The organism is Limnoraphis robusta BA-68 BA1 (genome assembly GCF_034932365.1).
Lineage (GTDB): Bacteria > Cyanobacteriota > Cyanobacteriia > Cyanobacteriales > Microcoleaceae > Capilliphycus > Capilliphycus robustus.
Window position 1 is genome coordinate 1 of sequence record NZ_JAYGHR010000015.1, and the last position, 57,671, is coordinate 57,671.

Genomic DNA, 57,671 nt, shown 5'->3' on the forward strand with positions numbered 1-57,671 from the left:
ATCATGTCCGACTAATCAATAATGATTCTGTAGGGGCGGGTTCAGTCAATATCTTTAGCACTACTGAGAGATTGAGATAAACCCGCCCCACCCCATAACAGAATTAATCAACCGGACATAATATCATGTTGTTGGAATTTTCCCCAAGGCCTCACAGACCCACACTCCAATGTAGCGTGAGATTTTTCGACTGACATCAGAATCGAGTCTGTTCCGTTTAATCTCTTCACTCGGGAGGAGACCGTTTTCCGAGAGTAACCATCAGCGATACAATGATCAGAGGCTGGCAAACAACACTATGTCTAAATGTCTAAGACTTATACAGTTGAATTTCATCATCAAGGACAGGTTCACACCCTAGAAGTCCCAGAGGATCAACCGATTTTACAGGCAGCAGATGCCGCCGGACTTGATCTACCAAATTCCTGTAATGCTGGAGTTTGTACCACCTGTGCGGCTAAACTACAAGCAGGTCAGGTCGATCAGAGTGAGGGTATGGGTCTAAGTCCTGAACTTCAGGCGGAAGGATACGCCCTTTTGTGTGTCTCTTATCCTCGGTCTAACTTGAAACTGGACACGGGAAAGGAAGACGAAGTTTATAGTCGCCAATTTGGTCAGTCTTCCTAAAGGTTTAGGGTTGAGGATGTGGATAAAAATCAAGACATATAGCAGAAGTCAGGAGACACCGAGACAGGAGACAGAATTGAAACCTTTATCATAAAAGGATTTGACAGAAAAACAGTGTCCTAATCTCTGCTTCGACTGCTATATTTGATCTAAATTGTTCCACGTCCTCAACGGATGATTTACGATTGGATGAATACTCAAAACTCAGAAAAACCATGACGACTCATTTTATTAGCGCCGAAATTGACTTCCAAGAATCCCCTCAGCAGTTGCAACAAGAGATAGAAGCAGAACTGCAAAAACGAGGTGAACCGCTACGTTGGGCAATTACTCAAGTTGATTCTCAGCAGCAAAAAGTTCAGGTTGAAGCGGTTGTTATCTGTGAGGAAAAGCCCTAATTATTGTTCGGACTGGGAACGTTGCAGTTGAGCGATCGCACCAACAATAATTTGATGTTCCTGAACTTGAATTCGAGCATGAAGGGTTTCCGGTGTATCATGGGGTAAAATAGGAACAGCCGCTTGCATTAAAATGGGGCCGCTATCAACTTTTAATTCCACCAAATGCACCGTACAGCCTGTAATTTTCACCCCGGCTTCTAAGGCTTGTTCAATGGCTCGAATTCCGGGAAAACTCGGTAACAAACTGGGGTGAAGATTGATAATTTTTTGAGGAAAAGCATCAATTAAAACCGGAGTGACAATCCGCATCCAACCCGCCATTACAACCCAGTCTACCTCATATTGCTTGAAGGTTTTAACAATATCTTCATCCAGTTTTTCACGGGAAGAATAGTGGCGGTGATTCAGTAAAATCGATGTTACCCCAAATTTGTTCGCCCGTTCTACAACTTTAGCCTCTGGGTTATTATAAATTAAAACCTGAACTTGAGCATTGAGTTTGTGATCAGCGATAGCTTGGGCGATCGCCGCAAAATTACTCCCACTTCCTGAAGCTAAAATTCCTAATTTTAGGGGAGAACCCTGAAACATCCCTGAAGGAGAAATTTCAGGGGAAATCAGGCTTGGTGTTGGATCGAGACAGGTTGAATCAGAACTCATTGATGCGTTAAAAATTGAAAAATAGAATCTCGCGCTTTATGTAGAATAGTCTCACATTCACCCAACTGCAAGTAGATCCGCAAATGAACTCTTCGCGACTCCCAAACCGAACCCTTCTGGATCAAGAAGCGATCGCCGCTTGGATATTTCTCGCCCCAGCCGGAATTTTAATCACAATATTTATTCTATGGCCGATTGCTTATTTATTCTATCTCAGTTTTACCCAAGGTAATTTTACCATTTCCGGCGTGCATTGGGTCGGATTGAAAAACTATTGGCGTTTGCTAGTCAGTCCCGATTTCTGGCAAGTGATAGGGAATACCGTCTATTTTACCATCGGAACCGTCATTCCGAGTTTAGTGATTCCTTTAGCGTTAGCCGTCCTTCTCAATCAAACGATAGCATTACGGGGAATTCTACGAACAGCTTATTTTATTCCCTCAATTACTTCGCTGGTTGCTGTTGGTTTAGGGTGGCGTTGGATGTTTCAAACAGACGGCCCAATTAATGCTTTTTTATTCAGTTTAGGGTTTAATCCCATCCCTTGGTTAAGTAGTACCGTTTGGGCAATGCCTGTGTTAATTTTACTCAGTATTTGGAAACAATTAGGCTTTAATATGGTAGTATTTTTAGCTGGACTGCAAGCCATTCCAACCACTCGTTATGAAGCCGCAGAACTCGATGGGGCAGGGCCTTGGCAACAGTTTTGGCATATTACTTTACCCGGTTTAAGACCTACTTTAGTCTTTGCAACCGTCACCACAGCCATTTTTACATTACGCAGTTTTGAACAAGTTTATATTATTACTGGAGGCGGCCCTCTCAACTCAACAAACTTGTTAGTTTATTATATTTATGATCAAGCCTTTGCTCAATTTGACTTCGGTTATGCGGCGGCGGCTGCCACAATTTTACTCGGCATTGCATTAATATTAGTCTACATCCAACTGCAAGTTTTTGGTCAAGATAACTCTTAAAAATTCGGTAAATTTATAACAAGTTCATCACGAAGACTCTCTCTTTGTGTCTGGTGTGTCTTTGTGGTTTTTCTTCATTTTATCTAAAATCAACCCAAGTAAAATCCCTAAAGGAAGAAAAATTAAAGCGTAGTACAGAAATCTATAGCTTTTAATACTAACAGAGTTTACCGGATTTTCTAAAAGATGAGTAAGCTGGAAAAAGTTAATCACAGGAGCGAGTTCAAAAGTGTAATAATTCTGAACTTTATCAATATATATTCGCACCCTAGAACCTACATAAGTTACGATAATATGGTGAGGGTTTTTATCTCGAAAAACATCACGGATGAGTAACTCAGGGTTAGAACCATTGTCTCCTGTCATCGGAGTTCGCAAGCGGAAAATCAAGTCAGTTTTCTCTTGTCCGAGGGTAAAATTACGTTCATAAGGACTACCTGACAGAGATATTATTCGGGCTGGCCCTGTTTGCTGTAAATTAACAGTGGCTACTTTTAGACTGATTGTAAATTCTGAAGTTTCGCGTAACTTTTCTGTTAAGATTGTAGCAGGATTAACTGTAGAAAGGGAGTTATTTTTATCGATAAAAACGCCTAAATTTTCGGTAACATGAGTTAAGTTTCCTTTCCAGACTAAATTCGGTAAATTGTTAGTTGCATCTTGAAGGTTTTCTGTATTATTTAACGGATAAAATGCAATTAAACCCTCTTCCAAACTTTGATTGAAATTAGAAGTTGAAAAGGCGAGTTTGACTTCTTCTTGAGCAATCGAACGATTAGCTATCCAAACCTCTGATATATAGCCATTCCAAGAACGATCACCTGTTTTTTCATTGCCAATTAATAAAGGAAAGTTCAAATCCCAGTTGCTTAAATTGGTTAGCGGGATAGGTAGATAGATAGGAACTAAAAGTGCTGTTACTGAATAAAATACAAAAAAAAATACTAATAACTTGGTTGAAAGTTGAGATTTAATTTTAATCAAAAGTAAAGAGTTGATTTTTTCTCTCCACCTAAACGCACCTAAACATCCTAATAATCCTCCCAAACTATTCGCAAAAATATCGAGATAAGTTGAAAAACGAGAGGGTAGAAAAATTTGCAATATTTCTATAGTAACAGATACAGCCATACTGGTGAATAACACCAAGACAAGTATAACTGTCTTTCCTAACCCTTTTTTGTACATCCATCCAGTTAACCCGAAGCCAAAAGGAATAAATAAGAAAATATTCCCGATAAAATCGATACTGTTACTGGGGTGATCAAAAAAGTGAGTTAATTTTGTAATAGAAAAATTGACACTTGTTAAAAAATCAAAGGGAAAAAGAGTTAAAAATAGAATGAATAGCAATCCGCTAATGAAGGTGAATACATTCAACTTAACCCCTCGTTGTACATCAATGGGTTTCTGTGGGTGAATCTGCTGCGATGAATGATTCCCTGGCATTTTGTCACATAAAAGTTGAATGACTCTCTAGGAAAGAGGTATTTTCCTTAAAGTTTTCCTAGACAGTGTATCTTACATAGGCAAGTCATTCATGCTGCTAAACCTTCTTGAGGCTTCTTAAATTTGAAGGTTTTATTCAGCGTTTGTAGCGTTGCGATTAACATTTCTTTCACCATTGTTTTCCACTTCCAGGAAAACCACTGAGCGAGTTGTACATAACAAGCCATCTTTTCAAATGCACTCATCCGTACACGGTTTACCGACTGCAACTGTTGATCAAAAAGTGTACAAGTTGGCATCTGAATTTTGCCTTGATTTTTGGAATCATACCAAACGGCTAAAGCCTCCCAAGAACCTTTACGAGTTGCTCGTGAGGTATTTTCATGCCATCTGAAAAAGAATAGATATTCGGGTATTTCATAAAACTCACCTAAAAGACATAATTCGCCTAGAAGTACGATATCTGCCCAAGCAAAATTTCCAATCAATGGTGTTTTTTTGAGAGCTTCTGTTCTCATCACTCCAAACACGGGATTAGGACACATGAAACCCCGTTTTCGCCAGAGACGATGATGGTGAGCAAAGCGTTGATCGGGTTTGGGTTCACGCAAGTCTAGTAAATCTGTTTTGCTCTTATGAAGAATTTTTCCCTCCTCGTCAACATCACACTCTAAGGTGTAAGCTAAGACGACAGCAGGATTTTTATCAAGGACTTCAACGCAGCGTTCTAAATGTTTTGGAGCGACTAAATCATCACAAGCCGCCCACTTAAAATATTCACCTTGAGCCAGTTCAAAGGTGCGATTATAATTAGGCGCCGCTCCTAAGTTTTCTGAGTTGCGATAATAGCGAATACGATGATCTTTAGCGGCGTACTCTTTACAGATTTCTTCGGTTTTATCTGTTGAGGCGTTGTCTGAAATAATTAACTCGAAATCCGCATAAGTTTGAGCGAGTAATCCATCTAATGTTTCTCTCAAAAACCGCTCACCGTTATAAATGGGCATCCCAATACTGACGCGAGGATTAGTATTCATTTCTTAACTCTCCATAAGTTTTAATTTTTTTGACTATCAGGGCGGGAATATCTACAGTGATTTGTGAGAGATCTAAATCGATTTAACCCGCCCCGACTAAAAATGGAAGTTTGTTAATCTTAAAGCGGAACAACTTGGGTTTTTACGCCCATATCATCTAACATTTTTTGAATTTCATCACAGTAAATAGGGTTCATTACAATCACGCGATCCGGTTGATATTCTTTTAAAAACTCTGGGGACATAATTTGTTTACCAACACCCGGAATAAATTTGCCATGACGGTGGGGATTAATATCAACAACGTATTGAATTTTATCAATTGTATCCAGAGTGGTTAGAAAAGCCACACACTTAGAACCGGAACCCCAAACAACTACCCGTTTTCCTTCCGTTTGCCATTGTTCTAAATTTTGCTTCCAACTATTTAATTTATCGTGAATGGTAGCGGTAAACTGTTTAACGTTTTGCTTCAGTTCTTCTAATGTTTCTTCAAAGGGATGAGTTTTTTCTGAGGGAGTTTCCACAGGCATTGCTTCGATCATCAAATATTGATCGCCGTAATCTCCATACAGATTGGTAATTTCAAACCCACAAGAGCGGAATAACCGAGCGAGTGATCCGGGTGTAAAATATGAACAATGTTCGTAATAGATATCTTCAAAAGCTAAGTCTTTCAAAACTCGAATGGTATCGGGAATTTCAAAGAATACCGGAATATGAGTGCGATCGCCAATGGAAAGACGAACTGTTTTAATAAATTCAGCCGTTGGTTGAATATGTTCTAGGGTATGACGACAGCAAATAAAATCTCCCACATATTCGGCGTGTTTTTCGGAATAATAGTCTTGAATAAACTTCACTCGATTTGCCGCTTCACTCTGCACTCGTCCCGGAACAACACTCGGATCAATTCCGACTCCTCGATTATTTCCTAATTCACATAAAAGCAGTAAGAAGTCTCCCTTACTGCACCCTATTTCGACAATATCTTTATTGTGAAGGTCGTATTTTTTAATCAGGTTATTGGCTAAATCCAGGGCAAATTTATTAAAAGTAGGGGAAAAACTTTGTTGGTCTTCATAGTTAGGAGCGTAAGCTGACCACTTGGAGTCAAACTTAATATTGGTAATGAAGCCACAATGTTCACAAAAACCCAGTACCACATCGCCACTGGGAAAATCTAAAGCATCTTCCTGAGAGGAAAGCATTAAACAGCTATGAACCGGAACATTACTCACTTCATAAAACGGGGAAAGTCCGTGATGACCACAGTTTGGACAAGTTGAATTTTCTAAAGTAACTTCGGGTGTTGCATCGCTTGATAATGAAGGTTTAACAGTTGTCATTTTTATCTCCTAAATTTTAAATTTTTTCTACTCTTTTGAGTCTGTTCGACTCAAGCTAATGATTTGACTGGTTCAGTTTAACTCAATGAGTTTAAAGTCGCACAGTCTCGAAAAAAGCAATACAGGCATACTGTCTGATCGCCCGATCGCCAAATCTCTGTCTAAAGTTAGAGGAATCGCGATCGGGTTTTTTGTAGAATTAAACAAAACTGAAAGAACTACTGTTTAAATTCAAGCTAGTCACTCCTTGAACAATTGCGATCAGTTCGTTCTGTTGAGGAGAATTGAGGTAGATGGCTACACCACTCTGCAACCCCTGGGGTGAAGTCCCTGTGCTGTAATTGGTGCTACTACCGTGAAGTTGAATGAAGTCCTGTGCATTAGAATCAAAGTCAGTAATTAGGGCATAATCTCCTAAACCTGCATTGCTTTCAACTGCATCATTATAGTAAACTTTTACTGTATCTCCCAATACGAAGATATCAGCTCCTGTTCCCCCTGTCAATGAATCTAACTCCCCTTGTCCCGGTGTCGCATCGCTGGTATCTACTCCGACCATGATATCATCGCCGCTCGTGCCTTGTAAGCTATCAGAACCCGAAGTTCCAGCAATTAAGGCATCTTCAGGAAAAATCAAAGCGGCAGTATTAAAAAAGTAATCCACACCTGTACTAAACGCAGGCCCGGAATTCCCTGCATAGGGGCCGATTTGCGTCACCGCTAAGGCTCGATTAATATTACCTGCGGTCGTCCAGTTCTCACCATTTCCTGAATAGTCTAGCTTCCAGTTATTTCCTGTGCGTGTTAGTCTCAAATAAGAGGCTGAACCTGGAGTTAACCCACTGACATTAAAACTAGCACTGGTGTTGCCATTGTTGGTATTGGCTGCAAAAATTGTTAAGCCATTATTGCCATATTGAATCTCAAAGCGTAACCAGTTATTGGCATCTTGCTGAACCAAAATTCCTTGCATTTGGAATCTTTTCGTTGGTTCAGTGGTGTATTTCACCTCGGCTTGAAAGTCGGTATTGGCAGCAGGCTGCATCACCCGCACTGCATTGGTGTTTGAACTCCACAAGTCATATTCACCACTGGGAACCGCCAAGTTGAGAATAGCATTTCCTGTACCAGCACCTGTGAGAGAATAGGAGCCATTCCCCGTCGGATTGACAAATGTCCACTGAGGATTAAGGGTCGAACTGTTAAAATCATCAGATTCAAACAAGTCGGGAGCCTGGTTAACTGAGAGGTTCACCGTTGCAACGTTAGAAGCCGCTCCATTATTATCAGCGACTGTGTAGGTGAAGCTGTCCGAACCCAAAAAGCCATTATTCGGGGTATAAGTAACCGCTCCAGTGGTTGAATTAACACTGAGGATGCCTTGAGTCGGATTACTGACAATCGCAAGGCTAGAAAGGTCTATGGTGCCGTCAACATCTGTGTCATTACTTGTTGGGTTGAACGTAACGGGGGTATTTTTAATCGTGGTTGCGGAATCATCCACCGCGATGGGCGGATCATTGACCGGATTGACGGTAAGATTAACGGTTGCGGGACTGGAAGCAAACCCTTCACTATTGGCAACGGTGTAACTAAAACTATCACTTCCGTTAAAATTGAGCTTAGGCGTATAGGTGACAACTCCCGTAGTCGTATTCACACTAACATTGCCCTGATTCGGTTGACTCTGAATATTGACCGTGCTGGCATCTAGAACACCACTTGGCGTCGTATCATTCGCTAGGATATTAATCGTAACAGGCGTATCTTCATCTGTGATCTTGCTATCATTCGTCGCGCTGGGAGAATTCGGATTATTAATACTGATATTCACCGTTGCGACATTAGAAGTGGCGCTTTGATTGTCTTGAACGGTATAGGTAAAACTATCACTGGTTGTCCCAGAGCCATTGTGAGTGTAGGTGACTTGTCCATTACTATCAATACTCACTGTTCCATTCGTCGGTTGAGTCTTAATCGCTAGGGTTGTAGGGGCGAGAGTTCCATCACTGTCTGTATCATTACTGAGAACATTAATCAGCGCAGATTGCCCTAAAGCTACCAATGCACTATCATTATTGGCCACAGGAGCCTGGTTTGTGGGTGGTGGGTTCGGTATCGTTGACCCTCCGATGGGAGTAACCGTAACATTCCCAAAACTAACATCGTGATAATGAGCTACCAGTAGCATCGAACCACTAGCCAGACCCGACCCTCCGGGTCGATCTTGACCATCAAGACCTTGAAGATTCCAAGTAGACGGCTCTGGCTGACCTTCCTCCCAAACCTTGAGACTGTATTGTGTACCATTTGACAGCAACTCAGATCGCATTTTGAAAATATGGGTTTTACCGATGTCTAAACTCATTTTTTGAGACTTGCCGAGATCGAAAAGTCGGATTTCGCCACCATCCCACCATCCAATTTCGCCAAAAGGTTCAAAGCCGGCGAAGGGTTGTCTCCCACTTAAATGGTTATCGTTATGACCTTGCCATCCCAGCATTAAGCCGACTGCACCGACATTAGCCGCAAAATTTAGGGTGACAGGAACACTGACTTCATAGTTAGTCCAAGAGATATCACCCACTGAAATCAAACGATCATAGCCTGTTTCTAAGGTACGAACGTTGCTCCCTTGAATTGCCCATTTCCCATCGACGATCTGTGCGACATCGTTAATTTGTGAGACGGAACTCCAGTCAATCGAATAGGGTTGCGGCCAAGTATTACCCGACTCATAATCAACGGTGACCGCCTTTGTCGAAATATTTCCCAGGTTATCCGTCGCCTTAAATACCACTACATCATCAACAGCCGTGGGATTGAGAGTGCTATAAGCAATATCAGCATTAAAATCATTTTGTTTGGCAATCCGGAACCCTTGATTAAGGTTTAGTGGTACTTCTAGCCCGCCATTGAGGGAATAGGTCAGTGAGGCTACACCATCGGTGTCACTAACTTTACCAACAATATTAATCCACTCTTGAGGTTGACCAATATGACCAAAAGTTTGATTATTTCCGTACCAAAAATCAATATTAGGGCCACCTGTCATCGGCGGCGGTTCATTAACGGAAAGGTTGACATTGGCTGAGTTAGAAACGGCCCCAGCACTATCTTTAACGGTATAGGTAAAACTGTCTGAACCTAGATAATTGGTATTAGGAGTATAGGTGACAATTCCTGTCGTGGAATTAACACTGACACTACCATTACTGGGATTGCTGGTAATTGTCACAGTCGCGGGGTCAATACTGTTATCAATATCGGTGTCGTTGCTGGTTACATTAACGTTGACGGCTGTATTCTTGTTGGTACTCGCACTATCATTAACCGCAACGGGAGGGTCATTAACGGGGTTAATCGTCAAGCTTACAGTCGCGGGATTAGAAACTGATCCCTGATCATCGGCAACTGTATAACTGAAACTGTCAGAACCATTGAAATTGGAGTTCGGAGTATAAGTGACAACTCCCGTTACTGGATTAACCGAAACGCTGCCGTTGGTCGGATTGCTACTAATATTGACACTACTGGCATCTAGCGTACCATCAGGATCACTGTCATTGTTTAAAACGGCGATCGCAACAGCAGTATCTTCGTTCGTTGTCGCAGTATCATTGACAGCATTAGGTGCGTTGGGATTGGTAACGCTCACATTCACCGTTGCTGCATTAGAAATTGCTCCTTCATTGTCTTTAACGGTATAAGTAAAACTATCAGAGCCACTAAAGTTAAGGTTCGGTGTGTAGGTGACTTCTCCGGTTGTTGAGTTAAGCGCTACACTGCCATTACTGGGGTTATTGCCAATTGTTAGACTACTCGGGTCTAGAGTTCCATCAGAATCGCTATCATTATCTAAAACATCGATAACTGCTACACCGTTTTGTTCAACCCCAACAACATCATTATTGGCGACTGGGATTTGATTGGCAGTTGCTCCATCCTCGGGGATAATGGGATCTGCGGTATTAAAAAAGTAATCCACACCTGTACTAAACGCAGGCCCGGAATTCCCTGCATAGGGGCCGATTTGCGTCACCGCTAAGGATCGATTAATATTACCTGCGGTTGTCCAGTTCTCACCATCCCCCGAATAGTCTAGCTTCCAGTTATTTCCTGTGCGTGTTAGTCTCAAATAAGACGCTGAACCCGCAGTTAACCCACTGACATTAAAACTAGCACTGGTGTTGCCATTGTTGGTATTGGCTGCAAAAATCGTTAAGCCGTTATTGCCATATTGAATCTCAAAGCGTAACCAGTTATTGGCATCTTGCTGAACCAAAATACCTTGCGTTTGGAATCTTTTCGTTGGTTCGGTTGTGTATTTCACCTCGGCTTGAAAGTCGGTATTGGCAGCAGGCTGCATCACCCGCACTGCATTGGTGTTTGAACTCCACAAGTCATATTCACCACTGGGAACCGCCAAGTTGAGAATAGCATTTCCTGTACCAGCACCTGTGAGAGAATAGGAGCCATTCCCCGTCGGATTGACAAATGTCCACTGGGGATCTAGGGTAAAGTTATTGAAGTCGTCTGAGTTAAATGTAGTCATGTTCGTGGGTGAGTTTTCAATTGCTCGGTTTACAGTTGCAACATTAGACACAGCAGCATCATTGTCTCGAACCGTGTAAGTGAAGGTATCACTACTCGTATTCGAGCCATCGTGAGTATAAGTGAGAGTACCGTTGCTATTCGGCAACACTTCGCCACTGGCGGGCGGATCGACAATCGTGACAGTTGCCGGCTCGAGGCTACCATCACTATCACTGTCATTGGCCAGTACCTCAATTGCTACTGATTGCCCCCGCTCAATAGAAGCTGTATCGTTATTAGCAATGGGAGCTTGATTAGTAGCCAACGAAACGCTCACTGTAGCTGAATTTGAGGTTTCGCCCTTATTATCCTGCACTGAATAAGTAAAACTATCATTATCAATAAAGTTTGTATTCGGAGTGTAGGTTATTGCTCCTGTTGTGGGATTAACACTGACGTTACCGTTATTGGGTTGATTATTAATCGTGACGCTTGTCGGATCGAGACTGCCATCAGGATCGCTATCATTACTGACGACATCAATCACAACGGCTTCGACTGCATCCAGGGAAACCTGATCGTCGAAGGCAACGGGGGCTTGATTAAAATTTCCACTTCCATCATCAAAGCCTGAATATAAAGGAATCTGAAACCCTTGATTCCGTTTGAGAATATTGCTGTCATTCAGCAAAGTTTGAGTTACACCATTGCGAGTCTCCTCCACTAAAACATTGTAGCTACCGACGTTGTAACGGGATTCGCCAATACCTGCAATCGTCAGTTGGGACTCGTTATTAATGAAAGCAGGTTGTCCGTCGGGGATGGAGTTTCCTCCACTGGCTGGATAAATCAGTCCACCGAGAACTTCGGTCTTACCGCCCCCAGTGGTTTCAATAACCGTTCCTTGTCGTTCTGTTTTCAGACCCAAAATCCACAGTTTTCCACGATTATTGGTAATTTTGGTAGTTGAACCTTCGGGATTGAGTTGCCAAGCCCAAACTTCTTGTTGATCAAACACCCAATCACTGGCTGCGACATCTTCAATCACTAATTGACCGGGAACGCTGTTGCGGTAAGCTGATCCTGATCCAATCGCAAAGTTTCTCAGAATTAAGGGTGTTGAGGACGCTTGTTCAACCCAATGAAATGATCCTCCTCCATAGTCCCCAAAGAAGCGTTCAAGTGTGACCGTGGGTTGACTTCCCGGTTCAAAGCGAAAAACCGGTTCAGTTTTATTTTTTAACGGAGCATTAATGGTCAGAATGGTTTGATAGGATGACCCCGTAATTAAGCCCACATTACCCCCAACTTCGAGGGTATCGCTAATGATGTATCGGCCGCCGGGAAAGTAAACGGTTGATTTTCCTGAATTCAGTGCAGCTTGAATGGCTGCGGTATCATCTCCGCTATCATTGGCAATTGCCCCAAAGTCAGTAACATTCGCCCAATTACTCAGGTTGTCGTAGCGAATTTCAGGGAGTTCTGGAACAGAAAGTTGTAATGAGGTTTCTGGAGAGGGGAATAAGGTATAAGCGGGACTAGAAACATATTCAGAAATCGAACTTCCAGCAATAACGGTACTTCCCTTTTTCAGAGCAGATTGATAGCCAGAGGTATTGATATTACGAGCGTAAAGGGTTCCGGTAGTTAATTCAATGGCTGAGTTTTGGGACGAACCGCCTGTAAAGTTACCATCGATAACGGTAAGAATCCCTCTATAATCGTTATTTTTAATAACTGGAACAGAGTTGTTACTGCTTAATCCCCGAATATTGAGGATATTTCCGTTATTGTTGATTCCGACAATCTTCTGATTATTGAGGGTTAAATTCTCAAAAACGTTACTATACTCGGGATGGTTAACTTCAATCCCATAATCAAAACCATCAACAGTTACATTTTTAATTAAAGCAGGACCCGGCCAAGCTTTAGTCAGGGCTAATCCCGTTTGACCCTGGTTATTCGGGTCACTTGATTGAATGGTGACATCGCGAATCCCACCTTGATTATTATTGAGAAACCGGATACCAATGGCTTCTGAATTTCCCGTCCCAATATCAACGGTGAGGTTGTAAATTGAATTTTGAAACGCTTGTCCGGTGCTACTTCCTTCAAAAGTTGTGATTACAGGTTTAGGGTTAGCAGCATTATTAAAGCTGGGAAGATTATCTTTAAGTTTAATAATGGTTTTTTCTTCGCTTTCCCCCTGCAATAACAGTCGCTTTGTATCTCCCCATTGCAGGGTATCGCTAACTAAATAGGTACCATTCGGAAAATAAACAGTCCGATTTTCTGCCAGGGCTTTCTGAATTGCCTCGGTATCATCTGTAACGCCATCGCCCCTTGCTCCATAATCTTTAACATTGACTAATCCTGCATCATCGGGAAATCTAACTTGTAGAGGTGAGGTTGCCGTAAAATCATCATCCTCAATAGTTCCGACTCCCCAGTTGTCTGCAATGGAAGCGTTGGTTGCATTGGCAAGATTAACGATGAAACTCTCGTAAGCTTCAACCGTGTTATCGGCTTGCACCTCAACGGTTAGGGTTTGTTCGGTGACTCCCGGTGCAAAGCTGAGTGTACCACTCTTGCCTGTGTAGTCTATTCCCTCAAGCGCTGTTCCAGATTCTGTAGAAAAGTCTACCGTGACCACTTCACTGCTGGGTTCTGATAAACTGACATTGAACGTGAGGTTTTTTGTCCCGCTATCACCCTCTGCAATACTGACATCGTTGATCGATAGTTTAGTGCTGGCATCTTCCGGTAAGATGGGTGTGGCAGTATTAAAAAAGTAATCGACTTTAGCGGTAAATGCAGGAGCGGGATCGGCATTTCCCCCAAATGTTCCAATAGAATTAACGGTGAGGTCGTGAGTGAAACTACCCGCTTTCTTCCATGTATTACCATCTGCCGAATATTCTAATGTCCAGGTGTCTCCACTGCGGTTCACTCGCAAGTAAGACGCTGAACCTGGGGCAACATCAACCCCGATTTCTGCTTTAGAACTCCCATTAATTGTACGAGCAGCATAAACGCGCAATGTACTGCCTGTATGGTAAGTATCAAAGATTAACCAGTTGTGATCATCCTGTTCAACAATTAGACCTTGAATTTGGAACTTCTGGGAGGGTTCTGAGGCAAATTTGACTTCGGCTTCAAAATCCTCATCTTGAGCAGGCTGCATTACCCGCACGGCGTTATTACTTTCCCAGGCGTTATGATCTGTTCCTCCTGGAACGAATAGTTCTAGATAGGCATCTGAGGTTCCCTCTGCCGTTACATTGTAAGAGGCATCATTCAACGGGTTTACAAACGTCCATTGGGAGTCTAAAGTGTTATCGGTATTGAAGTCATCGGAGTTGAAAGGTTGAGCAAAAATGAAGCTGTAAGTTTGTTTGAGGGTTTCTGTAAACGCTAATGTAGAGCGAACTTGACCAATGGTCACCTCAAGATTCCAATCTCCTCCCAAAGTTGAGCTACCCGTTGGCTTGGTAGAAGCCGCAATATTAACACCCGTAAGCTGATGAAGTTGTTTTAAAAAAGCTTGACCAACTTTTGTCGCAGCAACCTGACAACCATAAAGCAGTATAGATGCTTCCCCCAGAAGACCTGACCACAGTTTGAGGTGATCCGTATACTGATTTAAAGTCTCTAAACTAAGTTGACTATTTCCTAAGTTTAAACAACCTGGTGAACCATGAGAAACAATATGAACAGCTTCAATATCGCTATGTTGTTGTAGTGTTTGAGTAATTTGGGCTACGCCATCCTGCTGAGATTGCAGAATAAACACCTTGTAACCGGGTTGGACTGCCTTGATCAAGCTTTGATAATCGTCAACCTCCGAGTCAATAAAAACTAATGAACTCGGTGTTAAAGATAAACAAGAATTTTCACAGCTTGATAACAAATCTCGCTGACACTGCTCTAGGTGACAATCAGTAGCACTCAGGCTCGTCATTTGAACTTCCAGGTTAGTCATTTCAATTTCAAATACCCACAAAACTCACATAGAACCACGCTTCCACTTCTTAAAAGTAGCAATCAAGTCCTATTCTGTCTGTATTCTCTCTGTAAAATTAGTTCAATACTGACATATTTTTTTGCTCTCTATCAGTAGATTTACAGAAGTTTTACAATCGCTTTAAAAAACGGGTTCTAGTTTAAAAGCAAAGTTAATTTTTTGAAGACTCTCTCTCTTCATCAAAATTTAAACCTCTTTTAATGAGAGGATGTCCCCCACTATCGAAAGCTTAATTTTTTTTAATAAAGTTATGTTTTCTTAACCTCTCCTTTGAAGGGACTAATGAAAAGAGGTTAAAAAGGTTTTTATAGATAACGGCACAAAATCATCATTGAAGAGGCTTGAGGTTAAGATTTCCCGTTATTAGCAGTCATAGTTTTAGAGCTGCAACACCAGTAAAAATCATTAAGAGAAGCGCTTGCTAGTGCTTTGAAACTACCATCAAACTCAGTTAATGGGTGGATTGGGAGTTGCTTTGACTCTCCACCTTACTTTTGTTGTTGCTCTCAATCACTCCCAGTCCTATTTTCAGAAACCCGATTTCTTGTTCTCTAATGTTGAAGTTATCGGCAAGAAACCGGGTTATTGAGTTTTAGAATCAATCTTAGACAATATGCGGTTTGGGAATGGGAACAATAAATTTCCCGCCTTGCTGTTGATAGGCTTCTTGCTGTTTCATAATTTCTTCCGCAAAGTTCCAAGCCAAAATTAACACATAATCTGGCTTGTCTTCTAACAGCTTAGTAGGGGGGAAAATCGGTAAATGATTCACGCCCATAAACCGACCTTGTTTGAACTTATTCAGGTCTACAATGTAGTCTAAATGAGTTTTGTTAATTCCCACATAACTCAACATTGTTGTTGCTTTAGCGGCCGCACCATAACCCACAACTCGTTTCCCTTGCTTTTTCAAATCCCACAAGATTTCAAGCAAACCATTCTTAACGGCTTCAACGTTATCGGCAAAGTCTTTGTAGTAGTCAATGCGATCAACGCCCTGTTCTTTTTCCGCTTCTAAAAGAGACTTCACCGAGTCTTTAACGTCTTCTTTGGGTTCTACAAACAAACGTAAAGAACCGCCATGAATCGCTGTGCGTTGAATGTCGTTGAGATAGAGAGAATGTCTTCTAAACAGGTTGTCTAAAGCGGTAACAGAGAAGTAACACAAATGTTGATGATAGATCGTATCGAATTCACAATGTTCGACTAAATCAACCAAATAAGGAGCTTCAATGACTGCTACTCCTGTGTCTTTTAGTAGAATACTAATTCCTTCGACAAAACCGTTCAAGTCGGGAACATGAGCCAGTACATTATTCCCTAGAAAAACATCGGCTTGCTTTCCTTGCGATCGCAATTCTTTGGCTAAATCTTGGGTAAAAAAGGTACAAGTTGAAGGAATCCCTGCTTTTTGTGCCGCTTCAACTGGCCCTGAAGCCGGATCAATTCCTAATACTGGAATTCCGACTTCTACAAAGTTTTTCAGCATATAGCCATCGTTACTCGCGGCTTCGATCACAAAGCTGCTACCATCGAGTTTTCTAGACTCAATAATGGCTTTGGCGCTATCTCCAAAGTGTTTGAGTAAAGAGGGAGAAACTGAGGAGAAATAGGGATAATCCCGACAAAACAGAATCTCTGGGGGAACACTAACGGTAATTTGAACTAATCCACAGTCTGGACAAAAAGCCAGTTCTAAAGGAGCAGTATATTCAGGTTGATCGAGTTGATCTTTGGTTAACAATCCATCTGCTAACGGAGTATATCCAAAGTCAATAATAGACTGTAAATTTTGGGAACCACAAGAAAGACAAGGGGGCATTGTATCGGGCATGGTTTCTACTCCTGTTCCTTATACGACAGATGCAGCGACATTCGTTTGCCAACGCAGAGCTTCATTTAAGCGTCCTTCACTCAGTAACTTCTGAATGTGAGCGATGCGTTTGTATTTGGGGCCTTCAAATTCTTCTAAAGTTAAACCGATTTTTTGATAGGCATCATAGAGTTCTTCTGCGCCTTTGCGGGTGTTCCATTGCGGCTGAAACTCGGGTAAGACTCGCAAGATTTTACTACAATCTACTCGATAACAACGGGTATCCGGGCCACCATCTGAAGCGTATTCAATTTCGCAGTTGGGAACGACTTCTTTAACGATATTGGCAATGTCTCGAATTTGGTAGTTATCTTCGTTCCGTCCAACGTTAAAGGCTTCGTTATGAACTTTCTCACGAGGCGCTTCTAAAACGGCAATAAAGGCGCGAGAAATGTCTTCAATATGAACAATCGGGCGCCAAGGCGTGCCATCACTCTTGATATAAACTTTGCCCGTTGTCAAAGCCCAAGCGACTAAGTTATTCAGAACTAAATCAAATCGCAGACGAGGAGAAACCCCATAAGCGGTTGAGTTGCGGAGAAAAGTCGGGCTAAAATTGTCATCGGCAAGCTTGGCAACATCTTGCTCAACTAATACTTTAGAATGACCATAGGGCGTAACCGGATTAAAGGCTGATTCTTCAGTTAACCAGTCACTTCCACCTGCACCATAATTACTACAAGAAGAGGAGAAAATATAGCGGGTAATTCCTGCTTCTTTGCTTAATTTTGCCAGATGAACGGAGGCTAAATGATTGATTTCATAGGTTAAATCGGGATTGAGATTTCCCAAAGGATCGTTAGACAGTCCGGCTAAATGCAGAACCGCATCAAATCCTTCTAAATCGGAAATTTCCACATCTCGTACATCTTTAACCATTTCAGGAACTTCTTGAATTCCTTCGCCAAAGGTACTCTGCTGATAGAGATCACTATCTAAGCCGACTACTTCATGTCCTTTATTCAGTAACATTGGCACTAAGACTGTGCCGATATACCCTTTATGACCTGTTACTAAAACTCTCATTTTTTGATTTATTCCTCCCAAGTTTTCCAAGGTGCATTGCCAGTTTCCCACAGGCTTTCTAACCGACGTTTATCTCGCAAAGTATCCATACATTGCCAGAAACCTGTGTATTTGTAGGCCATTAACTGACCCTCTTTTGCTAAATTCTCAAGGGGTGCTTTTTCCCACTGAGTATCATCGCCCTCAATGTAGTCGAATACTTCCGGTTCTAACACAAAGAAAGCTCCATTGATCCAACCTTCTTGAGTTTGGGGCTTTTCTGAAAATTCTACGATTTGATCCCCGTCGAGTTCTAAGTGACCAAAACGAGCGGCAGGACGAACAGCAGTCAGCGTTGCTAACTTACCATGTGAGCGATGAAAGGCGATCAAATCATGTAAGTTTAAATCGGTGACTCCATCCCCCCAAGTTAGCATAAAAGTCTCATTACCCATATAGGGAGCTAGACGCTTGATCCGGCCTCCTGTATTGGTGTTAAGTCCTGTATCAATCAGGTCAACATTCCAGTCGGGTTTGACTCCTCCGTGCATCTCGAAAGCGCCTGTCTGTACATTAACGGTGAGGTTACTGTTAAGAGAACAGTAATCAACCATGTACTTTTTGATCACCTCTGCTTTGTATCCCAGAGCAATCACGAAGTTTTTAAAACTGTGGTGGGAGTAGTGCATCATAATGTGCCACAGAATGGGTTTCCCACCGATCTCCACCATAGGTTTAGGCTTTTCTACTGTCTCTTCAGAAAGACGAGTCCCTAAGCCACCTGCAAGTATTCCAACTTTCATATGAAAAATTTTTAACTTTAACACCCGCCATAACTGAGGTTCACACTTCAGAAGAGCATTGTCAAGAGACTGTTCGACTCCTTCATTAAATCTTTACAAAACTCTAGCCGTCCGATCTCGACTTTCTGTAAACCTTTACTAAAGTTCATCAACTTGAGCCAGGATTGTATGCAATTCTAGGCACAAGGTAAGTTGTTGAGTTATAATCATGTGAGCAGCTTCCTCTATCCAATGCCGAATTGACTCTCAAGTAGAAAGCATCGGCATTTCCAGGGAAGTTCTAATTTGAACAATTAGCAATCACTTGTCTGGATTGACCGATAAAAAAATGGGCTGAATTTTGCAGAGTTAAGTTGTCATTGTTCAGATATATAATTGCCTCAAGTAGAAATTGTTTTTAACAGCTATTCTATTTTTTGACCCTGGTGAGTGACTGCCAATCATCAATAGTATAAATGTAAATCAGGTAGAGTGATAAAAAGCCTATGCTCAGATACTTATCCAAGTTCTTGTATGTCCTTCCAGCTAAAAAGAGCAGCTTGGTGTTGCTGCTGATTTTATTTACATTCGTCTCCTCACTGGAGGTCATAGGTATCGGATTAATAGGACCTTTCATCAGTTTAGCCAGTAATCCCGATGCAGTGATTCAGCAAAATGATTGGATTCGCTGGATTTACAATCAACTCGGCTTGACCCAAGCGAGTCAAATGGTTGCATTGATTGGATCAGTCGTCATCCTGATCTTTTGCTTCAAATCGTTTATGAGTTGGTCGATTCAATCTTATATTTTTAAATATAGTTACATCCAACGCGGTAGATTAGTTTCAAAATTAATGAGATCTTACTTAGATGCTCCCTACACATTTTATTTAACTAAAAATAGCGCCCATTTGATTGATCATGTTGTGGGGGAAACGACAAAGTTTGCTAACTCAGTCTTAAGTACGTTACTCAGCAGTACCGCAAACTTATTCACATTAATTGCTATCTCTATACTGTTGTGTATAGCGAGTCCTTTAGCAGTTGTTTCATTGGTTTTTATGGTAGCTCCTTTGGTTTTATTGTTTAATTTATTCAGAGAAAAAATGCAGTTCTGGGGCAAAGAACTTTATGAAGCTAATCTAGGGATGATTAGAAGTGTGAATCATGGTTTGGGAGCCTTTAAAGAAACTCGAGTGATTGGCTGCGGTTCTTATTTTGAAGAAGATTGTGGGACACAAGCCGAGAGATTTGCTAACGCATCAATTGGATTTTATGCTTTTAAGCTTTCTCCTCGTTACATTAGCGAAGCGATGCTCGTTATTTTTTTAGTTGGTTTTACATCAGTCAGCCTCTTTTTAAATCAAAATATGGAAGAACTGACATCGACTTTAAGTATCTTTGCCTTAGCTTCTATTCGTCTAATCCCAGCTTTCTCAAATCTAGCCAGTGGACTTAGTTCCCTCAAAAATTCGAGTTATGCTCTCAACCAGCTTTACTCCGATTTAAAAGAACTAGAGAATATTGAAAATGATAAAAATCAGGAATTGGAAGATCGTTCAAATTTAGTTCAAAAACTCGAACATCAACAGGTTATAAAAGAGGATAAGAGTTTTAGATTCAATCATCAAGTTGTGTTAGAACAGGTGACATATAGCTATCCTAACGCTTCTGAAATAGCGCTCGAAAAAATCTCACTAACCTTAGAAAAAGGAAAGTCAATCGCCTTTATTGGAAAATCAGGAGCAGGTAAAACAACATTAGCAGATGTCATCTTGGGTTTGTTAACACCTCAGTCGGGAGATATTCAGGTAGATGGACAATCGATTTATAGTAACTTGCGTTTATGGCAAAACCTAATAGGTTACATTCCTCAATCTATTTTTCTGACAGATGACACCATCGAAAGAAACATTGCTTTTGGTGTTCCTGACCATTTAATTAACTCAGAACGACTCGATAAAGCCATTCAAGGAGCGCAACTCAAAGATGTGATTGATAATCTACCAGATGGGGTCAAAACTAGGGTCGGAGAAAGAGGTGTTCGTCTATCGGGAGGTCAACGTCAACGAGTGGGAATTGCTCGTGCTTTGTACCATGAAAGGGATATATTAGTTCTAGATGAAGCAACATCAGCATTAGACAATGAAACAGAAAGTCTTGTGACTGAGGCGATTCAGTCTTTAAGTGGAAGTAAAACCATGATTATTATTGCTCATCGTCTAACCACAGTTCAGGACTGTGATTGGATTTACAGAATGGAGAAAGGTAAAATTATTCAATCCGGTAGTTATCGAGAAGTTATTTTAGGTCATCATGCTAATAGTAGTGTCACATCAGACTAGGCTCTTTGTCTTGGCTTTGATTTGAGAAAAAGTAACCTATATTTTAATCAATAAAATGAGTAAAAAATTAATTTACTACTTCAAGATTTTTTGCATAGCCTTTTGTATTTTTCTTATTTTTACGCTAGTTTGGCAACTTGTGGGTTCCACACTAAAAACAGGAAGTTATTTTTCAATGGAGAAAACACCCTTAACTACTACTTATGATCTTTTTGACTTAGGAATTGTAGATGTTAATAATGATGACTATCTAGATATTTTTACCCTCAATCATAGTGCAAGACAAAATTTATTATTAAATCAAGAACTCAACAACTTTACAGATATATTATCTGATCGAAAGCTTGATCAAGATCGCGAGTTTGCTTATGCGGAAGATACTGATCATCAACCTAAGTTTGAGACTCCAGGACTGTATATATACCGACAAAATTTTGATTTACATATACGTGCTTATCAGCTAGATAATTTAGACTCTATAACTGGGACTTTACAGTTATCTTTACCTGTTGAAGTCAAAAAAAATCACTTTTCTCAGACTGATATAAAAGAAAGTTCGTTTTTAGGAAATACTTCTCATGTGATTGATTTCTCTCTAAAAAATAATGGATGGATCATTTTAACAGGGTTCCCTGAAATTTTACACTCTTTTGAGATGAGTGAAAAAATTTCCCTCCATCAAATTCAGATTGGGATTCAAAAACAACATCCTAATTCCCATAATTTTGAAATCATGTGGCGAGACCGTCACAGCATGGCTTGGGCTGATGTTAATCAGGATGGGTATAAAGATGTATTTATAAGTCGTGGTGGAGTTCGGGGAAAAATAAGTAATTTATCTGAACGTTTAAATGATGAGTTATTTATGAGTCGTGATCAGATCACCCTTCAAGATCAAGCTGAACAATTAGGAATTGATAAAGAAGGTTGTCCAGGAAGACAATCAGCTTGGGTCGATTTTAATAATGATGATCGACTTGATTTGTATGTTGTTTGTGGTCGTTCCAAAGATGATCCAACACCTTATCCCAATCAACTATACCAACAAACAACAAATGGTCAGTTTGTTAATATAGCTTCAAAAGTAGGTTTAGACTTCCCTCAAGCTGGATATGCTTTATGGCTTGATGCTGATAATGATAGAGATATGGATTTACTCACTTCTCAAGAGGAAACTGTCTATCTTTATATTAATCAAAATGGTAAGTTTAAACAGAGCTTGAGTGAACAGTTAAACCAACAAATTACTAAATTTTCAGTTTCAGATTTTGACTTAGATGGAGATTTTGATGTTTATGTTGTCACAGGAGATCAAAATGTTTTGCTTTTGAACACGAACGGAAAGTATGTTGTCAAGAGTCCAGATTTAGTAGGCTTACCGAGCGAAGCAAAAACAGTAAATTGGGTCGATTATAATAATGATGGTTTACCAGATCTTCATGTTGTACCCAATGGTTTATATCAACAAAACTCTCAACATCAATTTGAAGAAACCAAGTTGTTAGATATGAGATTTCCAAAGTTTAAAACACGAGATGCTCGCTGTGTCTGGTTTGATGCTGATAATGATGGGGATAGAGATGTTTTAGTTGCCTATCAACAAACTCCTTCGGTTTTACAACAAACTCCTCCTCTCAAAGACCGTATTTTGAATCAGATTCTTAAGCGAGATACATCTAAAATTTGGCAATCTAGATTTTATCGGAACTTAAGTGCTGATAATCACTGGATTGAAATTGAACTCCTTGGTTCTTTAGGAAATCCTCAAGCCATTGGATCTCGAGTTGAAGTCGTTGTGAAAAACAGCACACAAGTTCAACAAATTGGCAGCTCTGAAAACTCACATTATTCTCAGGGTCATTATCGTCTTTACTTTGGTTTAGGAAAGCAAGAAAAACCAGATTTAATTAAGGTTTTTTGGCCTGACGGTCAAACTCAAACCATGGTTCAACCTGTTGCTGATCGCTTACTTAAAATCGAGAAAAATACTTAGTATAAAAAGTTTAATCTATAAAGTTTAATCTATAATAATATAGCCAAAGTCATATCTAAATCTAAGTCTAATCGGAGAAAGTGATGAAAAAATTTTGGAAAACCAACCTGAAGCCATTCTTAAGCTCTTTAAAAGTTAAATTGATTGGGGAAGCATGGAAAGATCAAATTAGACCGATCACGGGGTTTAATCTTCCCTTTTGGATACAGTATACTTTTTCAGAAGATAAAAGTTCCTACAAGCCGAAAAAAAGGCCCTGGTCTCTAGAACGCTTGAAACGATTCATCTTTCCTAATTTAGAAAAGCCGATATTTATCTTTGGTTCTCCTCGATCAGGTACTACATTTTTAGGTCTTTGTATTGCTGAACTGCTCGAAGTGAGCTACCATTTTGAACCTGTACTAACAAAAGCAGCTGTCCGTTATATATATACGAATCAATGGGATAAAAAGCAAACTCAAGCCTTTTACAAAAGAGTTTATTCTTGGCTGCTACGAATTCATTTTGATGGAGATTTGCGATTTGCCGAAAAAACACCTCGTAACAGCTTTATCCTACCCTTTTTATATGAAACATTTCCTGATGCTCGTTTTATTCATATTATTCGGGATGGACGAGATGCTTCTATTTCTCTAGCAGAAAGACCTTGGTATCGAAATGATATGAAAGGATCAGGTGCTAAAGAACCAGGAGGCTATCCTTTTGGTCCTAAAGCTCGTTTCTGGGTGGAAGCTGATCGAATTGAAGAGTTTGAAACAACAAATGATGTTCATCGTTGTATGTGGCTATGGCGAAGATATTTAGAAGGTGCTTTAGAAGGCTCATCTAAATTACCGACAGATCAATATCATGAGTTACGCTATGAAGATATTGTGACAAATACCCAGGAAGAATGTGAGCGCTTATTGGACTTTTTAGAGATTAAAAATTATCAATCTCGCTCTAAATTTTGTGAGGTCGTGATCAAGAAAGCAAAAGTTGACTCGATTGGTCGTTGGAAAGTTAAGTTATCAGAGGAACAGCTCAAACAACTTGAAGAAGAAGCTGGAAGTTGGTTAAAAAAGTTGGGCTATTCTGGTTAAATTAAGGTTGATTGAGAAAGATTTTTTAAGAGCAAAGCACTTTGAGTATAAAATCATGGAAGTTACTCCTTTAAATATTGTTCTGCTTTCTAATTGGTTTGAAAATCCCTATAAAGATCTATTGATTCAGCATCTAAATACTAAAAAGGTTTATGCTCAGGAATATTTTCGGAGTGTATTTTTTGTTCAAAAGGTACTGAGTCAAGGTAAGCCTGATATTCTACACTTACAAACCTTACACTATTTTTTTGTGTCCAGAAATAAAATTTATTGCTGGATTAAGTTTATTTTGTTTATTTTACAACTTTTATTTATGAAAATGATTGGAGTCAAAGTTGTTTGGACTGTACATGAATGGATTGATAAGATATCTGATGGACAGCACAATATATCTCCTTTACAAGCTGCAATTATTGGTAAAGTTATGACGGCGATTATTACTCATTGTGATAGCACAAAAGAGGAAATGATCACGGAACTTAAATTAAAAAACTGTGAAAAAGTTTTTGTTGTCTTTCATGGAAATTATATAAAAGCTTATGAAAATAATATATCTCAACTAGAAGCACGAAAAATTTTGAATATTCCGGAGAATGACTGTGTTTTTTTAATGTTTGGAGGAATACATAAAGGTAAAGGTACATTAGATGGTGTTGAGGCTTTTAAAAAACTTAAGCAAGATAATATATTTTTAATCATTGCAGGTAAAGTCTCTAAAGCTGAGTTTATTAGTTCTATTTCGCAAGCCATAGGAGATTCTAAAAATATTATCTTTACCACTCCACACGAAGGAATACCTGACGAAAAAATTCAGGTTTATATGAATGCTTGTGACTGTGTTATACTTCCTTACACAATATTTACAACATCAGGAGTTGCGATACTAGCAATGTCTTATAGCAAGGTTTGTATGGCTCCCCGTTTAGGTTTTTTTAAGGATATTTTAGATGATCATGGGGCTTTTTTGTATGACCCCAAAATGGAAGACGGTTTGCTAAATGCCATGAATTTATCTGTAGAAAAACAAAAAATTTTAGAAACAATGGGTCAACATAACTTTAAAGTTGTTCAAGAATGGAGTTGGGATTATGTGGCAGCAAAAACTTATGAAGTTTATCAGTGGTGTTTGCATCATTCAATTTAACCAGTTTATATTAATGATATTCAATTACAATTGAGAGAGTAAATATATGCGAGGAAAAATCAGGTTAACTGGAATAGACTTTTTTAGAGGATTAGCTATTTTCGCTGTAGTTATAGTTCATGCTGACGAAGGGATAACTGTTGAATTATCTCTCTGGAATCAGATTTTAGAATTCTCTGGTTTTGCTGTTCCCTTCTTTGTGGCGACATCTTTCTATTTTGGATTTTGTAAAATCTGTTCAACTCAAGGACAATATAACTTGAAATCAAGGTTAACTCGCTTGATGATTCCTTATTTTGTTTGGACAGGAATTTATATTGTTTACAGAATATTAAAATATTTAATTAAAAATGAAACAGAAAGTATTAATCAACTTTTTCAAGACCCGATTGGTTTAATTTTTTTTGGGGGTGCGGCTTTTCAGCTTTACTTTTTACCCCTGCTAGCAGCGGGTACAATTTGGGTTAAACCTTTATCATCATTTACTCATAAAAAACATAATATTTTGGTGTTATTTTCTTTATTAATTTTCAGTTTGATTGTCTATGAACTCGTTTTATATTCAGGAAATTCATTTGTAAATGGGGCAGGAGTAGCTTTTCAAACTTGGAATAACACTCTACCTGTAAACCTAAAAGACAATCAAATTCTGAGAATAATATTAGTATTTTTAGCTTGGACAATCAGATGTTTTCCCTATATATTCATGGCAATAATTTTAGCTTATCCAGGTGTGAATGAAAAATTGCAGAAGAAAAGTTTAGGTTACACAGTATTGATGCTAATCTCATTCTGCTTAGTAAATAGATGGGGTCACGACTATCTACCCGAGGTATTGTATGAGGTTGGTCGAGGATATCTGGCTTTACTGTTAGCGCTCGCACTTTCTAATTATTTGCCGGAAAATAAATGGATTAAAAACTTAGCTTTTTGCTCTTTTGGAATTTATCTCATTCACCTTTTAGTTGTGGAAACGTTCCAAATTATAGAAAATAGAGTTTATCCAGGGGAAACATTGCGAGGTTCTAGCCTCAATCTCTTAATATTTGCGCTTTTGAGTTTGGTTATTAGTTGGATCGCGACAGACTTGTTAATGCGAAGAAAAAAAATATCACAGTTAATGTTTGGAAACTAAGTTTCCCTCATGTGTACTATAGTATGAAAAATTAGTAAAAATTTAAGTTAAACTATCCATGAAAATTCTACATCTTAGCACATCTGATATAGATGGTGGAGCCGCTAGAGCCGCTTACAGACTACATCAAGGGTTACAATCAATTCAGATTAGTTCCCAAATGCTAGTCCGTGCAAAATCGAGTATTGATAAAAGTGTTATTGCTGAAAAAAGCCTGATGACAAAGCTTGGCCCCCCTGCTTCTAATTTACCCCTAAAACTCTATTCTAAGCGTCCACAAACTAGATTTGCAGTTCAATGGTTCCCCGATATTCTCTCGCCCAAAGTGAGTCAAATCAACCCAGATATTGTTCACCTGCATTGGATTTGCAATGGTTTTTTACAGATTGAAACACTATCAAAATTGAACAAACCTTTGGTGTGGACACTGCATGATATGTGGCCCTTTACAGGAGGGTGTCATTACGCGGAAGAGTGCGATCGCTATACCGATTCTTGTGGGGCTTGTCCTCAACTCAAAAGTAACAAAAATCAAGATTTATCCCGTTGGGTTTTACAACGCAAAAACAAAGCTTGGAAACCGATTAATTTAACAGTTATTAGTCCAAGTATTTGGCTGGCTGATTGTGCGAAATCCAGTTCTGTGTTTAAAGATGTACGCATTGAAGTGATTCCTCATGGACTAGATTTAGAAAAATACAAACCTATTGAAATGTCAATTGCGCGATCGCTATTTAATTTACCTCTAAACAAACAACTGGTGTTATTTGGTGCATCCCCTGGAACAACCGGAGATTTTAGAAAGGGATTTCAGTTCTTACAACCTGCTTTAAAAAGCCTAAGTCAGTCCGGGTGGGAAGATAAAATTGAACTGGTGGTTTTCGGAGATTCTCAACCTGAAAAACCCTTAGATTTAGGATTTAAAACGCATTATCTGGGTCAATTTCACGATGATATTTCCCTTGCTTTGGTGTATTCCGCAGTTAATGTTATGGTTGTACCTTCCATTCAAGAAGCTTTTGGACAAACAGCTTCTGAGTCCTTAGCTTGTGGAACTCCGGTCGTTGCATTTGCGGCTACCGGACTTAAAGATATTGTCACACATCAACAGGATGGTTACTTAGCAAAACCTTTTGAAATTGAGGATTTAGCCCAAGGAATTGTTTGGGTACTCGAAGAGAGTTATCGCTATAAAACATTACGAATTCAAGCTCGTAAAAAAGCAGAACAAGAGTTTAGTTTCGAGTTACAAACCAAACGCCATTTATCAATCTATACTGAATTAATAAAACCCTAGAGATTATAATCCTGTGATCAATTTGAGAATAAGACGATCAGTTATATAGGATTTTACCAAACTTTTAATGATTAGAAAATCGACGTTTTAAAATATAAGAAATTTGTTTTAAGGTTAACGTTAGTAAGCTCAAATCACTCAGAGTTTTAAATAAACCGACTAACAAACCTTTTTCTTTTATTGGTTTAATAACTCGATAGTAATTCATTTCTTGCTCAACTTGTAAGAAATATTGGTGAACCAATTGCTTGAGTTGTGGGTTTTGACTAACAGACTCTTGCTGCAAAAGGAAATGATTGACTAAATACAGTTGGTTTAAAATTTGTAATTTTTGATCGGTTGATGCTGAACCCGGACGAGAACGGCGATAATAATAATAAGCTTCGGGAATAACAATAAATTTTCCTCCCTTGAGTAGACACATCGCATAAAGCAGGAAATCTTCAGCGCTAGATAATCTACAATCGTACTCTATAGAATTTTGGCTTAAAAATTCCCGCTTCATCAGAGGCTTTGTCAACCCCAAATGAGGACTAACTCTGGCGGGTTTCATATTTGACTCTATCAAAGTCATAAGATCAATTGATCGAACTCGATTAAAATCCTGTTTAGCAACACAAAATAATGTTCCTTGTGGTTGATTTACATTATCTTGAATAAAATATAAATCATCTGCTACCAGATCGGCATCTTCTTGTTCTGCAATTTGTAATAGTTTCTCAATGCGTTCAGGTGCATACCAGTCATCCGCATCTAAGGGAACAATCCACTTGCCTTTTGCTTCTGCTAAAGCACGGTTACGAGAATAACTTATTCCACGGTTTGTATCATTTTGAAGTAGTCGAAGACGCTGATCCGAAAATTCCTGAACAATTTTTACCGTTTGGTCAGTAGACCCATCATCAACAACAATCATCTCAATATCTGGCTCAGTTTGAGATAAAGTTGATTGAATTGCTTTGGGAATGTATTGTTCTGCGTTGTAAGCTGGAGTAATTATTGAAACTTTCGGGTTCATATCAATTTTAAACTCAATTAATCGACAAAAATCTTGTATTTTAATGTCTGTTAGATTTCTAACTATCTAGATCGAAACTTGCCATTCTTCAAAAAGTGCTGAAATACAGGTTTGAGCATCCCAAGCTTTTTGTAAAAAGGAATACTAAAAGACATAATCAGTTTAAAATACAAAACAAATTCTTGAGTTGTTGGACAAGGAATTGTCCGAAATTCAAGGTGTGCTAACTGATATAATTCAGAGCCATAATTCATTTTTTTGCGAATATCTTCAAACATATAGTTTAAACTAACAAATCTCTGATACACCGTAGATATATTAGCTTGATAAGTTAGCATAAAGTTGCTGCCGTGCATTCTGTACTTGACTAAAGGTTTAGCCATATAAAATCTTTTTGCTCCTACCAATGACGCTCCCCAGATTAGACAATCATCTGCTCTTCTTCGCCAATCTTCTAAATAAGGAATAGGTAAAAATCTATTTAGAATCTTTCTCTTCATGGATATTGCTGAGGTGATTACTCCTTTCCATTGTGGATTATACAAAGTTAAAATGATTGCATAACCTAAATCTCGATCAGTTTCGTAGGGTAGAGATATCCCTTCTACAGTCCCGAATTTTTCATGCGAACAAAACAAAAAGTCACAGTCTGGATGTTTTTGATAAAAATTTAGAATTTCTTCTAAATAAGTCGGTTGATAAATATCATCAGAATCAAGGAAAAATATGAGATCACCCCTAGAAGCTAGATAACCTTCATTAAATGCAGAGAGTTGACCTTCATTTTGTTTCTTTAAAACCAGCTTAATTTCCGGAGAATCACTAAAGTTATTTGTGATTATTTCTACAGAGTCATCGGTTGAGCAATCATCAACGATAATAATTTCATCAAAGCTAACAGTCTGGTTGAGAACACTTTGAACGGATTCAACAATAAACTTTCCATAGTTATAATTGTTAATTAAACAAGTTGTTTTCATCTATTCTCTCCTTATTAGTGAAAAACAGGTTATAAATTCTGCTGTTTGCTCCTAACAACCCATTATAAAAAAATCAATCTGTACTCAACCCCCTCAAAACTAGAAATCAAGTCTGACTGAGAGCTTCTAGATACTTCTGAGCAGAATTTTCAATAGAAAATTGATTTAACCAAGTGGCATCAACCAGCTTATAACGTCCAGAAAGTACCTTTAAAATTTCTTCGGCCATCGCTTTATAATCACCCACAGGTGTTAAAAAACCATACTTGCCATGATCTAAAATTTCAGCCAGCCCGCTTTGACAATCGGTAGAAATAACCGGTGTTCCCACCGCCATTGCCTCGACTAAAACATTACCAAATCCTTCCCAAGCAGAAGACAATACAAACAACTTAGCACGAGCCATATAAGCATAAGGATTTTCAACAAAACCCTGTAAGTTTACATCATTTTCTACGCCTAACTGGTGTAAGAGAGACTGCAATCTAGCTTGAGCAAGCCCAGTTCCTAATATCATTAATCGAGCGTTTTGTTGCTTCCTTACCTGATAAAAAGCCTGAATCAAAGTTTCAAAATCCTTTTGTTTTGTTAACCGACCCACACCTAAAATAACGGGAGGTTCCCCGGTTTTAAACCAAGGATGATCAACAGGTTCCTTAGCTCTCTCTAACAGTTTTGGGGTAACAATAGGATTATAGATTACCTTAATTTGTTCTAAAGGTAAACCCGAAATTTGAGCAACATCTTGAGCAACTCCCCCAGAAGATGCTAAAACTGCATCCGCCCAAGGATAAAATAGTTTAATCAAAGTATGGGGATAATAAGGCGTTATGCCTAAAAATCCCGGTAAATTCTGAATTGGAGGCCGAGGTGTTCCTAAAAGTGTATTTTGAGTGCTAACTGCAATTTTTGTTGATACTCCTGATAATCGTTTAGCCAATATAGCGATTTCATCGTGATAGTGCGTATAGGAAATTAACGCTTTAGGTTGCTCCCGTTTTAGATAGGAAATCAGAGAGTATACAGAAGTTCGCAGTCGAGGGTATTTTAGGTCGATCATCCGAGAACCATCAGGAATTTGCTTAACAAAAGGGCCTGTTACTCGGTCAAGTACAAAGTCTACCTTTAGACCTTTATTCACAAAACTATCTGCCAAATTAATCGCTGTTCTTTGGATGCCACCTTCACCGAGATTCGGAAGAAAAAAACAAACATCCGTGCGGTTTGATGTCATAGAAATCTAGGTAAATATTACCGAGTCAATTTCCAAATTTAAAAGTGAGAATTCTCAATGTACTCCTAACATCTCTAAATATAGTCGAGTGGCTGTTTCTGAAGTAAACTGATCTAACCAAGTTGGATCAACCGTTTTTGTATGACCCGATAAAACGCTCAATATCGACTCTGCTAGGGCTTTCGGATCTCCAACCGGAGAAAGAAGACCATACTTCCCATCACCCAGAATTTCTTTAGCTCCACTCGGACAATCGGTAGAAACAACTGGCGTTCCGACTCCCATTGCTTCGATTAAAACCGTAGGCAGCCCTTCCCAAGCAGATGATAACACAAATACTTTAGCACGAGCCATATAACAGTAGGGATTCTCCACATAACCTGCTAGGGAAACATCTTCTTCAAGCTTTAACTCTTGGGCTAAGGCTTCCAATTGGGGTCGGTCTGGCCCCCAACCCAAAATCATTAATCGTGCAGGTTGAACTTGTCGAACTTGAGCAAAGGCTTTAATTAATGTAGGAAAATCTTTTTGAGCTTCTAATTTTCCCACCCCCAAAATAACAGGAGGTTCTCCTGGACAAAACCAAGGATGATCAAGTCGAACTTTCGCTTTTTCCTGTAGTTGAGGACTCAAAACCGAGTTGTATATGGTACTAATACGATGAATGGGTAAACCTGTAAAATTACTTAAGTCTTCAGCAACACCCTGAGAAACAGTAACAATTCCATCCGCCCAAGGGTAAAAATAGCGAACAAACGAAGGAATTAAATACTTTCGCGTTTTAGAAGTACGTTTAATCGCTTGAGAAAGGGTATTATGTTCAGACACTACAACTCGTGTTTTAACTCGGGCTATACGTTTAGCCCAGATTGCCATTTCATTAGCAAAATGCTGGGCTGATAGTAAAGCAACAGGTTGTTCTTCTTTGAGGTAACGAGTTAACGCTTGGGTGGTTTGCCAAATACCGGAGGAGGCTAAGTCCACAACCCGAACTTCGGATGGTATTTTTTCAATATGTGGCCCCCAGACTTTTCCAATCACGAAATCCACACTTAAGCCATAGTTGACTAAACCACTAGCTAAGTTAAACATCACTCTCTCGGCACCACCCCCACCAAGATAAGCCATAAATAGAGCCACTCGGGGCTGAGTTGCCATAGTTGACATGAGTCCTGTATTCCCCACTACTGGTGTAACTTTAGCTGACCAAGAATGCGTTAGGCAATCCTGTATTTATCAGTTATATTTATTACATTGATTATTTTTGATAAGTTTAATCAAAGCTATAATCAAAGGCTGTCAATCAAGCAGATCTAGGTTAGACTAGCTTTATACAACTCCAAACCCCCAAAAATGAAAGCGACTTAATCGGACTTCAACAGCTAATCCCGTTCTCTAGGTCGAATATTAGTTTTCTAACGTCAATTTTAACAAAAAATGTAGAAGCAAACATGATTTCATTCAAATAATTGAATTGATCATTCTTACATGATGGCGCTATCCGAGAAGGAAACGCCGACTCATTAGCTATACCAAAATCCCCAAGAAAATAATGAAATTGGGGTGTTTCCGAAGTAGAAAGGCGGCTCAACCCTCTTTTTCCTCTTGTCATTGATCCGAGAGAAAAAAGATTGCCTAAGCAGTAAGTTATTTCAAGGGTTTTTTGCAAAATTTGCTCAATCAAGTTTGAAGAATTTTGTATCTTATGCTCAAAACATTTCTAGACAAGTCAAAAATCGCCGTATCAGAGCTAAAGTTCAAAGTGAGATCGGCTCAATATTCAGGTAAATTACCCAGTTTGTCACCCGATGACCGCCAAATTGTTGATGCACTTGACGCTGAAGGTGTATTGATTACATCTCTAGATCATTTGGCACTGCCGTTCACTCCTCAGCTTCTTCAGGCAATTGATGGGTTACTACCAGAAGTTAAGTCGGCTTTTGCTGCTGATTCTCCGGGATTTACGAACGCTAAGAACACCTATATTGTTCGCGCCAGCTATGACAAAATTGCCGCCGAATATCCTGAGATTTTTCTATGGGGTCTTCAAGATCGTTTGCTAGATATAGCTGAAAATTATATCGGTCTTCCAGTTGCTTTTTTGGGTGTTGATCTAAAGAAAGATATTGCTTATGAAGCAGGACGAGATGTTGGCTCAAAACGGTGGCATCGAGACGGGGAAGATTGCCGCGAATTTAAGATTATGATTTATTTAAGTGATGTGGCTGAGGATACAATTTCCTTTGACTATATTCCGAGATATTTGACTCCATCCTTGTTGGAAATTATCTATAAATCTATTTTGATATTCAAGACTCCCTATAAGTCGATTTACACCGATGAACAGATGGAGCATTTTGTCTCATCTTCCGAGTGGAAAAGTTGCTATGGCCCCACAGGAACTGTAATTTTTGCGGGAACGGATGGTATTTTTCATCGGGGTCAATTACCAAAAGGTGCGGTAAAAGACCGACTCGCCTTGCAGTATACCTATACTTCCAGACAACCAGAAAATCCAACGTTCTGTAAACGCCATTTTTCTCAAAAAGGCTTGCTGATACTCAAGGATAAATTGTCTGAGCGGCAAAAAGAATGCGTATTTTGGTATGATCCAACTGAGGAGTAGATGTAGTTTTTTTCGGTTTTCATCCCACCAGTTTTTATGTTCGCCAATTATTAACCCAAGTAAAAATTCTGAAAAGTTTATGATTAGCGTAATAATGGCTGCTTATAACGCCTCAAAGTATATTGGTTTAGCTATTGAAAGCGTTTTAAACCAAACTTTTCGGGAGTTTGAGTTATTAATTGTAGATGACCATTCTACAGATAGCACGCTCGATATTATAAAATACTATGCTGATCAAGATAGCCGGATTCAGGTACTTCAGACTGAGCAAAATAGTGGGGCAAGTACGGCTAGAAATGTTGCCATTCGGGCAGCAAAATACCCTTGGCTAGCGATTATGGATTCGGATGATATTGCCCAACCCGAGCGGTTTGAAAAACAAATGAATGCGGCAAAGGAAAAGCCCCATGTTGTTGCTTGGGGAACCTACGCTTGCCACATTAGCTCAACTGGAAAGGTGCTAAGTTTGGTTAAGCAAGGAGCAAAAACAGAAGAAGAGTTTTATCAATCTTGGCAAGAAGGACATATCCCATTTGTTATTCATCCAAGTACCCTAATTAACAGAGAAATTTTTGAAAAAGCTGGAGGATATGTGGAGTTATTAGAAAACTACTCCCTAACCCCAGCAGAAGATTTTGAATTGGTGGCTCGGCTAGGCAATTTTGGTCCGATTTTGGTAATCCCGGAACCTTTACTTTTGTATCGGGTTCATTCGAGTAGCCAATCAATGCAAAAGTTTTTTTGGCAGAAAAAGGTTGCAAGATATGTTGTTACACGCCATCGAGCAAAGTTGGCTGGAAATAAGGAACCTCTTCTCAGCCAATTTCTTAAAGAGTATGATTCCCAAGCTGTAATGTCCCGTTTAGCACAACAACTGCGAACACTGGGACAATTTTGGTACAGGAAAGCCGGACTATTTTTTGCTGATCAGGATTACATTCGGGCTGGTTTGTACTTAGGAATCGCCATCGCAGCAAATCCGTCCTATTCCATACCCCGACTGTGGCATCAAAAGTTATCTCCTAAAACCCGGATGTCGATGCGAGAGTAACGGCTGCAATGGCAGAAACACTCAAGGAAAAACTTATCTAACTTATTACGACCATAATCTAGCACAAACTTAGTAGGAAATGCAAGATGATTAGCTCTATTAAAATCCCCAAAAAAGAATCAAGAACCCTTGAACAGATACAAGAACATTACACCATTGAAAAAGAGTTAGCCCGTCGCATCCAAAACTCCACGAAAGAGGAAAGAAAGCACCTCTATACTGAAGTCTATGACGAACTTTACCGGAAAGTCCCGCATCACCCTCAACTGACCCGCAAAGCGAGTTCTGAAACAACAGCTTGGATCGTTAATCAACGAATGCAATTATTGCAACGCTTCCTCACCCCTGAAACGGTCTATTTAGAAGTAGGGCCAGGAGATTGTAGTTTATCGTTGGCTGTGGCTAAACACGTGAAAAAAGTTTATGCTGTCGATGTTTCTACAGAGATTACCAAACAAAATAACTTACCCGAAAACTTTGAATTTATCCTATCAGATGGATGTAGTATTCCTGCCCCCGAAAATAGCGTTGATGTAGCTTATAGTCATCAACTCATGGAACACCTGCACCCCGACGATGCCCTCGAACAGCTTCAAAATATTTATCAAGCCTTAAAACCCGGTGGAATCTACATTTGTATTACTCCCAATCGTTTGTCTGGCCCTCACGATGTTTCCCGATATTTTGATGAAATTGCCACGGGATTTCATTTAAAAGAGTACACCGTAACCGAACTCAACGATTTATTTCATGCCGTTGGTTTCTCTCAAGTCAATTGGGTCAAAAACAGTCCTAAACTTCATATAGAAATTCCTCTATTTTTTGGAACTATTTACCCCATTAAACTCAGTGAAATGATTCTCGAAAAACTTCCTTATGCTTCGCGCCGAAAAATTGCCAGTACACCTTTACTGTTTCGAGGAATGACCATGATTGGCAAAAAATAAATCGGAAAATATTTGCAAATAAAAAAATGCAGAATCGAAAAATCATGCTCTTTGATCTCTCAATTGGAGGGCATCATCCCACTTATATTCGATACTTGATTCAATATTGGCATCAAGAACAACGACCTGAACAGTTATCCATTGTAGTCATTCCTAAATTCCTAACTGAACACGCGGATGTCGTAGAGTTGGCTAAATTTTATGACTCAAAAAAAATAAACTTTGTAGCGATTAGTTCAGAAGAAGAAAGTCTGATTAACTCTCGGGAAACACGAATTCAAAGAGCCTTTCGTAACTTTAGAGAGTGGAAAATTCTCTGTAAATATGCCACTCAATTAAACGTCGATCACTGTTTGATTTTGTACTTTGATACTTGTCAGCAGCCCTTAACCCTTGGCTTGTCCTCCCCTTGTCGGTTTTCAGGGATTTATTTTCGTCCCACACTTCATTACAGTCAATTAAAAAACGCTCAAGATCGTGATCACAATAAATCCTCGAATTGGCTAGAGAAATTGACAGTTTCTCGGGTTTTAGGACATCCAAAACTGCAAACCCTCTTTTGTCTTGATCCCATTGCAGTTAAATATTTGAATCATCAATTTAAGACTGCTGCAAAAGTCATTCATCTTCCTGATCCCGTTGAACCTTTTCCGCCTTCTTCTCTATCTTCGAGTGAAATTCGAGAACATTTAGGCATTCAACCCAACCGCAAAGTTTTTCTCTTATTTGGTGCTTTAACCGAACGGAAAGGGGTTCATCAGCTATTAGAGGCGATTTCCCAATTACCCGCTCAACTTTGTGAACAAATCTGTTTATTATTAGTTGGAAACCTGACCTCAAGAATAGAAACTCAATTCAAATCTCAAATTCAAGCCGTTTGTCAAGCTAAACCTGTGCAGATTTTGGGGAATTATGAATACATTCCCGACTCAGCAATTCCCAACTACTTCCAAGTCGCTGATGTGATTTTAGCCCCCTATCAACGTCATGTCGGGATGAGTGGAATATTATTACTCGCTGCTGCTGCTGAAAAACCTTTACTGAGTTCAGATTATGGTTTAATGGGAGAACTTGTACAACGCTATGAATTAGGACTAATCGTTGATTCGACTCAACCGGGTGAAATAGCCAAAGGATTAACGCAACTCATGCAATCATCTTTGCAATCTTTTTGTAACCCTAAAAAAATGAAGCAGTTTGTACAGGAAAACTCGGCTCAAAAATTTTCCGAAATAATTTTTAACTCTATTTAGCATTTCCAGGATGAAATCAAACACAGTAGTGCCAGCGTCTTAACAACGTATGATTGAGGTGACAGGTGATAGGTTAGCGCATCAGAGCCAAGATCTAGACAAAACTTCAACTAAGGGTTAAAAGTATCTTAGCGATCGCAATTGCGATACTTAATCCTTCCTAAACTGAGGAATGACTAAACTCATTATCCAGATTCCTTGCTACAACGAAGAAGAAACGCTCGAGATCGCCCTAGCACAACTACCCCGTCAAATTCCCGGTATTGATACGGTAGAATGGCTGATCATTAACGATGGAAGCTTAGATCGTACCGTCGATGTCGCTCGTGGCTGCGGGGTCGATCATATTGTCAGTTTTGAATACAATCAGGGCTTGGCTAAAGCATTTATGGCGGGAATCGAAGCCTGTCTGAAAGCGGGTGCTGATATTATTGTTAATACTGATGCCGATAATCAATATTGTGCAGAGGATATTCCCCGTTTAATCGAACCTATTTTACTCGGTTATGCCGAAATTGTCGTGGGAGCTAGACCGATTCGCCAGATTAAACACTTTTCCCCCAGTAAAAAATTCTTGCAACAACTCGGAAGTTGGGTGGTTCGTTTAGCCAGTAGCACTAATATTCCCGATGCACCAAGCGGGTTTCGGGCGTTTAGTCGCAATGCAGCAATGCAAATTAATGTTTTTAACGAATATACTTATACCCTAGAAACGATTATTCAAGCCGGACAAAAAGGAATTGCGATTACTTCGGTTCCCATTCGGACGAATCCAGATTTACGCCCTTCCCGTTTAGTTAAGAGTATTCCCTCTTATATTAAACGGTCAATTTTTACGATTCTACGCATTTTTATGACCTACAGACCGTTACGATTTTTTACGGTCTTAGGGACTATTCCGTTTACAATGGGATTTATGTTATGTGTGCGTTGGTTGGTGTTATTCTTTGACAATATGACCAAAGCGAGAACACCCAGCTTGATTTTAGCCGCCATTTTAATCTTAATCGGGTTTCAATTGTGGATGTTGGGTTTAGTTGCTGATGTGATGGCTGTGAACCGGAAAATTTTAGAGGATGTGCAGTTACGATTACGAAGATCTGAGTTTGAGAAGTTTACAAATTCCAAGTAATATGGGTTAACTCTTGTGATCAAACGGCTGATTTCTATTGGTATTAGTTTAGTTATTTTAGCAGTTCTTTATTCTCAAATTGATATTGCGGGTTTAATTGAGATTTTTAAAAATTGCGATCGCCAATGGATGATCATCAGCTTAGGAATGGTTATTCCGATTACAATGATTACCGCTTGGCGACTGCAACAACTGATGCCCTTGGGCAGAAGATTGAGGTTTACTGAGGCGAATCGTTTAATTTTAGCCGCTAGTGTGCTGAATATGATCTTACCCTCCAAAATGGGAGATATTGCGAAAGCATACTTCATGCAACAACGGGGACATTTAACAGGTTCACTCTCTTTATCTCTCGTTGTCTTTGAAAAAACTTGCGATCTCTTATCACTATTGTTATGGTGTGTTCTAGGGTTGATCGTTTATCCTGAGAAAGATACCTTATTTTGGACAATGACCCTCGGTGTCAGCTTGGGTTTAATATTGGGACTCTCACTTTTAGGATCTCGAAAACTTGCAGATTACTTTTTTATAAGTCTGAGCAAAATTTCACCTAAAAAAATCGGAGATAAACTTAAAAAACTACAAATTTCTTGGGGGGAAATGCACGAATATTTTTGGAGGGATAAAACTCAACTGCTGAAAATTAGTACAACTTCAATTTTTATTTGGTTCCTCCATTTACTCCAAATCTGGTTTTTCATTCTAGCACTGAACGCTTGGACTCCGTTTTGGGCAAACTTAGCCCTTTCTCCCCTCGCTATTTTAGCCGGATTATTACCCTTAACATTTGCAGGAGTTGGAACTCGCGATGCCGCATTAGTTTTATTTTATCAACCCTATTTTGATGCAACAACAGCCGCCGCTTTAGGCTTACTTTGTACCTCTCGCTATTTCCTCCCCGCAGTCGGTGGACTTCCCTTTTTAGGACAATATGCCACTAGCCGCTCACAAAATTCTACCCTTTCCAAAGATTAAACTCGGTATTTAATAATGAATAATATTCGGATTGCTTGGTTACTCACCTCCGCCTTTTACTATTGGCATCCGCCTCTAGCAGAGTTAGCAAAACTATTTCCTGAAATGACAGCTTTTGTGGCAAACTGGCGAGGTTATGCTCCCGGTTTTGAAGAGTCTTTTAAAATTGATATCGTCGGAGAACGAAAAATTATCCCGATTATCAAATCCTCTAAAGGTTATGGCTATAGTTTTACCTATCTCCCATTAAATATCGTTAATCGATTATTAAAGTTTAAACCCGATGTCATTTTTTCCAACTCCTTTGGCGTTTGGACGATGATTGCTTTACTCTTTAAACCTATCGGAAAATGGAAAGTTGTGATTGCTTATGAAGGAAGTTCACCGAGTATTGATGCTCGAAATTCCGCCCCTCGGTTAACAGTACGACGAGCAATGGTTAAAGCGTCCGATGCTTGTATTACCAATTCAAACGCAGGTAAATCTTATCTAACAGAAGTTCTCAACGCGAAACCCTCACAGGTTTTTGTACATCCCTATGAAGTTCCTGCGGTTCAAGCTCTTTTTAGCCAGTCTGCTAATATTATAGATGCCCTAACCTCTTGGCAAAAACCGATCTTTCTATTTGTCGGAAGTGTGATTCCAAGAAAAGGCTTAAATTTTCTCTTAGACGCTTGCACACACTTGAAAAAACAAGGACATACAAACTATACTGTATTAATAGTGGGAGACGGTTCCCAACAGGAAGAACTCCAACAGTTTTGTCAGGAGAATGATTTAACAGATTGCGTTCAATGGGTAGGTCGAGTTAACTATGGAGAACTAGGAGAATATTTTCAGAAAGCAGATGTATTTGTACTACCCACTTTAGAAGATACTTGGGGAATGGTTGTTTTAGAAGCGATGATATTAGGAAAGCCAATTCTTTGCTCAAAATGGGCAGGAGCATCGGAATTAATCACTGATGGTCAGAATGGATACTGTTTTGATCCCTATCACCCAGAACAGCTTGCGAACTTGATGCGTTGTTTTATTGAAAACCCCGAGTTAGTCGTGTCAATGGGTGATCAATCAGAAGCGTTAATGAATCAATATGCCCCGGATAGGGCTGCTCAGTTTTTGAAGAAAGTCACAGAATCTTTACTCTAACTCTGGAATGCTCTTAAACCCGGAGGAATATTAATTTCAGATGATATACATGATGATTTTGGCTTTCGTGATTTTTCTGATTCTGTAGGCGAAAATCCAATCATTGTTCAAACACCGATATTGGAAAATGCCAAGTATGTCGGAATTCTTATCAAGCCCAATGCTTAAATAACGAGCTGATATTCTCAACCAGAGTCAACGAAATTTAATCAACATTAACTGAGTTTAATTTTCAATACAGATGGGAAAAAATTGCCTAACTACAAATGAGCGAATTTAACCGATTAGAACTTGAAGATAACGTGAACGGTCTGAACGTTTTAATCTCCGCCTATGCCTGTCGTCCCGGAGAAGGTTCAGAACCAGGAGTTGGATGGAACATCGTTCGAGAACTGGTGAAATATCACAAAGTCTGGGTTTTAACGCGAGAAAATAATCGTTCGGAAATCGAAGCTGAACTCCAAAAAAATCCCTTACCAGGCTTAGAATTTATCTACTGTGAACCTTCTCGTTGGGTACAAAAACTGAACCGAAACCAACGACTGGTTTATTTACACTATTATCTCTGGCAAATTTCCGCTTATTTTCTAGGCCGTAAACTGCATCAACAAATCAAGTTTGATATCGTTCATCATGTCACCTACGTTCGCTATGCAACGCCGAGTTTTTTAGCATTACTCCCCGTTCCTTTTGTTTGGGGGCCAGTCGGTGGCGGAGAAGTGGCGCCCCCAGCTTTTCGCAAAGAGTTTAGTGCTTCAGGAAAACGCTATGAAATTCTCCGAGATATTGTCCGAAACTTAGGAGAAATTGACCCCTTTGTTAACCTCACCGCTCAACGCAGTATTTTAGCTAGAGGAACAACAGAAGACACAGCCTCTAGACTGCGAAAACTCGGCGCCACTCATGTCGAAATCATCTCTCAATTAGGACTATCTCAAGAAGAAATTATTCAACTCGGAGAAGCCGTTCAAATTGAGCGAAATACCATCAGATTTGTTAGTATTGGTCGCCTGTTACACTGGAAAGGATTTAACTTAGGGTTACAAGCTTTTGCTCAAGCGAATTTACCCAAAAATACAGAATATTGGATGATTGGCGACGGCCCAGAACGCCAAATACTTGAGGATTTAGTTGAGAAATTAGGCATTCAAACTCAAGTCAAATTTTGGAAGAAACTCTCTCGGCAAGACACCTTAAATAAACTCAAACAATGCGTGGCTTTAGTTCATCCAAGCTTACATGAATCCGGTGGGTTAGTCTGTTTAGAAGCGATGGCAGCAGGTTGTCCTGTTATCTGTTTAGATTTGGGCGGGCCAGCCCTGCAAGTTACAGAAGAAACAGGCTTTAAAATCACGGCTGAAACTCCCGAACAAGCAATAAAAGATTTAGCCTTGGCGATGAAAACTCTAGCTGAAAACCCCGAGTTGCGAACGCAGATGGCAAAAGCCGGACAAAAGCGAGTTCAAGAAGAATTTTCTTGGGAAATTAAAGGTCAAAAATTAGCCAAACTTTATGAAAAAATAATCAGTTGATTTCTAGTGATTTTTTAGTTTAGGAGTTGATTTAATGCAGAACTATACAAGCAAACCCGCCGTCATCTTATTTAACAGCCTTTTGCTTCCTCCCTCGCAGACTTTTATACGAGACCCTGCGGAGAAATTTCAACAATTTACCGCCTATTATGTGGGTTCTCGTCGGGTACAAGGATTAGAATTACCCAGCGAACGAACCTTTGTTATTAATTCCGGGAATTTGAGAGGGAAAATAGAGGAACAACTCTTTAAACTTTCTGGCTTCGCTCCCCAACTTTATCGACAGGTTAAACAGTTAAATCCGGTTTTAATTCATGCTCAATTTGGGTTGAGTGGAGTCTTAGCTTTACCCTGGATAAAATCACTGAATATTCCTCTAATTGTTCACTATCGAGGCGCAGATGCCACCGTTGATGCCGAACATTCCCGCTATACCTCTCTGAATCATTGGATTTATTTTAACCGCCTGGAAAAGCTAAAAGAAAAAACCACTTTATTTTTAACGGTTTCTCAATTTATTCATAAAAAACTCCTAGAAAACGGCTTTCCCCCTGAAAAAATTAGAACCCATTATCATGGCGTAGATGTTAACAAATTCTGCCCCAATTTAGAAATAACCCGCGAACCCATCGTGCTGTTTGTGGGGCGTTTAACCGAGAAAAAAGGCTGTGAATATTTAATCGAAGCCATGAGTCTGGTTCAAGCCGAAAAACCCGAGGTTCAACTGGTAATAATCGGAGATGGAACGTTAAAAACTCAGCTTGAAACTTTAGCCGAACAAAAACTGAAAAACTATCAATTTCTCGGAACCCAACCGCCTGAAACCGTGCGAAATTGGATGAATCGCGCTCGTTTACTCGCCGCCCCTAGTGTTACCGCATCTCAAGGGGATTCTGAAGGATTACCCAATGTTGTATTAGAGGCGCAAGCAATGGGACTTCCTGTGATTAGTACCTATCATGCGGGAATTCCAGAAGCCGTTATTCATGGAGAAACAGGTTTTCTGACCCCAGAAAAAGATATTAAAGGATTAGCTGAATATAGTTTACAATTATTAAATAACCTAGAATTATGGCAACAGTTTAGTCAGCGAGGACGAGAACAAGTAGAAGTCAATTTTAACCAAGATAAACAAGCTCGTGTTTTAGAAACGATTTATGAATCTATCGTTAACAAAAAATCCTAAATCAACCGAGTAAAAATGAGAGTAAAAAAACGATTAACGGCTCTGATAATTTTGGGGATAATCGTTGTATTCGTGAGTCATACGATAGTTAATCAGGGTTCAGCACAAAGCCAGTTCATGCAACGTCGTCCTAAGGAAATCCCCTCTAATTTTTCAGCAGAAATTGTTGCTTCGCCCTCCTTAGCCTTGCCGACAGAATCCGGCTATGTTAACGTTAAAGATTTTGGAGCAAAAGGAGATGGTAAAACGGATGATACCGAAGCTTTCAAAAGTGTTTTTGGTCGAGGAAAATCCGATGAAGGCGGAAGCATTCGTGCCATTTATATTCCCAATGGAGTTTACCTTATTAGTGATACCATTGCATGGGGAGATAAAAAAAAGGATGTTTGGGGTGAAAGTCGTGCAGGTGTTATTATAAAACTCAAAGATAATTGTCCGGGTTTTCAGGATATCAAACATCCGAAAAAAGTTCTTCAAATTGAATATGGTCATGGCGGACAAAATTTCTTTCAACGCATTCGTAACCTGACAATTGATGTGGGAATGGGTAATCCCGGAGCCATTGGTATGGGCTATCATACTAATAATAGTGGTGGCGTTTATCAAGTAACAATTCGTTCAAGTGACCCTCAAAAACAGGGATTTATTGGTTTAAGTTTAGACAAACCTTGGCCGGGGCCGGGGTTAATTCAAAATGTTAATATCGATGGTTTTGATACCGGGATTTTCATCACTCACGACCAATACAGCATGACTTTTGAACACATTACCCTCACTAATCAACGAAAAGTCGGCTTTGTTAATACCTCGAATACTGTAGCCATTCATGATCTGAAAAGTCGCAATCAAGTTCCTGCGATTGAAAATCAAGGCAAAATGGCGCTCATGGTATTAGTTGATGCGGAACTAACAGAAGGGAATCCTGAATCTACAGCTATTCTTAATCACGCTCAAGCGGTTTTATTTGCCCGAGATTTGAAAACCCAAGGCTACAAATGGGCAATTGATAATCAAGCAGGTCAACGCCAAAAACTCCCCGATTCTCGCATAGAAGAGTTTGTTTCTCATCGAATTTCTAGCCTATTTTCTGAACCTAAAAAATCCCTACAATTACCCATAGAAGACCCGCCAGAAATTCCCTACGGAGATCCCAATCGTTGGGTGAGTGTTACGAAATTTGGCGCTCAACCGAATGATCAAAAAGATGATGGGGTAGCAATTCAAAAAGCCATTGATTCCGGGGCGGAAGTGATTTATTTACCTGCGGGGACTTACACTTCTAAGCAAAGTATTCGCGTGGGGGGAAATGTGCGGCGATTATTCGGTCTTCAGGCTCAGGTGATTTTTAATATACCGGGGCAACCTGCCTTTATTATTGAAGATGGCGTCTCAGATGCGATCGCCGTAAATGTGGACACAAACTATGGAAATCAGTGCAGTTATTGGATAGAACAGGCGTCGTCAAGAACGTTAGTTATGGGCTATGGTAGTTATATTAATACAGTGCCTGGAGGGAAAGTTTTTATTGAAGATGTCGTTTCTGTTCCCCTGGTATTCGACCATCAAAAAGTTTGGATTCGACAAATTAATACTGAAAGTTATGAACACAATCCTCACATCATCAATAAAGGAAGTGATTTGTGGATTTTGGGACTCAAAACCGAAAAAGATCGGACAATTATTGGCACCTATGAGGGAGGACGAACAGAGGTACTTGGAGGATTACTCTATAAAAATCGGGAACGTATCGGCCCTGCACCTGCATTTATTAATGAAGACTCAAGCGTTAGTTTAATTTATCGCAATAAAGGAGAAGTTTACCAAACTCAGGTTTTAGAAACTCACGATGGTATTTCTAAACAATTTCGCTTTCAAGATCTGCCAGCCTCTCATGGGCGAATGCCTCTGTATGTTGGCTATGATCAGACTTAATCAGACCAGAAACGAGAGAGAATTTACAACAAAAGGAACTGTGCTTCAATGCGTATTTTGAGCATCCATAACAACTATCAAGTTCGGGGCGGAGAAGATGAGTCAACCCAAGCCGAAGCCAATCTTCTTAGAGAAATGGGACATGAAGTTGATCGCTACGAAGAACATAATGATCGCATTGCTAGCTTTAATTCGGCTCATTTAGCCCTGAAAACCATCTGGTCTCAAGAATCCTATCAAATTGTTCAACAAAAGCTCAAGAACTCACCGACAGATATCGTTCACGTTCAGAACTTTTTTCCGCTTATTTCACCTTCGGTTTATTATGCTGCCCGTTCGGCAGGGGTTCCAGTTGTCCAAACCTTACGAAATTATCGGTTAATTTGTCCTAATGGACTGTTTTTTCGTCAAGGTCGAGTTTGTGAAGATTGTCTCGGAAAACCTGTTCCTTATCCCGGATTTTTACACGCTTGCTATCGAGAAAGTCGCCTGGTAACTGCGGGAACTATTGCCATGTTAATGACTCATCAAGTGATGAATACTTGGTTAAGCCAGGTGAATCTTTTTGTCAGTTTAAGTCAGTTTGCTCGACAAAAATTTATTGAAGCGGGATGGCCTGGAGAGAAAATTATAGTCAAACCTAACTTTGTTTCTCCAGACCCCGGAATGGGATCAGGAAGCGGTGGATATGCCCTTTATGTCGGGCGGCTTTCCGTTGAAAAGGGTCTTGATATCTTACTGCAAGCTTGGGAACACCTCAACAGTCCTATCCCGCTTAAAATAGTGGGAGACGGGCCTTTATCGAGTTTAGTGGTTGAAGCGACTCAACGACTTTCTAACGTGGAGTGGTTGGGACGCAAACCGATGGCTGAGGTTTATGACATGATGGGAGAAGCAATGTTTTTGATTTTTCCGTCTAAATGGTATGAAACCTTTGGTCGAGTTGCAGTAGAAGCTTTTGCGAAAGGGACTCCGGTTATTGCTTCTAATTTGGGAGCGATCGCCGAATTAGTTGATAATGATCGTACTGGGTTGCATTTTCGTCCGAGTGATCCTTTAGACTTAGCTGCTATAGTGGAAAAAGCGATCGCTCACCCCAAAGAATTAATCCAAATGCGCCACTCTGCTAGGGCTGAGTATGAGGCGAAATATACTCCTGAGAAAAACTACCATCAGCTTATGGAGATTTATGAAATTGCTCGTTCTCTCTAAGGTTAAAAATTGTGGTTTGAAAGAGGTTAATCGCTTGTGAAATCCTATGAAGACTTAACTCAAACTCCATACTATTATCGACCCCCAAAAAAGCGCAAGGGATTTATTAAGCTGTCTACTCTGGTGCTTTTTGGCTTTTGTTCGGCTTTCTATCCCCGAGTTTTAACCTTATTAAAATTTCCTTCTATTATTAACCTGGCGCATTTGGGTATTATTCCTTGGCTCTGTGCATTTGTACTGCTAAAAAGCAAGGTAAAAGATCGGAAACAAATTGCCATTGTTCAGGAATTAACGATAGCGGTTATGCTCTTTTTTGCAGTCAACCTTGCCAGTGCAATTTTAAACAATGCCGGGTTAATTAATGCTTGTTTAAATTTCATGTTTTTTTGTGAGCATTTTCTTCTGCTCATTGCGATTGTTAGTCTGCCTCTGACTCCAGAGAAATTATTACAATTTCGCGCCTTTATCATTTTTTCTTCTTTTACCAATACGATCTTTGCTTATGTTCAACAGTATGTTTTACAGCTTCATCTCCGCCAAGGTCTTCAAGACAATATTAAAGGTGTATTTATTGGGGGAGGAGCAGGTCATGTTGTCGGAGCTTCCGTTGCCCTAACTTTTGGTGTATACTATTTTTCTGCCGCTAAAAAACTCCCGATTTGGTTTCGTGCTGTCGTGGCTCTAGCTACGTTTTGGCACATGAATATGGCGGATGCAAAACAAGCTCTTCTCGTGTTTGGAATAGCGGGTATATTTTTGTTATTGACTAAATTTCAAAACATTGTACAGGCACTTCAGTATATAATCGGAGGTGCTTTAATGGGTTATGCGTTCTTCTGGGCTGTGCAGAATGTTAAAGCTTTCGATGCCTTTCAAACCTGGATGAGACCGGAAATTTATGGCCCAGAAGGAGAAGCAACTCTCTTGAAAACAGCAACCTTTCGGGTTGTTCCGACTTTCTATGACTCCGTATTGCATCCTTGGTTGGGTTTGGGGCCTGGTCATACCGTCGGACGATTAGGTGGCTGGATGCTTTATGAGTATGACAGTCTCCTGACTCCATTAGGTTCAACCAAACATCCTGCTAGTGTTGAAATTTGGAATGTTGTAGGAGCAAGCTGGTTAGGAGATCAATCAAGTATGTTTTCTCCCTTGTTTGGTTGGGCTGGAATTTGGGGAGATGTAGGATGGCTCGGTTTAATTTCATTTCTATATGTTTGGTGGGTGGTTTGGCGACGACTGTGTTTCGATGATGTTTCCAAATTTCTCGCTCTTACTCCAATGGCTTTTGGTTTAATCTTTACCCAAATGGAAGAACCGGGTTATATGCTTTATGTTGCGAGTATTATTGGTTTGAGATGGCAAGAGCATCACTGTCAAAAGCAAAACAAAGTGAGTGAAATTGCTACCCCACAAACAGCATACCAGCGTCCAAAATCGATTAAAGATCTATTTCAAGTGTTATTGCTCTTAAAATAAATCTGGGTGTTCATTTGAATGATCATTAAATTTTGACTATCTATTAGACTCAAGTTACAGGGTGAACCATGATTTACAAAACAATAGCTTTAGTTGTACTAACCTTTTTAGCTTCAAGCTGCGCTTCCGAAGAAATTTTTAGGCAAAATATCTTGCCAAACTCCGAATCAAATTTATCTCAAAACAATGCTAGCCTTCACAGTGCAATGGCAAATTATCCGCCGCAAAGAGAAGTGTTTCCCCCTCTATCTGAAGCAGAGGGAGGTGTGATTAATGTCAAAGACTACGGTGCCAAAGGTGACGGCATAACCGATGATACAGAAGCCTTTAAACAAGCAATTAGCCGAGATGAAATTGCCAACGGCAGCAAAATTATATATGTTCCCAATGGAACTTATATTGTTAGTGATACGATTGAATGGCCAAAAGGAGCGCATGGCGGACTTTACTATAAACGAACAACGCTTTTAGGTGAAACTCGAGAAGGAAGTATTATTCGCCTTAAAGATAATGCTGATAACTTTTCTAGTGGCGAGAGTAAACCTATTTTAGACACAAAAGATAATCGAGCTAACGCATTTCGCAACCGCATTGAGAATTTAACCGTTCATGTGGGTTCAGGAAATAAAAATGCAATTGGCATCAAAATGAACTCTAATAATGGCGGAGGTGTGTTTAATGTTGCAATTATTTCTGGTGATGGTCAAGGCGCTCAAGGTCTGAACTTAACTTCTGCTGAAGTCGGGCCTCTTTTGATTAAAAATGTATCCGTAGAAGGCTTTGATCAGGGTATTCTTGTGGGGGGAGGAACGACTAACTCAATCACAATGGAAAATATTACCTTGACCCAACAAAATAAAGTGGGAATTGAGCAGGTCATGCAAGTTCTTACCATTCGTAACTTAAAAAGTATTAACCAAGTTCCTGCTCTTTTTATTAAAAATCATGGAGCAACATTAGCTGTATTTGGTGCTGAACTTCAAGGCCTTGGGAATCGTAATCAAACAGCAATTATTACTGAATATCGCCAAAATGGTCAAGCGACTCCAGGCGAAAGACGAAGCATTAATGTATTTCTCTCTGATATTAAGCAAAATGGATATCAAAAGACCGGGGAAATTTACAACTGCGAAACCGGAGAACAGGAAACCCTACAAGGAAATATCAAAGAATGGAGTTGCGGGAGTCCATTAAGGGGATTTTCAACTCAAACTCAGATGCTGAACTTACCTGTCGAAGAAACGCCCTATATTCAACATGAGCTGAATAATATTGCAGTTGTCGAAGGAAATACAGGAGCGGATATTCAAGCCGCTATTGATACTTCAGGCGTGAAAACGGTGTTTCTCCCCAATCGTTTTTATGAAGTGAGCGAACCCATACTGATTCGGGGTAGCGTGAAAAAAATTATCGGAATGGGAGCGCGTTTTTCGAGAGACTCTATTGATCCAATTTTTCTATTTGAGAACGGTGATGAACCCATTGTTGTAATTGAGCGCATGGAAGATCTAAGTATTGAGCATAATGCTGAACGCACTCTCGTTATTAAGCACGCTGCACTCAAATCCTACAGTAATACAAACAGAGGAAAAGGAGATGTATTTTTTGAAGATATTGTTTCTGGACTAACTAAAATACAAGACCAAAAGGCTTGGGCTAGAAGTTTGAATGTAGAAGTAGTACCTCCTGAGTCAGAGCCTAAAATTCTCAATGATGGGGGTGAGCTTTGGATTTTGGGACTCAAAACCGAAAAACCCGGTACAATTTTGGAAACGAGAAATAATGGTTCAACGGTTGTGCAGGGAGGATTTACTTATATTAACTCTGATATTCCAGATACTAACCCTCCCCAAGCTCAATTTATTAACGATAACTCTAGCATGGCAATTGTGACCCGTCCTTATCTACCAACCGCCACAGGATATGGAGTCCTGGTTCGAGAAATACAGGGGGATACAACCCAAGATGTGATCAATTCCAATCGTCGAACAACTGAGAGAATTTTTCCCTACTTAGGTTACTAATAAATATATACCTTCAATTATTTGGATTTTTTGCGGAAAAAGGTAAGTGGTGAAGACGCTTCCTTCTGAAGTTCACCCTTATTGTTTAAATTCTTGGCAACGGGTTTTTGACTGTAGGAAGATGAACTAGAGTAACTATAATTATAGGAAGTCAACGGAACATTTTTCGCCCGGTTCGCCACAACTCCGAGAAGAGGGGTGCTAAAGTTTGAATGCTCTTTCAATTGGTCTAAAGCATTTTCAAGGACTGAACGCTTAACCTGGCCTAAACTTGCAACCAAGACCATCCCATTTGTTTCTGCTGCTAGTAAATAAGCATCCGCTAGTCCGGTTAAGGGAGGAGCATCATAAACAACTAAATCAAAAGCACTTCTCAATTGGGCAATTAAATCTTGCATTTTTTGAGAGGCTAATACTCGAATGGGATCAGGCGGAATCGAACCTGCTGTTAATACAAATAAGTTATTTTCTTGTGGAGATTGCTGAATAACATGATTAAAGTCAATATCAGTTGAAATCACATCGGTTAACCCTTGCATATTCGCTAAACCCAAGCGATTATGAATACTGGGATGACGCAAATCAGTATCAACCAATAATACTCGTCTTCCTTGTTCGGCTGCCGCTTGAGCTAAGTAAATAGCAACTGTTGATTTTCCTTCTCCCGGCATCGCTGAACTAATTACAACTGAACGAATGGGAGTATCAGGACTCAGAAGACGAATATTAGTAAACAAAGATCGGAAAGCCTCATAAAAAACCGAAATCAGTTGTTGGGGTTTACTCTCCATACCCAAACTCAGCACGTCAGGAGTATTTCGCAAAAATACACGACCAATATCTACTGTAGTATCCTGGTTTTTAAGATTTTTATCAAAGGGGATAATTCCCAGCAAAGGAAGTCTAGCAACATCTTTAATCTCTTTAGGTGTATAGAGAATATTGCTCAATTTATCAATTGCTAAAGCCGCTCCCAAACCCAATAGCGTCCCTAGAACCCCTCCCAGTAATAAGTTTCTCTTGACACTTGCAGAAGAAGGTTTAGGTGAACCTGCCGGAGTAAGTAACTGCCAAGGTTGTTCTCGTTGAGCCGCATCAATTTTAAATGCTTCTCGTTTAGCAAGGAATTGATTGAGGTTCTCCGTTGCTATCGTTAATTCTCGCTGAATATCAGCATACTCTCGATTAGTAACCGATAGTTGCTTAACTTGTTGATTGAGGCGATTTAGGGTATCCGTCAGTATCTCATAACGGGCTTCTAATTCTCGGATTTGATTCGCTAAATCTCTAGCGACTTGTTCTCCTTCCTGACGCAATAACGGCACTAATTGTTCTCGCTGTTCTTGTAAAAGTTTAATTTCTGGACTTTCTTCTAAATACAGAACAGATCCCTTGGCAATCTCATTATCAATCGCTCCCAGTTGGCTAAGAATTGCTTGGTAGCGAGCGCTTTGAGCGAGTACCGAAGCCGAAGCCGTTTCAGTCGTGGATGGATTGGCTAGTTGTTGTTGTAGATTCGTATAAAGTGCTTGAGCTTGACGCAATTGTAGCTGAGTATCAAGGCGTTGCTGTTCGATTGAACTAATTTGAGTCGCTAGTTGTTGACCTGTCGTTCCGGGATCAACTAAGTTATACTTTTGTCGTAGTCCTTGCAAGCGTTCTTGCTGAGTTTCCACCCGATCTTGCAAATAGGGGAGTTGATCTTCGACAAACTTGATTCCCTTCAAAATATCAGTTTGGCGAACTTGCAAACTATACTCCAGATAAGCCTCAGCAACTAAATCTAAAACCGCTTTGACTAATTGAGGATCTGTACTCTGATATCCCACCACCAAAATATCGAGATCCGATGGTCTAATGTTAAGACCCCGAGCAATAGCCTCATAGCTAATACCTGGATATTGACTTTGAAGCTTTTCTGCAACAGGCTCAAGCACTTGGGGACTTGTGAGCAGTTTAAGTTTAACGGCATCCGCATTAACGGCTACAATTTCCTCTCGACTACTTAAAGTTTGTGGGTTAGTGGTAGAAATAACTTGAGTTTCAATCGTCAGTGGCTCCGTTAAAATCTCAAATTGAGCTTGATAAACTGGAGTATCAGTCGCCGCTTTATAAGCCGCAGCAGAAGCCACGACTGTTGCTAACCCAATAACAATCAAAAAGCGACGACGGATGGCCCCTAAAAGTTGGCTAAGATCCAATCCTCCCTCATCATCGTCCTCGAAAGGGGGAGTGTAGGCAGTCGGTAGCGATTGAGAATCTCGTCCAACCCGAATCATAAGTTCCTACAAAATAACTAACCTATTTGGCATACAACGGCATTTTTTCCCTGGAGTCTAGCCCCAGTATAGTGAATTGGCTGACTGATTACACTAAAAGTTTCTAAACACATCAATGAATGCGGAGGGAATCACAAACAATGATCGAATCCGATTTAAAGGACTCACCACTTTGTCTACCGTATCGGAAATATTCGCTAAAGTAGAGGGAGTCACAATCACCACATCATTATTGCGGAGTATCGGATTGGTTTGATCATTGGCATTTTGAGTAAAGTCAAGTTCAACTCGCCGTTGCTCGACTGTACCATTGGGATTATAACGAATCAATTCAATTGATCCCTCATTAGCACGGGAGTTGAACCCCCCCGTCCTGAACAGAGCTTCATTGAGCGGTGTATTGGGTGGAATTTCCACCAAACCGGGTCTTTGCACCTCTCCGACTATGTTAACCCGAATCGTATTAGGCGCAAAACTCGCTTGTGCAATTTGACCGATTTCTTCGGGATTCACTTCGGTTGCAGTCGGGACAAAAACCGTATCTCCCTCCTGTAAAATCGTATCTTGGGTTGCATCTCCCTGCTTTAATAATTCCCAGAGGTTAATGGTAATTACAGTAGGCAAACCCGAATTATTCACACGCCGAATCTCAATCAGACGAATATCGGCTAGCGGTTTGATGCCTCCGGCGACTTGAATCGCCCTGGTTACTGTAGGTGGTGTACTTCCACCGCCACCACTACCGGGAACACCTGCTTCACCTGTTTTGGCGGTTCCTGTTACAGTATACGGGCCAGGTCGAAACACTTCCCCAATCACTGCAATATTCAAAGGTTCTGTTTGAGATGCCGCAAAACTAGCTGTTCTCAATTGAGAAACCTGAGCTAAATTAATATTGTCAATTGAGGGAACAAAAATACTATCCCCTTCTTGTAGAAGAATATCTTGCTGAAGATCTGCCCCTTCTAACAACGGCATCAAATCAACCTCTATCGTTTGCTCAAATCCAGTTCGGGTTGTTCGACGAATCTGAACTCGACGAATATCGGCCATTAACTTTACGCCCCCCGCTTGGCGAATCGCTTGGGTAATCGTCGGAATCCCACTCGATGCACCTGTTCCGGCAACCACATAAGGGCCCGGTCGTTGTACTTCTCCAGAAATCGCAATACTCATCGGTTGAGTTTGATCGGCTGCAAAGCTAGCATTCGCTAGTTGCGAACCAACACCCGGATCAATTTGATTAGCCGTGGGAATAAAGATCGTATCTCCATCTCGCAGTGAGGTATCGTAGCGAAGATCCCCGGTTTGAAGTAATTGCCACAAGTTAACATTGATGATCTCTTCTGAACCATCTCCTCTCGGACGCCGCAGTTGAACTTGTTGCAGATTCGCCGCTTGAGTAATCCCACCTGCAATTTTGATCGCTCGACTGACTGTTGGCAATTTTGACCCGTCCAAAGGTAGAGTGTAAGAACCCGGACGATGAACTTCTCCGGCAATTCCAATGATTAAAGGTCGAGAAGCAATCAGGCTAACGGTGATGCGCGGTTGTCTGAGAATCCGCCGACTTTCATATTGCTCGGCAATCTTGGCTGCTGCTTGTTCTAATGTGAGTCCATCCACCGATACACCCCCAATTTGGGGTAAGTTGATAGTCCCATTCACCAACACCTCAAACTCACCACTATACTGAGGAACTTGAAAAATATTAATACTAATGCGATCGCCTGATCCGAGTCTATAAGCATCTTCTACTTGAGGAGGAGTCGATGCCAGACTCAATGAACCCGTCTGAGGTAAAAATGACAGTTGCGGCAAGCCCATAGAGGGAAAAGCAACCATGAGAAATGTTAGGATACTTAGGCTTTGAAATCGCTGAATTCGTTCAGCTCGTTGAGCTAGCTTGTTCATTCTAATTGTAGGGCGTATTTTTCACGCTAAAAACCAGCCGTATTTTCAATTTGAGATTCTCTACTCCCTGAACTGAATAATATGCAATGATCAACTTCTAAACTAAACGAGAATCCTACTGAGACTGTTCGGCGGCCTCAAGTGGGCTGCATCCATGCTAGCATACCCTTTCTGCTTCCACAGGTGATCGAACCCGAAGATTTGAACGAGCTACAATTGAGCCATTTTTACCCGCCTGAGACCCACTCCTCTGTTTCTAGAGTTTCTGATTTTTAAAGTTGAATAATCGGATAGACTCAATGATATGATTATAGCGATGTCCTAGAGATTGATCGGATGAAAAAACGGGTCACGCTAACCTTTCCCCGAACTTCCGTTCAAATGCCAATCACCTATCGGTTGGCTAAGGATTTTAATGTCGCGTCCAATATTATCCGCGCTCAGGTTGCACCGAATCAGGTGGGAACCCTTGTCGTTGAGTTATCGGGTGATATTGACCAACTAGAAGCCGCTATTGATTGGATGCAATCCCAAAATATTAAGGTTTCTTTGGAACGACGAGAAATTCTCATTGACGAAGAAATTTGTGTCGATTGTGGTTTGTGTACGGGAGTTTGTCCAACTGAAGCTTTAACCCTTGATTCTGACACCTTTTATTTAACTTTTACTCGCTCACGCTGTATTGTCTGTGAACAGTGTATTTCTGCTTGTCCGGTACAGGCGATTTCAACGAATCTTTAACACTCAAATGTCTTCTCAATGGGATGATTGGAAATCTGAACGTGAAAAAGGTGACTTGGCTCTCTCTATTCCTCCTAATATTAACCTATTTCACGTTTGGATGGACGCTTTTTGAAGCGCATCTTAATCTCTATGCTTGGGGTGTGATTGTGGCGACTATTGTTGGACTTTGTTTATTATTTACCACTCCGATTAATCAGTTGCAAAAGCCCATTATTAAATGGTTTGCAACCGATGTTGGAACTTTTGTTTGTGTTCTTTTAGGTTCGTTTATTATTGTTGTAATCGCCACTTATTTAAACACGTTTGCTAAAATTTTATTGATTCTTTCTGCCACGACTTTAGCAAGGATTGAACTGCAAACCCTGGGAATTAGAAATTGGTCGGCTTTTTTTATATTACTGACAACTTCTCTATTGGGTTTAGGTTTAGGTCTAGGATTCCATTATTTCATCAAACAGTAAATGCAACCTACCATTTCAACCCTTCCCCTCATTCAACTCGCTTCTGGCGATCGCTTATCTCTGCAAGTTTACAAATTCCTTGGTGCAGCACCCGGAAAAAAAGCCTATATCCAGTCTAACTTACACGGATCAGAAATTAGCGGAAATGCCGTGATTCATCAGTTAATTGCAGATTTAATTAAACTCGATGAAACTCAACTCCTCGGTGAAATTTGGCTGGTTCCCGTTTGTAATCCCGTCGGAGTCAACCAACGCGCCCATCATTTCTCCTCCGGCCGCTATAATAGTTATGATGGCAAAGACTGGAATCGCATCTTTTGGGACTACGAAAAAACCGAAGTAGATCTTGCAGAATTTGCGCGATCGCAACAGCATTTAAGCGGAACAGAAATTCAGCAAAACTATCGCCAAAAAATATTAGAAAGCTTTCATAATCTAACTGAAACAATAAAACATCCCAGTCAAGTCCCTTATTCAGAATATTATCGAACTCTTTTACAATCCCTCTGTTTAGACGCAGATTATGTCATCGATTTACACAGTTCAACCAATCAAGCCATTGATTACTTATACTGTTTTCACAGTCGAGAAGAAAGTGCCAAAGCCTTTTTACTTGACTATGGAATCTTAATGAATGATTATGATGGTGATGCCTTTGATGAAGCCTTTCTCAAACCTTGGTTAGCCCTAGAAAAACAATTATCTCATCTGGGAAAACCCATTCAGTTTGATATCGAATCTTGGACATTAGAACTAGGTTCAGGAATGATTATGAACCCGGAATCTGTTGAAAAAGGAATAAGCGGGATTAAAAACTATTTAGCCAGTAAAAACTTGTTAAAACTAGATGGGTTTCCTTTACCACAAACCGCTAATCATCCTCTCAAATTAGTCCGGAAAAGTCACCTCAAAAACTATTATGCACCCACAGGTGGAATGATTCAAAATCGAGTTGAACTCGGAAGTTCAGTCAAAACAGGTCAAGCCCTCTATGAAATTCTCAGCTTCAATAAAACTGAAAACCTGCCTAAAATTGTAGAAGTAAAAGCAGAATCAAACGGAATCATTTTTAATGTTTCCACCAATCACAGCGTTAATCAATGTGATTATGTATTGTCGATCATGGAACCAATCTAGATAAACATTCTCCCGAAAAACTGGCGAGATTGTGGAAGATTGTGTCTTGGTAAATTTGTTAACCTTGTACAAATCTGTTGAGGGATTGATGTTAACTTATGACATGAGCAGTATACTTGTAGGGAAAAAGCGATGAGAATAGAATCAATAGAGCAAAAATACATTACCAACCCAAACGACAATCAAACAAACAGTGAAGCAATCCTAGCAACACAGGTGATCTTTGATGGCGTTTCTAGCCCCTGTATTTTATCACGGTTAATGATTGAAGCACTAGGGCGACCCGGTAAAGATAATGATATGGAATTAGTCAATAGTGGGGAGCGATGTATTGTCATCTGGACTCAACCGCAACTCAGCCTTGAGGTCGTACAAAATATAATTCATAATGCTATTGCACCATGAAGTTTTGGGTATAAATTCTAGTAGGTTCTTGAGTCCATGCAGTCTGATTATCTCAACCCAAAGATAGATGAAAGCATTTTACGCCTTGATCAACGCATCAGTATTTTTCGATGGGTCAAAGAAGTTTATTTCTCAAACTTTTCTGCGATGTTGTACAGAAGATTGATAAACTATAGCAGTTTTCAGTTCTGTGAGATATACCGATTGGGTATAAACCCGGTTTCTGCTAGAAACCGGGTTTATGGTTTGTAGTATTTTTCGATGGGTCAAAGAAGTTTATTTCTCAAACTTTTCTGCGATGTTGTACAGAAGATTGATAAACTAATTCGTTTGACATACTCCCCATTTCTAAAGAAAGGGGATTCTCCAAGCAAGAGCGGATTTGGATTACTGGTTCATTGACAACCCTTACAGCCAACTGGTTTCCCAATCTACGCTCTTTGGGGTGAGTCTCCCCAGTCGTTCATCCCATTTCAGAGATAGTTTCGGTATGCCCTACCGTACTTGAGAAAAAAATGCTTTGTTCTCTGTACTTGGTGCTTCAAGGTTTTATCAGGCCAAAGCATTCCTAGCAAGAACCCCATACCTTAAGTTTTCAAGATTCATTGCATCGATTAGATGCTGGGTTTTTAACCTGGTTGAATACCCTACCAGTATAATTATTATAGCATTTTCTTTGCCTTGTATCCCCCTACCTTTAGGTATGGGCTTTACGGCAATTTTTGGTAAAACCCCTTAAAGGACAGACCCTTGCTAGACGAACAGGCCAAAACAACAATACTCCGCAAAATCCCTCACGCCCTGTATATTTGTGGAGTCAAAGACGGCGAAGAAGTCAACGGCTTCACCGCCAGTTGGGTAATGCAAGCCTCCTTCAAACCGCCTCTAGTGGTTAACTGTGTCAAACAAGACTCAAAGTCCCACGCCATGATAGAAGCCAGTGGAGTGTTTTCTCTCAGCTTTCTAGAGGATGGACAAAAAGAAATGGCACAGAAATTCTTCAAACCTCAGCGTCGAGTCGGTAACAAATTTGAGGATGTAGAATTCTACCTGGGAGAAACAGGCTGTCCGATTATTTCCGACTCCTTGGGTTATGTAGAATGTCGGGTTGTTGGCAGCGTGCCTCAAGGCGATCATACCGTATTTGTCGGCGAAGTCATTGCCGCAGGCGTACACCGAGAGGGAGAAATCTTATCACTCGCCAGTACAGGCTGGAATTATGGCGGCTAGAAACCCGAAACACGACTTTCATTCAATCACAGTTTAAACTATGCCTTTGATCAAA

Annotated in this window: 42 protein-coding genes (1 of these 42 running past the window's edge); 28 read left to right on the forward strand and 14 right to left on the reverse strand. The window is 40.1% G+C overall.

The features are described 5' to 3' along the window. The first annotated feature begins 306 nt into the window (after nt 1-306). A complete protein-coding gene (locus VB836_RS08500; protein WP_323218934.1) occupies nt 307-627 on the forward strand; it encodes a 2Fe-2S iron-sulfur cluster-binding protein in 321 nt (106 codons plus the stop codon). A 215-nt stretch (nt 628-842) separates the two neighbouring features. Beyond that, complete coding sequence (locus VB836_RS08505; RefSeq protein WP_046280674.1) at nt 843-1,025, forward strand: hypothetical protein; 183 nt, start codon at nt 843-845, stop codon at nt 1,023-1,025. Here the strand turns inward: VB836_RS08505 and purN are convergent, their stop codons facing one another. After that, nucleotides 1,026-1,688 (reverse strand): phosphoribosylglycinamide formyltransferase, encoded by a 663-nt coding sequence (gene purN, locus VB836_RS08510; protein ID WP_046280673.1) that lies wholly within the window; start codon nt 1,686-1,688, stop codon nt 1,026-1,028. Nucleotides 1,689-1,771: 83 nt separating this feature from the next. Between purN and VB836_RS08515 the strand changes: the two genes are divergently transcribed. Beyond that, the gene (locus VB836_RS08515; protein WP_046280672.1) at nt 1,772-2,665 is read left to right on the forward strand and encodes a carbohydrate ABC transporter permease; all 894 of its coding nucleotides are present in this window, start codon (nt 1,772-1,774) and stop codon (nt 2,663-2,665) included. Nucleotides 2,666-2,692: 27 nt separating this feature from the next. On the opposite strand, the gene VB836_RS08520 is transcribed toward VB836_RS08515, so the two are convergent. The 7 genes from VB836_RS08520 to rfbF all read right to left on the reverse strand — a co-directional run bounded on the left by VB836_RS08520 (nt 2,693) and on the right by rfbF (nt 18,741). Then, the gene (locus VB836_RS08520; RefSeq protein ID WP_323218935.1) at nt 2,693-4,114 is read right to left on the reverse strand and encodes a VanZ family protein; all 1,422 of its coding nucleotides are present in this window, start codon (nt 4,112-4,114) and stop codon (nt 2,693-2,695) included. Between the two features lie 89 nt (nt 4,115-4,203). Beyond that, nucleotides 4,204-5,151, reverse strand: a complete 948-nt coding sequence (locus tag VB836_RS08525; RefSeq protein ID WP_323218937.1) for a glycosyltransferase family 2 protein — start codon at nt 5,149-5,151, stop codon at nt 4,204-4,206. 119 nt (nt 5,152-5,270) lie between these two features. Beyond that, the gene (locus VB836_RS08530; protein ID WP_323218938.1) at nt 5,271-6,500 is read right to left on the reverse strand and encodes a class I SAM-dependent methyltransferase; all 1,230 of its coding nucleotides are present in this window, start codon (nt 6,498-6,500) and stop codon (nt 5,271-5,273) included. Nucleotides 6,501-6,699: 199 nt separating this feature from the next. Continuing rightward, nucleotides 6,700-15,018: a tandem-95 repeat protein gene (locus tag VB836_RS08535; protein WP_323218939.1), complete on the reverse strand. Its 8,319-nt coding sequence runs from the start codon at nt 15,016-15,018 to the stop codon at nt 6,700-6,702. Nucleotides 15,019-15,664: 646 nt separating this feature from the next. Beyond that, nucleotides 15,665-16,894 carry a class I SAM-dependent methyltransferase gene (locus VB836_RS08540; protein WP_323218940.1) on the reverse strand — a complete coding sequence of 410 codons (1,230 nt, stop codon included), beginning with the start codon at nt 16,892-16,894 and terminating at the stop codon, nt 15,665-15,667. 18 nt (nt 16,895-16,912) lie between these two features. After that, nucleotides 16,913-17,959, reverse strand: coding sequence for an NAD-dependent epimerase/dehydratase family protein (locus VB836_RS08545; protein ID WP_323218941.1), 1,047 nt, complete (start codon nt 17,957-17,959; stop codon nt 16,913-16,915). A gap of 8 nt (nt 17,960-17,967) precedes the next feature. Next, on the reverse strand, nt 17,968-18,741 hold the full coding sequence (gene rfbF, locus VB836_RS08550) for a glucose-1-phosphate cytidylyltransferase (protein WP_323218943.1): 774 nt from the start codon (nt 18,739-18,741) through the stop codon (nt 17,968-17,970). 485 nt (nt 18,742-19,226) lie between these two features. On the opposite strand from rfbF, the gene VB836_RS08555 reads away from it, so the two are divergent. The 6 genes from VB836_RS08555 (at nt 19,227) to VB836_RS08580 (ending at nt 27,716) form a co-directional block, all read left to right on the forward strand. Further along, nucleotides 19,227-21,065, forward strand: a complete 1,839-nt coding sequence (locus VB836_RS08555) for an ABC transporter ATP-binding protein (RefSeq protein ID WP_323218944.1) — start codon at nt 19,227-19,229, stop codon at nt 21,063-21,065. 55 nt (nt 21,066-21,120) lie between these two features. After that, nucleotides 21,121-23,058 (forward strand): CRTAC1 family protein, encoded by a 1,938-nt coding sequence (locus VB836_RS08560; RefSeq protein WP_323218945.1) that lies wholly within the window; start codon nt 21,121-21,123, stop codon nt 23,056-23,058. A gap of 83 nt (nt 23,059-23,141) precedes the next feature. Then, nucleotides 23,142-24,140: a sulfotransferase family protein gene (locus VB836_RS08565; RefSeq protein WP_323218946.1), complete on the forward strand. Its 999-nt coding sequence runs from the start codon at nt 23,142-23,144 to the stop codon at nt 24,138-24,140. A gap of 55 nt (nt 24,141-24,195) precedes the next feature. After that, nucleotides 24,196-25,284: a glycosyltransferase family 4 protein gene (locus VB836_RS08570; protein WP_323218947.1), complete on the forward strand. Its 1,089-nt coding sequence runs from the start codon at nt 24,196-24,198 to the stop codon at nt 25,282-25,284. Between the two features lie 46 nt (nt 25,285-25,330). Next, nucleotides 25,331-26,419 carry an acyltransferase gene (locus VB836_RS08575; RefSeq protein WP_323218949.1) on the forward strand — a complete coding sequence of 363 codons (1,089 nt, stop codon included), beginning with the start codon at nt 25,331-25,333 and terminating at the stop codon, nt 26,417-26,419. Between the two features lie 58 nt (nt 26,420-26,477). After that, nucleotides 26,478-27,716 carry a glycosyltransferase family 4 protein gene (locus VB836_RS08580; RefSeq protein WP_323218950.1) on the forward strand — a complete coding sequence of 413 codons (1,239 nt, stop codon included), beginning with the start codon at nt 26,478-26,480 and terminating at the stop codon, nt 27,714-27,716. Between the two features lie 64 nt (nt 27,717-27,780). Here VB836_RS08580 and VB836_RS08585 read toward each other — a convergent pair whose 3' ends face one another. The 4 genes from VB836_RS08585 to VB836_RS08600 all read right to left on the reverse strand — a co-directional run bounded on the left by VB836_RS08585 (nt 27,781) and on the right by VB836_RS08600 (nt 32,106). Then, on the reverse strand, nt 27,781-28,734 hold the full coding sequence (locus VB836_RS08585; protein WP_323218952.1) for a glycosyltransferase family 2 protein: 954 nt from the start codon (nt 28,732-28,734) through the stop codon (nt 27,781-27,783). Nucleotides 28,735-28,796: 62 nt separating this feature from the next. Further along, nucleotides 28,797-29,714: a glycosyltransferase family 2 protein gene (locus VB836_RS08590; protein WP_323218954.1), complete on the reverse strand. Its 918-nt coding sequence runs from the start codon at nt 29,712-29,714 to the stop codon at nt 28,797-28,799. Nucleotides 29,715-29,820: 106 nt separating this feature from the next. Beyond that, complete coding sequence (locus VB836_RS08595) at nt 29,821-30,948, reverse strand: glycosyltransferase (protein WP_323218955.1); 1,128 nt, start codon at nt 30,946-30,948, stop codon at nt 29,821-29,823. A 54-nt stretch (nt 30,949-31,002) separates the two neighbouring features. Then, complete coding sequence (locus VB836_RS08600) at nt 31,003-32,106, reverse strand: glycosyltransferase (RefSeq protein ID WP_323218957.1); 1,104 nt, start codon at nt 32,104-32,106, stop codon at nt 31,003-31,005. A gap of 547 nt (nt 32,107-32,653) precedes the next feature. Between VB836_RS08600 and VB836_RS08605 the strand changes: the two genes are divergently transcribed. The 13 genes from VB836_RS08605 (at nt 32,654) to VB836_RS08665 (ending at nt 49,446) form a co-directional block, all read left to right on the forward strand. After that, entirely contained in the window at nt 32,654-33,574 is a 921-nt protein-coding gene (locus tag VB836_RS08605; protein ID WP_323218958.1) for a 2OG-Fe(II) oxygenase, read from the forward strand. Between the two features lie 79 nt (nt 33,575-33,653). Beyond that, nucleotides 33,654-34,625 carry a glycosyltransferase family 2 protein gene (locus VB836_RS08610; protein WP_323218959.1) on the forward strand — a complete coding sequence of 324 codons (972 nt, stop codon included), beginning with the start codon at nt 33,654-33,656 and terminating at the stop codon, nt 34,623-34,625. An 86-nt stretch (nt 34,626-34,711) separates the two neighbouring features. Then, nucleotides 34,712-35,572 carry a class I SAM-dependent methyltransferase gene (locus VB836_RS08615; RefSeq protein ID WP_323218960.1) on the forward strand — a complete coding sequence of 287 codons (861 nt, stop codon included), beginning with the start codon at nt 34,712-34,714 and terminating at the stop codon, nt 35,570-35,572. 26 nt (nt 35,573-35,598) lie between these two features. Further along, nucleotides 35,599-36,825 (forward strand): glycosyltransferase family 4 protein, encoded by a 1,227-nt coding sequence (locus tag VB836_RS08620; protein WP_323218961.1) that lies wholly within the window; start codon nt 35,599-35,601, stop codon nt 36,823-36,825. A 172-nt stretch (nt 36,826-36,997) separates the two neighbouring features. Then, nucleotides 36,998-37,957, forward strand: a complete 960-nt coding sequence (locus VB836_RS08625) for a glycosyltransferase family 2 protein (RefSeq protein ID WP_323218962.1) — start codon at nt 36,998-37,000, stop codon at nt 37,955-37,957. An 18-nt stretch (nt 37,958-37,975) separates the two neighbouring features. Further along, nucleotides 37,976-38,932 (forward strand): lysylphosphatidylglycerol synthase transmembrane domain-containing protein, encoded by a 957-nt coding sequence (locus VB836_RS08630; protein WP_323218991.1) that lies wholly within the window; start codon nt 37,976-37,978, stop codon nt 38,930-38,932. Between the two features lie 15 nt (nt 38,933-38,947). Further along, nucleotides 38,948-40,081 carry a glycosyltransferase family 4 protein gene (locus VB836_RS08635; protein WP_323218963.1) on the forward strand — a complete coding sequence of 378 codons (1,134 nt, stop codon included), beginning with the start codon at nt 38,948-38,950 and terminating at the stop codon, nt 40,079-40,081. Nucleotides 40,082-40,383: 302 nt separating this feature from the next. Then, on the forward strand, nt 40,384-41,613 hold the full coding sequence (locus tag VB836_RS08640; protein ID WP_323218992.1) for a glycosyltransferase family 4 protein: 1,230 nt from the start codon (nt 40,384-40,386) through the stop codon (nt 41,611-41,613). 34 nt (nt 41,614-41,647) lie between these two features. Then, nucleotides 41,648-42,799, forward strand: a complete 1,152-nt coding sequence (locus VB836_RS08645) for a glycosyltransferase (protein WP_323218964.1) — start codon at nt 41,648-41,650, stop codon at nt 42,797-42,799. Between the two features lie 15 nt (nt 42,800-42,814). Beyond that, complete coding sequence (locus VB836_RS08650; RefSeq protein WP_323218965.1) at nt 42,815-44,731, forward strand: glycoside hydrolase family 55 protein; 1,917 nt, start codon at nt 42,815-42,817, stop codon at nt 44,729-44,731. Between the two features lie 48 nt (nt 44,732-44,779). Next, nucleotides 44,780-45,943 (forward strand): glycosyltransferase, encoded by a 1,164-nt coding sequence (locus tag VB836_RS08655; protein ID WP_323218966.1) that lies wholly within the window; start codon nt 44,780-44,782, stop codon nt 45,941-45,943. A gap of 36 nt (nt 45,944-45,979) precedes the next feature. Beyond that, nucleotides 45,980-47,422 carry a hypothetical protein gene (locus tag VB836_RS08660; RefSeq protein ID WP_323218967.1) on the forward strand — a complete coding sequence of 481 codons (1,443 nt, stop codon included), beginning with the start codon at nt 45,980-45,982 and terminating at the stop codon, nt 47,420-47,422. A 68-nt stretch (nt 47,423-47,490) separates the two neighbouring features. After that, entirely contained in the window at nt 47,491-49,446 is a 1,956-nt protein-coding gene (locus tag VB836_RS08665; RefSeq protein WP_323218968.1) for a glycoside hydrolase family 55 protein, read from the forward strand. Nucleotides 49,447-49,463: 17 nt separating this feature from the next. Here VB836_RS08665 and VB836_RS08670 read toward each other — a convergent pair whose 3' ends face one another. Beyond that, entirely contained in the window at nt 49,464-51,725 is a 2,262-nt protein-coding gene (locus tag VB836_RS08670; protein ID WP_323218970.1) for a GumC family protein, read from the reverse strand. A gap of 93 nt (nt 51,726-51,818) precedes the next feature. Further along, nucleotides 51,819-53,639 carry an SLBB domain-containing protein gene (locus VB836_RS08675; protein ID WP_323218972.1) on the reverse strand — a complete coding sequence of 607 codons (1,821 nt, stop codon included), beginning with the start codon at nt 53,637-53,639 and terminating at the stop codon, nt 51,819-51,821. Nucleotides 53,640-53,975: 336 nt separating this feature from the next. Here VB836_RS08675 and VB836_RS08680 point away from each other — a divergent pair, with 336 nt between their 5' ends. From VB836_RS08680 to VB836_RS08705, 6 genes are all read left to right on the forward strand, one after another. Further along, nucleotides 53,976-54,380 (forward strand): NIL domain-containing protein, encoded by a 405-nt coding sequence (locus VB836_RS08680; protein WP_046279278.1) that lies wholly within the window; start codon nt 53,976-53,978, stop codon nt 54,378-54,380. A gap of 50 nt (nt 54,381-54,430) precedes the next feature. After that, a complete protein-coding gene (locus VB836_RS08685; RefSeq protein ID WP_323218973.1) occupies nt 54,431-54,844 on the forward strand; it encodes a hypothetical protein in 414 nt (137 codons plus the stop codon). Then, a complete protein-coding gene (locus VB836_RS08690) occupies nt 54,845-55,981 on the forward strand; it encodes a M14 family zinc carboxypeptidase (RefSeq protein ID WP_323218974.1) in 1,137 nt (378 codons plus the stop codon). Between the two features lie 132 nt (nt 55,982-56,113). After that, a complete protein-coding gene (locus tag VB836_RS08695; protein WP_323218975.1) occupies nt 56,114-56,386 on the forward strand; it encodes a hypothetical protein in 273 nt (90 codons plus the stop codon). A 750-nt stretch (nt 56,387-57,136) separates the two neighbouring features. Further along, complete coding sequence (locus VB836_RS08700; RefSeq protein ID WP_046280630.1) at nt 57,137-57,616, forward strand: flavin reductase family protein; 480 nt, start codon at nt 57,137-57,139, stop codon at nt 57,614-57,616. A gap of 40 nt (nt 57,617-57,656) precedes the next feature. Continuing rightward, nucleotides 57,657-57,671, forward strand: partial view of a phenylpyruvate tautomerase MIF-related protein gene (locus tag VB836_RS08705; RefSeq protein WP_323218976.1) — the beginning only. The gene runs 336 nt beyond the window's last position; the window shows 15 of its 351 coding nt (coding positions 1-15); its start codon is at nt 57,657-57,659; its stop codon lies off the right edge, out of view.

Bases quoted from the DNA above. Each gene is read 5' to 3' on its own strand.
- VB836_RS08500 (WP_323218934.1), top strand. From the start codon at position 307: ATGTCTAAGACTTATACAGTTGAATTTCATCATCAAGGACAGGTTCAC.
- VB836_RS08505 (WP_046280674.1), top strand. From the start codon at position 843: ATGACGACTCATTTTATTAGCGCCGAAATTGACTTCCAAGAATCCCCT.
- purN (WP_046280673.1), bottom strand. From the start codon at position 1,688: ATGAGTTCTGATTCAACCTGTCTCGATCCAACACCAAGCCTGATTTCC.
- VB836_RS08515 (WP_046280672.1), top strand. From the start codon at position 1,772: ATGAACTCTTCGCGACTCCCAAACCGAACCCTTCTGGATCAAGAAGCG.
- VB836_RS08520 (WP_323218935.1), bottom strand. From the start codon at position 4,114: ATGCCAGGGAATCATTCATCGCAGCAGATTCACCCACAGAAACCCATT.
- VB836_RS08525 (WP_323218937.1), bottom strand. From the start codon at position 5,151: ATGAATACTAATCCTCGCGTCAGTATTGGGATGCCCATTTATAACGGT.
- VB836_RS08530 (WP_323218938.1), bottom strand. From the start codon at position 6,500: ATGACAACTGTTAAACCTTCATTATCAAGCGATGCAACACCCGAAGTT.
- VB836_RS08535 (WP_323218939.1), bottom strand. From the start codon at position 15,018: ATGACTAACCTGGAAGTTCAAATGACGAGCCTGAGTGCTACTGATTGT.
- VB836_RS08540 (WP_323218940.1), bottom strand. From the start codon at position 16,894: ATGCCCGATACAATGCCCCCTTGTCTTTCTTGTGGTTCCCAAAATTTA.
- VB836_RS08545 (WP_323218941.1), bottom strand. From the start codon at position 17,959: ATGAGAGTTTTAGTAACAGGTCATAAAGGGTATATCGGCACAGTCTTA.
- rfbF (WP_323218943.1), bottom strand. From the start codon at position 18,741: ATGAAAGTTGGAATACTTGCAGGTGGCTTAGGGACTCGTCTTTCTGAA.
- VB836_RS08555 (WP_323218944.1), top strand. From the start codon at position 19,227: ATGCTCAGATACTTATCCAAGTTCTTGTATGTCCTTCCAGCTAAAAAG.
- VB836_RS08560 (WP_323218945.1), top strand. From the start codon at position 21,121: ATGAGTAAAAAATTAATTTACTACTTCAAGATTTTTTGCATAGCCTTT.
- VB836_RS08565 (WP_323218946.1), top strand. From the start codon at position 23,142: ATGAAAAAATTTTGGAAAACCAACCTGAAGCCATTCTTAAGCTCTTTA.
- VB836_RS08570 (WP_323218947.1), top strand. From the start codon at position 24,196: ATGGAAGTTACTCCTTTAAATATTGTTCTGCTTTCTAATTGGTTTGAA.
- VB836_RS08575 (WP_323218949.1), top strand. From the start codon at position 25,331: ATGCGAGGAAAAATCAGGTTAACTGGAATAGACTTTTTTAGAGGATTA.
- VB836_RS08580 (WP_323218950.1), top strand. From the start codon at position 26,478: ATGAAAATTCTACATCTTAGCACATCTGATATAGATGGTGGAGCCGCT.
- VB836_RS08585 (WP_323218952.1), bottom strand. From the start codon at position 28,734: ATGAACCCGAAAGTTTCAATAATTACTCCAGCTTACAACGCAGAACAA.
- VB836_RS08590 (WP_323218954.1), bottom strand. From the start codon at position 29,714: ATGAAAACAACTTGTTTAATTAACAATTATAACTATGGAAAGTTTATT.
- VB836_RS08595 (WP_323218955.1), bottom strand. From the start codon at position 30,948: ATGACATCAAACCGCACGGATGTTTGTTTTTTTCTTCCGAATCTCGGT.
- VB836_RS08600 (WP_323218957.1), bottom strand. From the start codon at position 32,106: ATGGCAACTCAGCCCCGAGTGGCTCTATTTATGGCTTATCTTGGTGGG.
- VB836_RS08605 (WP_323218958.1), top strand. From the start codon at position 32,654: ATGCTCAAAACATTTCTAGACAAGTCAAAAATCGCCGTATCAGAGCTA.
- VB836_RS08610 (WP_323218959.1), top strand. From the start codon at position 33,654: ATGATTAGCGTAATAATGGCTGCTTATAACGCCTCAAAGTATATTGGT.
- VB836_RS08615 (WP_323218960.1), top strand. From the start codon at position 34,712: ATGATTAGCTCTATTAAAATCCCCAAAAAAGAATCAAGAACCCTTGAA.
- VB836_RS08620 (WP_323218961.1), top strand. From the start codon at position 35,599: ATGCAGAATCGAAAAATCATGCTCTTTGATCTCTCAATTGGAGGGCAT.
- VB836_RS08625 (WP_323218962.1), top strand. From the start codon at position 36,998: ATGACTAAACTCATTATCCAGATTCCTTGCTACAACGAAGAAGAAACG.
- VB836_RS08635 (WP_323218963.1), top strand. From the start codon at position 38,948: ATGAATAATATTCGGATTGCTTGGTTACTCACCTCCGCCTTTTACTAT.
- VB836_RS08645 (WP_323218964.1), top strand. From the start codon at position 41,648: ATGCAGAACTATACAAGCAAACCCGCCGTCATCTTATTTAACAGCCTT.
- VB836_RS08650 (WP_323218965.1), top strand. From the start codon at position 42,815: ATGAGAGTAAAAAAACGATTAACGGCTCTGATAATTTTGGGGATAATC.
- VB836_RS08655 (WP_323218966.1), top strand. From the start codon at position 44,780: ATGCGTATTTTGAGCATCCATAACAACTATCAAGTTCGGGGCGGAGAA.
- VB836_RS08665 (WP_323218968.1), top strand. From the start codon at position 47,491: ATGATTTACAAAACAATAGCTTTAGTTGTACTAACCTTTTTAGCTTCA.
- VB836_RS08670 (WP_323218970.1), bottom strand. From the start codon at position 51,725: ATGATTCGGGTTGGACGAGATTCTCAATCGCTACCGACTGCCTACACT.
- VB836_RS08675 (WP_323218972.1), bottom strand. From the start codon at position 53,639: ATGAACAAGCTAGCTCAACGAGCTGAACGAATTCAGCGATTTCAAAGC.
- VB836_RS08680 (WP_046279278.1), top strand. From the start codon at position 53,976: ATGAAAAAACGGGTCACGCTAACCTTTCCCCGAACTTCCGTTCAAATG.
- VB836_RS08690 (WP_323218974.1), top strand. From the start codon at position 54,845: ATGCAACCTACCATTTCAACCCTTCCCCTCATTCAACTCGCTTCTGGC.
- VB836_RS08695 (WP_323218975.1), top strand. From the start codon at position 56,114: ATGAGAATAGAATCAATAGAGCAAAAATACATTACCAACCCAAACGAC.